This is a genomic window from Xylanibacter muris, from assembly GCF_013166605.1.
Lineage (GTDB): Bacteria > Bacteroidota > Bacteroidia > Bacteroidales > Bacteroidaceae > Prevotella > Prevotella muris.
Genome location: NZ_JABKKF010000008.1, coordinates 1 through 55997, shown reverse-complemented (window position 1 = coordinate 55997; position 55997 = coordinate 1). Strand labels below are relative to the sequence as shown.

Annotated in this window: 61 protein-coding genes, 5 tRNA genes and 3 pseudogenes (1 of these 69 running past the window's edge); 61 read left to right on the top strand and 8 right to left on the bottom strand. The window is 44.1% G+C overall.

Annotation, left to right across the window (positions count from 1 at the left end; all coding sequences use genetic code 11):
* Positions 1–302, top strand: a pseudogene (locus HPS56_RS13375) (leucine-rich repeat domain-containing protein) (its annotated part extends 715 nt beyond the left edge of the window); the annotation flags it as partial.
* 219 nt (positions 303–521) lie between these two features.
* A pseudogene (locus HPS56_RS13370) lies at positions 522–836 on the top strand (energy transducer TonB); the annotation flags it as partial.
* An 81-nt stretch (positions 837–917) separates the two neighbouring features.
* On the opposite strand, the gene HPS56_RS09040 reads toward HPS56_RS13370, so the two are convergent.
* Positions 918–1916 carry a malate dehydrogenase gene (locus tag HPS56_RS09040; protein ID WP_172275822.1) on the bottom strand — a complete coding sequence of 333 codons (999 nt, stop codon included), beginning with the start codon at positions 1914–1916 and terminating at the stop codon, positions 918–920.
* A 284-nt stretch (positions 1917–2200) separates the two neighbouring features.
* On the opposite strand from HPS56_RS09040, the gene HPS56_RS09035 reads away from it, so the two are divergent.
* Positions 2201–3994: an aminopeptidase P family protein gene (locus HPS56_RS09035; RefSeq protein ID WP_172275821.1), complete on the top strand. Its 1794-nt coding sequence runs from the start codon at positions 2201–2203 to the stop codon at positions 3992–3994.
* Positions 3995–4013: 19 nt separating this feature from the next.
* Here the strand turns inward: HPS56_RS09035 and HPS56_RS09030 are convergent, their stop codons facing one another.
* Positions 4014–5663 carry a family 43 glycosylhydrolase gene (locus tag HPS56_RS09030; protein ID WP_172275820.1) on the bottom strand — a complete coding sequence of 550 codons (1650 nt, stop codon included), beginning with the start codon at positions 5661–5663 and terminating at the stop codon, positions 4014–4016.
* A gap of 677 nt (positions 5664–6340) precedes the next feature.
* On the opposite strand from HPS56_RS09030, the gene rpsU reads away from it, so the two are divergent.
* From rpsU to rpoC, 17 genes are all read left to right on the top strand, one after another.
* Positions 6341–6532: a 30S ribosomal protein S21 gene (gene rpsU / locus HPS56_RS09025; protein WP_172275819.1), complete on the top strand. Its 192-nt coding sequence runs from the start codon at positions 6341–6343 to the stop codon at positions 6530–6532.
* A gap of 76 nt (positions 6533–6608) precedes the next feature.
* A complete protein-coding gene (locus tag HPS56_RS09020) occupies positions 6609–7493 on the top strand; it encodes a tyrosine recombinase XerC (RefSeq protein WP_172275818.1) in 885 nt (294 codons plus the stop codon).
* A 24-nt stretch (positions 7494–7517) separates the two neighbouring features.
* Positions 7518–7817: a ribosome hibernation-promoting factor, HPF/YfiA family gene (gene hpf / locus HPS56_RS09015; protein ID WP_172275817.1), complete on the top strand. Its 300-nt coding sequence runs from the start codon at positions 7518–7520 to the stop codon at positions 7815–7817.
* A gap of 99 nt (positions 7818–7916) precedes the next feature.
* A tRNA-Thr gene (locus HPS56_RS09010) sits at positions 7917–7990 on the top strand.
* A 17-nt stretch (positions 7991–8007) separates the two neighbouring features.
* A tRNA-Tyr gene (locus HPS56_RS09005) sits at positions 8008–8089 on the top strand.
* A gap of 15 nt (positions 8090–8104) precedes the next feature.
* Positions 8105–8177 (top strand) — tRNA-Gly (locus tag HPS56_RS09000).
* 8 nt (positions 8178–8185) lie between these two features.
* Positions 8186–8257: transfer RNA gene (locus tag HPS56_RS08995), tRNA-Thr, on the top strand.
* Positions 8258–8307: 50 nt separating this feature from the next.
* A complete protein-coding gene (tuf, locus tag HPS56_RS08990; RefSeq protein ID WP_172275816.1) occupies positions 8308–9495 on the top strand; it encodes an elongation factor Tu in 1188 nt (395 codons plus the stop codon).
* A 52-nt stretch (positions 9496–9547) separates the two neighbouring features.
* A tRNA-Trp gene (locus HPS56_RS08985) sits at positions 9548–9620 on the top strand.
* A gap of 15 nt (positions 9621–9635) precedes the next feature.
* Positions 9636–9827 (top strand): preprotein translocase subunit SecE, encoded by a 192-nt coding sequence (secE, locus tag HPS56_RS08980; RefSeq protein WP_172275815.1) that lies wholly within the window; start codon positions 9636–9638, stop codon positions 9825–9827.
* Between the two features lie 17 nt (positions 9828–9844).
* Positions 9845–10390, top strand: a complete 546-nt coding sequence (gene nusG, locus HPS56_RS08975) for a transcription termination/antitermination protein NusG (protein ID WP_172275814.1) — start codon at positions 9845–9847, stop codon at positions 10388–10390.
* A gap of 84 nt (positions 10391–10474) precedes the next feature.
* Positions 10475–10915: a 50S ribosomal protein L11 gene (gene rplK, locus HPS56_RS08970; RefSeq protein ID WP_172275813.1), complete on the top strand. Its 441-nt coding sequence runs from the start codon at positions 10475–10477 to the stop codon at positions 10913–10915.
* A 21-nt stretch (positions 10916–10936) separates the two neighbouring features.
* On the top strand, positions 10937–11629 hold the full coding sequence (gene rplA, locus HPS56_RS08965) for a 50S ribosomal protein L1 (RefSeq protein ID WP_172275812.1): 693 nt from the start codon (positions 10937–10939) through the stop codon (positions 11627–11629).
* 20 nt (positions 11630–11649) lie between these two features.
* Positions 11650–12168: a 50S ribosomal protein L10 gene (rplJ, locus tag HPS56_RS08960; RefSeq protein WP_172275811.1), complete on the top strand. Its 519-nt coding sequence runs from the start codon at positions 11650–11652 to the stop codon at positions 12166–12168.
* Between the two features lie 66 nt (positions 12169–12234).
* Positions 12235–12615, top strand: a complete 381-nt coding sequence (rplL, locus tag HPS56_RS08955; RefSeq protein WP_172275810.1) for a 50S ribosomal protein L7/L12 — start codon at positions 12235–12237, stop codon at positions 12613–12615.
* Positions 12616–12740: 125 nt separating this feature from the next.
* The gene (gene rpoB, locus HPS56_RS08950) at positions 12741–16553 is read left to right on the top strand and encodes a DNA-directed RNA polymerase subunit beta (protein WP_172275809.1); all 3813 of its coding nucleotides are present in this window, start codon (positions 12741–12743) and stop codon (positions 16551–16553) included.
* Positions 16554–16598: 45 nt separating this feature from the next.
* Positions 16599–20930: a DNA-directed RNA polymerase subunit beta' gene (gene rpoC / locus HPS56_RS08945; RefSeq protein ID WP_172275808.1), complete on the top strand. Its 4332-nt coding sequence runs from the start codon at positions 16599–16601 to the stop codon at positions 20928–20930.
* Between the two features lie 82 nt (positions 20931–21012).
* Here the strand turns inward: rpoC and HPS56_RS08940 are convergent.
* Positions 21013–21915, bottom strand: a pseudogene (locus HPS56_RS08940) (urea transporter); the annotation flags it as partial.
* A 73-nt stretch (positions 21916–21988) separates the two neighbouring features.
* On the bottom strand, positions 21989–24319 hold the full coding sequence (locus tag HPS56_RS08935) for a beta-galactosidase (protein ID WP_172275806.1): 2331 nt from the start codon (positions 24317–24319) through the stop codon (positions 21989–21991).
* Positions 24320–24628: 309 nt separating this feature from the next.
* Between HPS56_RS08935 and HPS56_RS08930 the strand changes: the two genes are divergently transcribed.
* The 40 genes from HPS56_RS08930 to HPS56_RS08735 all read left to right on the top strand — a co-directional run bounded on the left by HPS56_RS08930 (position 24629) and on the right by HPS56_RS08735 (position 51150).
* Positions 24629–26017 carry a FimB/Mfa2 family fimbrial subunit gene (locus HPS56_RS08930; RefSeq protein ID WP_172275805.1) on the top strand — a complete coding sequence of 463 codons (1389 nt, stop codon included), beginning with the start codon at positions 24629–24631 and terminating at the stop codon, positions 26015–26017.
* Between the two features lie 211 nt (positions 26018–26228).
* Positions 26229–26549 carry a DUF3467 domain-containing protein gene (locus HPS56_RS08925; protein ID WP_172275804.1) on the top strand — a complete coding sequence of 107 codons (321 nt, stop codon included), beginning with the start codon at positions 26229–26231 and terminating at the stop codon, positions 26547–26549.
* Positions 26550–27336: 787 nt separating this feature from the next.
* On the top strand, positions 27337–27717 hold the full coding sequence (gene rpsL / locus HPS56_RS08920; protein ID WP_094380547.1) for a 30S ribosomal protein S12: 381 nt from the start codon (positions 27337–27339) through the stop codon (positions 27715–27717).
* A gap of 152 nt (positions 27718–27869) precedes the next feature.
* On the top strand, positions 27870–28346 hold the full coding sequence (rpsG, locus tag HPS56_RS08915; RefSeq protein ID WP_172275803.1) for a 30S ribosomal protein S7: 477 nt from the start codon (positions 27870–27872) through the stop codon (positions 28344–28346).
* A 23-nt stretch (positions 28347–28369) separates the two neighbouring features.
* Positions 28370–30487 carry an elongation factor G gene (gene fusA, locus HPS56_RS08910; RefSeq protein ID WP_172275802.1) on the top strand — a complete coding sequence of 706 codons (2118 nt, stop codon included), beginning with the start codon at positions 28370–28372 and terminating at the stop codon, positions 30485–30487.
* A 121-nt stretch (positions 30488–30608) separates the two neighbouring features.
* Positions 30609–30914: a 30S ribosomal protein S10 gene (rpsJ, locus tag HPS56_RS08905; RefSeq protein WP_013064715.1), complete on the top strand. Its 306-nt coding sequence runs from the start codon at positions 30609–30611 to the stop codon at positions 30912–30914.
* A 20-nt stretch (positions 30915–30934) separates the two neighbouring features.
* Positions 30935–31549 (top strand): 50S ribosomal protein L3, encoded by a 615-nt coding sequence (rplC, locus tag HPS56_RS08900; protein ID WP_172275801.1) that lies wholly within the window; start codon positions 30935–30937, stop codon positions 31547–31549.
* Positions 31549–32178 (top strand): 50S ribosomal protein L4, encoded by a 630-nt coding sequence (gene rplD / locus HPS56_RS08895; protein ID WP_172275800.1) that lies wholly within the window; start codon positions 31549–31551, stop codon positions 32176–32178. The genes rplC and rplD overlap by 1 nt, the downstream gene beginning before the upstream one ends.
* A gap of 16 nt (positions 32179–32194) precedes the next feature.
* The gene (gene rplW, locus HPS56_RS08890; protein ID WP_172275799.1) at positions 32195–32557 is read left to right on the top strand and encodes a 50S ribosomal protein L23; all 363 of its coding nucleotides are present in this window, start codon (positions 32195–32197) and stop codon (positions 32555–32557) included.
* A 5-nt stretch (positions 32558–32562) separates the two neighbouring features.
* Positions 32563–33387, top strand: a complete 825-nt coding sequence (gene rplB / locus HPS56_RS08885) for a 50S ribosomal protein L2 (protein ID WP_172275798.1) — start codon at positions 32563–32565, stop codon at positions 33385–33387.
* A 21-nt stretch (positions 33388–33408) separates the two neighbouring features.
* The gene (gene rpsS / locus HPS56_RS08880) at positions 33409–33675 is read left to right on the top strand and encodes a 30S ribosomal protein S19 (protein ID WP_009161014.1); all 267 of its coding nucleotides are present in this window, start codon (positions 33409–33411) and stop codon (positions 33673–33675) included.
* A gap of 39 nt (positions 33676–33714) precedes the next feature.
* Positions 33715–34116, top strand: coding sequence for a 50S ribosomal protein L22 (gene rplV / locus HPS56_RS08875; protein WP_172275797.1), 402 nt, complete (start codon positions 33715–33717; stop codon positions 34114–34116).
* An 8-nt stretch (positions 34117–34124) separates the two neighbouring features.
* A complete protein-coding gene (gene rpsC, locus HPS56_RS08870) occupies positions 34125–34853 on the top strand; it encodes a 30S ribosomal protein S3 (protein ID WP_172275796.1) in 729 nt (242 codons plus the stop codon).
* A gap of 22 nt (positions 34854–34875) precedes the next feature.
* Positions 34876–35304 carry a 50S ribosomal protein L16 gene (rplP, locus tag HPS56_RS08865; RefSeq protein WP_021992974.1) on the top strand — a complete coding sequence of 143 codons (429 nt, stop codon included), beginning with the start codon at positions 34876–34878 and terminating at the stop codon, positions 35302–35304.
* A 3-nt stretch (positions 35305–35307) separates the two neighbouring features.
* Positions 35308–35502, top strand: a complete 195-nt coding sequence (rpmC, locus tag HPS56_RS08860; RefSeq protein WP_172275795.1) for a 50S ribosomal protein L29 — start codon at positions 35308–35310, stop codon at positions 35500–35502.
* 11 nt (positions 35503–35513) lie between these two features.
* Complete coding sequence (gene rpsQ, locus HPS56_RS08855; RefSeq protein ID WP_172275794.1) at positions 35514–35771, top strand: 30S ribosomal protein S17; 258 nt, start codon at positions 35514–35516, stop codon at positions 35769–35771.
* A gap of 2 nt (positions 35772–35773) precedes the next feature.
* A complete protein-coding gene (rplN, locus tag HPS56_RS08850; protein ID WP_172275793.1) occupies positions 35774–36139 on the top strand; it encodes a 50S ribosomal protein L14 in 366 nt (121 codons plus the stop codon).
* A 19-nt stretch (positions 36140–36158) separates the two neighbouring features.
* Positions 36159–36503: a 50S ribosomal protein L24 gene (gene rplX, locus HPS56_RS08845; RefSeq protein WP_172275792.1), complete on the top strand. Its 345-nt coding sequence runs from the start codon at positions 36159–36161 to the stop codon at positions 36501–36503.
* On the top strand, positions 36503–37057 hold the full coding sequence (gene rplE / locus HPS56_RS08840) for a 50S ribosomal protein L5 (protein ID WP_172275791.1): 555 nt from the start codon (positions 36503–36505) through the stop codon (positions 37055–37057). The genes rplX and rplE overlap by 1 nt, the downstream gene beginning before the upstream one ends.
* Before the next feature lie 5 nt (positions 37058–37062).
* The gene (rpsN, locus tag HPS56_RS08835; RefSeq protein ID WP_172275790.1) at positions 37063–37365 is read left to right on the top strand and encodes a 30S ribosomal protein S14; all 303 of its coding nucleotides are present in this window, start codon (positions 37063–37065) and stop codon (positions 37363–37365) included.
* 69 nt (positions 37366–37434) lie between these two features.
* Positions 37435–37830 (top strand): 30S ribosomal protein S8, encoded by a 396-nt coding sequence (rpsH, locus tag HPS56_RS08830; RefSeq protein WP_172275789.1) that lies wholly within the window; start codon positions 37435–37437, stop codon positions 37828–37830.
* Between the two features lie 15 nt (positions 37831–37845).
* Positions 37846–38412: a 50S ribosomal protein L6 gene (gene rplF, locus HPS56_RS08825; protein WP_172275788.1), complete on the top strand. Its 567-nt coding sequence runs from the start codon at positions 37846–37848 to the stop codon at positions 38410–38412.
* A gap of 18 nt (positions 38413–38430) precedes the next feature.
* Positions 38431–38775, top strand: coding sequence for a 50S ribosomal protein L18 (rplR, locus tag HPS56_RS08820; protein ID WP_172275787.1), 345 nt, complete (start codon positions 38431–38433; stop codon positions 38773–38775).
* A gap of 6 nt (positions 38776–38781) precedes the next feature.
* Positions 38782–39294, top strand: coding sequence for a 30S ribosomal protein S5 (gene rpsE, locus HPS56_RS08815; protein WP_172275786.1), 513 nt, complete (start codon positions 38782–38784; stop codon positions 39292–39294).
* 12 nt (positions 39295–39306) lie between these two features.
* Complete coding sequence (gene rpmD, locus HPS56_RS08810; RefSeq protein WP_172275785.1) at positions 39307–39483, top strand: 50S ribosomal protein L30; 177 nt, start codon at positions 39307–39309, stop codon at positions 39481–39483.
* A gap of 28 nt (positions 39484–39511) precedes the next feature.
* Entirely contained in the window at positions 39512–39958 is a 447-nt protein-coding gene (gene rplO, locus HPS56_RS08805; RefSeq protein ID WP_172275784.1) for a 50S ribosomal protein L15, read from the top strand.
* A gap of 4 nt (positions 39959–39962) precedes the next feature.
* A complete protein-coding gene (gene secY / locus HPS56_RS08800; protein ID WP_172275783.1) occupies positions 39963–41306 on the top strand; it encodes a preprotein translocase subunit SecY in 1344 nt (447 codons plus the stop codon).
* Between the two features lie 15 nt (positions 41307–41321).
* Positions 41322–42122 carry a type I methionyl aminopeptidase gene (gene map, locus HPS56_RS08795; protein ID WP_172275782.1) on the top strand — a complete coding sequence of 267 codons (801 nt, stop codon included), beginning with the start codon at positions 41322–41324 and terminating at the stop codon, positions 42120–42122.
* A 3-nt stretch (positions 42123–42125) separates the two neighbouring features.
* Positions 42126–42344: a translation initiation factor IF-1 gene (infA, locus tag HPS56_RS08790; RefSeq protein ID WP_004369550.1), complete on the top strand. Its 219-nt coding sequence runs from the start codon at positions 42126–42128 to the stop codon at positions 42342–42344.
* Between the two features lie 14 nt (positions 42345–42358).
* Positions 42359–42475, top strand: a complete 117-nt coding sequence (rpmJ, locus tag HPS56_RS08785; RefSeq protein WP_009160995.1) for a 50S ribosomal protein L36 — start codon at positions 42359–42361, stop codon at positions 42473–42475.
* A gap of 38 nt (positions 42476–42513) precedes the next feature.
* On the top strand, positions 42514–42894 hold the full coding sequence (gene rpsM / locus HPS56_RS08780; RefSeq protein ID WP_172275781.1) for a 30S ribosomal protein S13: 381 nt from the start codon (positions 42514–42516) through the stop codon (positions 42892–42894).
* A gap of 30 nt (positions 42895–42924) precedes the next feature.
* Positions 42925–43314 carry a 30S ribosomal protein S11 gene (gene rpsK, locus HPS56_RS08775; RefSeq protein WP_172275780.1) on the top strand — a complete coding sequence of 130 codons (390 nt, stop codon included), beginning with the start codon at positions 42925–42927 and terminating at the stop codon, positions 43312–43314.
* A 51-nt stretch (positions 43315–43365) separates the two neighbouring features.
* Entirely contained in the window at positions 43366–43971 is a 606-nt protein-coding gene (gene rpsD, locus HPS56_RS08770) for a 30S ribosomal protein S4 (RefSeq protein ID WP_172275779.1), read from the top strand.
* A gap of 12 nt (positions 43972–43983) precedes the next feature.
* On the top strand, positions 43984–44976 hold the full coding sequence (locus HPS56_RS08765; RefSeq protein ID WP_172275778.1) for a DNA-directed RNA polymerase subunit alpha: 993 nt from the start codon (positions 43984–43986) through the stop codon (positions 44974–44976).
* Between the two features lie 4 nt (positions 44977–44980).
* Entirely contained in the window at positions 44981–45475 is a 495-nt protein-coding gene (gene rplQ / locus HPS56_RS08760) for a 50S ribosomal protein L17 (protein WP_172275777.1), read from the top strand.
* 557 nt (positions 45476–46032) lie between these two features.
* Positions 46033–47787 carry a 1-deoxy-D-xylulose-5-phosphate synthase gene (locus tag HPS56_RS08755; RefSeq protein WP_172275776.1) on the top strand — a complete coding sequence of 585 codons (1755 nt, stop codon included), beginning with the start codon at positions 46033–46035 and terminating at the stop codon, positions 47785–47787.
* Positions 47788–47955: 168 nt separating this feature from the next.
* Positions 47956–48879 (top strand): alpha/beta hydrolase, encoded by a 924-nt coding sequence (locus HPS56_RS08750; protein WP_172275775.1) that lies wholly within the window; start codon positions 47956–47958, stop codon positions 48877–48879.
* Positions 48880–48909: 30 nt separating this feature from the next.
* The gene (locus tag HPS56_RS08745) at positions 48910–49464 is read left to right on the top strand and encodes a phosphatase PAP2 family protein (protein WP_172275774.1); all 555 of its coding nucleotides are present in this window, start codon (positions 48910–48912) and stop codon (positions 49462–49464) included.
* 189 nt (positions 49465–49653) lie between these two features.
* Positions 49654–50277: a hypothetical protein gene (locus tag HPS56_RS08740; protein WP_172275773.1), complete on the top strand. Its 624-nt coding sequence runs from the start codon at positions 49654–49656 to the stop codon at positions 50275–50277.
* A 30-nt stretch (positions 50278–50307) separates the two neighbouring features.
* Positions 50308–51150 carry a YMGG-like glycine zipper-containing protein gene (locus tag HPS56_RS08735; protein ID WP_172275772.1) on the top strand — a complete coding sequence of 281 codons (843 nt, stop codon included), beginning with the start codon at positions 50308–50310 and terminating at the stop codon, positions 51148–51150.
* 65 nt (positions 51151–51215) lie between these two features.
* On the opposite strand, the gene HPS56_RS08730 is transcribed toward HPS56_RS08735, so the two are convergent.
* From HPS56_RS08730 to porT, 4 genes are all read right to left on the bottom strand, one after another.
* Positions 51216–51713, bottom strand: coding sequence for a hypothetical protein (locus HPS56_RS08730; RefSeq protein WP_172275771.1), 498 nt, complete (start codon positions 51711–51713; stop codon positions 51216–51218).
* Between the two features lie 662 nt (positions 51714–52375).
* Complete coding sequence (locus HPS56_RS08725) at positions 52376–52948, bottom strand: septal ring lytic transglycosylase RlpA family protein (RefSeq protein WP_172275770.1); 573 nt, start codon at positions 52946–52948, stop codon at positions 52376–52378.
* An 88-nt stretch (positions 52949–53036) separates the two neighbouring features.
* A complete protein-coding gene (gdhA, locus tag HPS56_RS08720; protein ID WP_172275769.1) occupies positions 53037–54374 on the bottom strand; it encodes an NADP-specific glutamate dehydrogenase in 1338 nt (445 codons plus the stop codon).
* A gap of 319 nt (positions 54375–54693) precedes the next feature.
* Positions 54694–55437, bottom strand: coding sequence for a type IX secretion/gliding motility protein PorT/SprT (gene porT / locus HPS56_RS08715; RefSeq protein ID WP_172275768.1), 744 nt, complete (start codon positions 55435–55437; stop codon positions 54694–54696).
* A 185-nt stretch (positions 55438–55622) separates the two neighbouring features.
* Between porT and fdxA the strand changes: the two genes are divergently transcribed.
* Positions 55623–55790: a 4Fe-4S ferredoxin gene (fdxA, locus tag HPS56_RS08710; RefSeq protein ID WP_172275767.1), complete on the top strand. Its 168-nt coding sequence runs from the start codon at positions 55623–55625 to the stop codon at positions 55788–55790.
* The last annotated feature ends 207 nt before the right edge of the window (positions 55791–55997 follow it).

Sequence of the window (55997 nt, the reverse complement as noted above, 5' to 3'; positions counted from 1 at the left end):
CAGTGAAAGATATTTCGGGTGAATGTTTCCGTGGGTGTCTGTCTTTAGAAGAGATAAATCTTCCTAATGGTATAGATAGGATAGGGCCCGGAGCATTTTATGACTGTAAAGCACTTCGTGTATTAACATGGCCGGATAGTTTGAGAATAATAGACGGACATGCGTTTGAGAATTGTAATAGTTTAGAGAAAATACCGATACCTTCAAAAGTGGAGTATATTGGTGAATATGCATTTAGCGGTTGTGAGAATCTGGTGTCTGTTAAGATTCCCGGTGATGCGCAAATTGACAGTACTGCTTTTCTTGGCTGTTTAGAAATGGAAGTAGAGGATGAGGTTACGAGGGAGATATTGAGTGGGATATTGAGTATGAATCAAAAAATAAAGGCTGAAAAGGAAAAACAAGAGGTTGAATACTCAAGTAAATTGGAAGAAAATTATCAAGAGTATTGGGAAACTGAATACAAACGGCGGTTGGCAGAAGCTAAAAAAATAAAACAGGAAAATGAAAATAAAAATGTGAAAATCTTTAATGTTGTTGACGTAATGCCTTCGTTTCCCGGTGGTGACGCCGCTTTGATGCAATATCTTCAGAAAAACATCAAGTATCCTGTTGTTGCAGAAGAGAAAGGTGTGCAGGGACGTGTTCTTGTGGCATTCGTTGTTGAGTGTGATGGCTATCTTACAGACATAAAGATTGAGAAATCCGTAGAACCGTCTCTTGACAAGGAAGCTCGGCGTGTGGTACGTTCCATGCCAAGATGGGTTCCCGGGTTTCAGAACGGCTCTCCTGTCCGTGTGAAATTCACAGTTCCTGTAACATTCAGACTTCTGTAAAGCTTGACTGGAAGTAATAAAAATAGGCTGTCATATAGATGTGCTCTGTATGACAGCCTGTTCTATTTCGTAATCGGAAAATTACAAGTTAGGGTTAATTTCATTCCACTTCTCCACTTCCGGTACGATGTTCAGTGTGACGAGTTCATCGCGCATCTTGCAGAGGTGTGCATAGCTTGCATCGAGTGCCGCCATTTCATCGGCAGTGCCTTGTGGCATCTTGTATGTGCATCCGTTTTCATCGAGTGTGGTGTCCATAGCCATCATGATGTTCTGATACTTCTCTTTTTTAACGAATGTGCCTGCAGGCCAACGGAACTTCTCACCGCCCATAACCGAGCGTATCATCTCTACAGAGCAATAAGCCGGGCTCTGCCATGAAGAACGTCCGCGGAGCTCGATAATCTTTGCACCGCCCTTTGTTACGTCCTGCTGGAGCTGCTTCCAGTCTGCCTCGGAAAATTCCGGTGTGCCGATAAGGTCGTTCAGAGGCTTGCCGGCCACTTTCACTGCGCTGCCGAACACTGCCATCTGCTCGCCGTGGCCGCCGTATGTAGCACAGCCTGTCACCTCGTACTGCTTTACACCGAACTTCTTGGCGAGTGCGCTCTGCAGACGTGTAGAGTCGAGTGCGGCAAGAGTCGTGACCTGTGAAGGTTTCAAACCGGAGTACAGCAATGTTACCAGACCGGTAAGGTCAGCGGGGTTGAAGATGACAACAACATGCTTTACGTCGGGGCAGTAGGCTTTGATGTTCTTGCCCAACTCTTCCGCAATCTTGCAGTTGCCGGCAAGAAGGTCCTCACGTGTCATGCCTGCCTTGCGTGGAGCACCGCCTGAAGATATGATGTACTTTGCATCTTTGAATGCCTCGGCAACGTCAGTAGTGGCAGTGAGGTTTACACCGTCATATCCACAGTGGAACATTTCTTCCATAACACCTTCCATGCCCGGAGCATAAACGTCATAGAGACATACGTTAGGAGTAAGCTTCATTGTGAGAGCTGTCTGTACCATTGTAGAACCGATGGCGCCGCCGGCACCGACGATAACAAGTTTGTCGTTAGTTAAAAATGCCATAATTGTTTATTTAATTAAAATGTTATAATAATTCGTATTACTATCGTATATAGCACCGCAAAGTTAGCAAAAAAACAGCTATTGCGGCATAAACGGTTCTCTTTTATTTGTTATTAATTATAAAAAGACATGTCTTTGTAAGGTGGGAATAACAAATATGGGTGAATTTAAAATATTTTATTATTCCGGTATATCGTTTTTACGGATTTTTATTTGTAATATTGCATTTCACTGTCTGTGTCTGAGTATACAGGCAAATGTTTGTTTCATATAATATATTATTAATGATGAAGACTGTAAATGAACGTATATCCGCATTGCGGAATGTTATGAGAAAAGAAGGGCTGGATGCCTTTATCTTCCCGAGCACAGACCCGCATAACGGTGAGTATGTGCCGTCTCATTGGAAGGGACGTGAGTTTATAAGCGGTTTCAACGGTTCTGCAGGAACAGCAGTCGTTACTTTGGATGAGGCTGCCTTGTGGACAGACTCAAGATACTTCATTGCGGCCGCCGGGCAACTTGCCGGAACGGAATTCGTACTGATGAAATACGGGTTGGACACCACGCCTTCAATTACAGAATGGCTTGGACGAAAACTGGCTGTCAGCGGAGGAACCGTTGTGGGGATAGACGGTATGGTTAATTCCGTTTCGGTGGCGGAGACCCTTATAGGTGAGTTGCGTATGCAGGGCGGTATAACAGTGCGCACAAATTTCGACCCCCTTGATGTGATATGGACAGATCGTCCGCCTGTTCCTGAGGATAAGGTGGAGATTCATCCCCTTGAGTATGCCGGTGAGACAACTGATGCAAAACTTGCCGGAATACGGAAGGAACTGAAAAGGCTTCATGCCGGAGGCATACTTGTTTCTGCCCTTGACGATGTGGCGTGGATATTGAACCTGCGTGGTAACGATGTACATTGCAATCCTGTGTTTGTGTCTTATTTGCTTATAGATGGTGACAGGACAACATTATTCGTAGACGATAAAAAGCTTACGGACGAAGTGCGCGACTATCTGAAAAGCTATGACGTGGATCTGAGACCTTATGATGACGTTGCCGGCAGAATGGATAAATACAGTTCCTACAGCATTCTGATAGATGCAGACGAGACAAGCTATGCTTTATATAAAAGAATAGAGAGACGTTGCAAGGTGGTGTTCGGTAAGAGTCCTGTCCCATCGATGAAGGCGGTGAAAAATGCTTCGGAGATTGCCGGTTTCAGGCGTGCCATGCTCCGTGACGGTGTGGCGATGGTAAAATTCCTCAGGTGGCTGTTGCCGGCGGTAGGAGCCGGTGGGCAGACAGAATTGTCTGTAGGAAAGAAGCTTGACTCTCTACGGGCCGGTCAGGAACAGTTCCGTGACATTTCTTTTGATTCCATTGTAGGATACGAACATCACGGAGCCATTGTTCATTATGAAGCGACGGAAGAGACTGACATTCCTTTGTCGTCAAAAGGACTGTTGCTTATCGATAGCGGTGGCCAGTATCGTGACGGTACTACAGATATCACGCGTACAATAGCTCTTGGTACGGTTACGGAAGAGCAACGTCATGTCTACACATTGGTCTTGAAGGGACATATACGGTTGGAAATGGCAAAGTTTCCATGCGGTGCCTCGGGGACACAAATTGACGCCCTGGCCCGTCTTCCATTATGGCGTGAAGGGTTCAACTATCTGCATGGGACCGGTCATGGCGTGGGGTCGTATTTGAACGTGCACGAAGGTCCGCATCAGATACGTATGGAATGGAGGCCTGCCCCGCTTGTACCTGGCATGACCGTCACCGACGAGCCTGGAATATATATTGACGGAAAGTTCGGTGTACGTATAGAAAACACACTTCTTGTGACAGATTACATGCATACAGCTTTTGGACGATTTCTGCAGTTTGAACCTCTCACACTTTGTCCTATAGACAAGTCGCCTATAGACAGGGGGTTGCTCGATGAGGATGAAGTCTGCTGGCTTAACGGTTACCACCGTATGGTGCGTGACCGGCTTATGCCTTTTCTTGACGATGATGCCGACAGGGCATGGCTTGAAGCCGCCTGTTCGGAATTGTGATGAATGGAGTATGGTGGCATCAGTGCCTCATGATGAGTTCCACATCGTCTATGAGGCACTGTGCACCGCCCTGTCCTTTTGCTTCGAAACCTATTTCAATTTGTCCTCCTGAGACGGTTATGTCCTGCATCTTGATTTTTTCCCAATTTCCCGATTTTGTCTTTATTCTATATATCTTGGTCTTTCCGTTGCTTCTTGCGTACATTATAAGTTTGTCAAAGCTGCCTGTTCTGCATGCTTTGGCACTCAGGGTATATTTGCCGTCCGGAAGCGGAAGCGTGGAGGACGAAGTTATTGTCTGTGATACACGGCGTTTGAAAGGTTCCGTGTCGGTGATACACAGACTTTTCTCTCCAATTACGAACTTACGGTCGCTTTGGGTGTTGAAATAGTTCAGTCGCGGTGACAGACTGTCTTCCACAGAAGTCTTGCGGCCTTCTATAAACTCGGTTTTCCATCCAAGCAGAAATTCCTGACGCGGTTTTACGGGATTGGGTATCCTCCGTCTGTCGGCCTCGAAACTGCCGTTGAGTACGTAATTGTTGTCTTTGTTTATTTTCCATTCACCGGTTTTTGCATTAAGTGACCATGATGAGACAGAATTGAATACCGGTTTACCGTTACGGTCGAACGATAATGGTACCCATTGGTTGTAACCTATGCCGTTTCCTGCGAAGCATGACCATCTGTCACCGCAATATATTACGGTTTCCTCTTTCGTGCCGCGGACGGTATAGAAAAATCCGGTTTGCGATACGTGCGCATAATCATTCTCGCATCCGCTCATTACCTGCATGTTGTTTACTGGGGTGTAAGGACCTTTGATATTGTCGGCCATCAGGTAATAGGCGTATGAGCCGTCCCATCCGTAGATGTTTGAAGCGCACATATAATACTTCCCCTTATATTTGAACATGCAGTTTCCTTCGCGGCTTTCTCCCTTGAAAATCTGCTGGCAGTCAATAAGGTCTATTGTGTCATTCTTTATGCCTATTTCGGATATGTATATCTTGTTGCGCCCTCTGCCGTATGAATATATAAGGTATGAACGGTTGGTGTCTTCATCTGTGAATACCGTCTGATCGCCGGTGTTGGGTGTGCCGATGGTGGATGTCATGTCCTTTTTCCAAAACCATCTGAATTGTCCGTTGGGTGTATCGCATGTGGTGAACAGCACTCCGCTTCCGCATTGTACAATCAATGCGTATTTTTGTTTTTCGGGTATGAATGCCACTCCAAGTCTTCCGACCCATGACACTCTTTCGTGCAGTGCAATCTCGTTGCGTGTGAGTACGTCTCCTTCGTATTTCCAGTCCGTGAGGTTGTCGGAACTGTAGCATGTGACACCGTCGAATACCGCATGCTCGACTGTTACGGCAGGATCGGTCCGGTATTCCACAGACCCTTTATAACGTACTCCATACCAATAATATCTTTTCTGTCCTGTATCAGGGTCTGTGAATTTGAATATTCCGCCTCCATGACTATATAGCGGTTGTCCGTCGGACGTGTTCCAGAAAGTGTCGTTGTGTATTGTGCCGAATTCACCGGATGTCGTTCCTGTGCCGGTGGCCCCTGTGTATGATGTGATAAAAATAAGTGCAGCCTGCACCAATACGGTTTTTAGTCTGTATGTCTGCTTGTCGCAGAAAATCTTTTTAATGCTCATTGTATAGTAGATTGATGTTTTGTGCAAAATTATTGCTTTTGTTATGATATGCAGGGCGGATTTCACGAGTTTAATCTTTATTAATCATTTTGTGCAATCTTTAAGGGTCGGATTATGGGCTTGCTTTTATATGGAAAGCCGACCGGTTATTTGTGATTTCGGACCGTATGTATCAGCTTCGCATTATAAAATTATGAAGATTTATGCTGTGGCGTCATTGCCGTTCGCACCGCTTGCAGATTGGGAATGGCGATTTTACTAACTCCATAAGCCATGGATGCGAAAGGCAGACAGCAAATGTTAAAAGTGTACGTAGGCTACATACACTCTGTATTTGGCCTACATACACTGTGTATGTAGCCTACGTACACTCTGTATTTTGCCCAAATACACTTTTTACATTTGCCGTTCGTCTGTCATTGCCAGCTTTCGTTCGTCTCTGTTTTATAATGTTTATAATGATATGTTTCTTCGTGTTGTTTTTTAATGCCTTAGGATTTATTCCTTAAATTATTCCATCAGTCCGCTGTATATTATAATCCTTGTATTTATAGAAAAAGCAAAAAAAACAGCTAAAAACTTGTGTCATTGGTAAATAAGGTGTATCTTTGCAGCCGCAAATCGTGGCTCTATGCCCGAATAACAAGTTTAATTTAAAATTTAAAATCAAAAAACAAATGATTATTGTACCGGTAAAGGAAGGCGAGAACATTGAAAAGGCCCTCAAGAAGTTTAAGAGAAAATTCGAAAAGACAGGTGTTGTTAAAGAGCTCCGTGCACGTCAGCAGTTTGACAAGCCTTCTGTACTGAAGAGACTTAAGATGGAACACGCCGTTTACGTACAGAAAATGCGCGCTACAGAGGAATAAAATTCCTTAATTTTTTTGCGGTTTGAATTTTATTTCGTAAATTCGTTGCCGAAATATAATATGTGGTGCAACGTTTATGATGATAGGACAGTTTTTGGAATATTTGCGCTATGAGCGGAATAAGTCCGTGCTGACGGTGCAGAATTACGGTGAAGACCTTTTGCGGTTTGAACTGTTCTTTAAAAAGCTGGATGATCATCTCTCTTGGGAGTCGGTGGACTCTGATGTTATCCGTGAATGGGTTGACAGTATGATGGATAAGGGGAACTCTGCGTCTTCAATCTGTAGAAGACTGAGCGCGTTGCGCACCTTTTTCCGCTTTGCTCTGTTGAAAGGATTGGTGAAGTCGGACCCGACAAGGTTTGTCAAGAATCCGAAGACCGAGCGTCCTCTTCCGCAGTTCCTGAAAGAAAAGGAGATTGAAAAACTGCTGGACGGGGAAAAGATATGGGACAACACCTTTGACGGTGTGCGTGACCGTACTGTCATAATGACATTTTATGAAACGGGTATCCGTCTGTCCGAGCTGATATCGTTGGATGATGTCTCGGTGGATTTCGGCAGAAATCTGATAAAGGTTACGGGCAAGAGAAACAAACAGCGCATAGTCCCTTTTGGCGAAGGACTTGCCGGAACGCTCCGGAGATACATTTCGCTGAGGGATGAGGTCGTTGATAAACGTTGCAATGCTCTTTTTCTTTCGGATAAAGGCCTGCGGTTGACAAAAGGACAAATACAATATATGGTCAGACGTCACCTCGGTATGGTCTCTACGTTGAAAAAACGGTCTCCACATGTGATAAGGCATACATTTGCCACGTCATTATTAAATAATGGTGCGGATATAAAAAGTATAAAGGAGCTTCTTGGGCACGAAAGTGTTGTGACAACGGAAATTTACGCCCATGTTACGTTTGAGGAGCTTAAGCGGATTTATAAACACGCCCATCCCCGGGCATAACCTTATTAAAAATAGGAGGTAACTATGGAAATTAAAATTCAGTCAATTCATTTTGACGCTACGGAAAAATTGCAGGCGTTTATTGAAAAGAAAACCGCCAAGTTGGAAAGGTCGTTTGAAGATATAAAGAAAGTAGAGGTGCTATTGAAGGTAGTGAAGCCCGCGACAGCACAAAATAAGGAGGTAAGTCTTACCGTGACGGTTCCCGGAAGCACGTTGTTCGTTGAAAAGGTAAGTGACACGTTTGAGGAGGCTACCGACTTGTGTGTTGACTCTATGAGGGCACAGCTGCAGAAATTTAAAGAAAAAACAAGGAATTATTAAAAAAAACTTGGAAAAGTTTTGGAGATTAAAAAATAATGCTTAACTTTGCAGCCGTTTTCAGGAACGTCGTAAAACAATAAAGATTACGGCTGTGAAGATGCCTCTTTAGCTCAGTTGGCCAGAGCACGTGATTTGTAATCTCGGGGTCGTTGGTTCGAATCCGACAAGAGGCTCAAGAAGAGTTAAAACAGGGTGGTTACCAGAGTGGCCAAATGGGGCAGACTGTAAATCTGCTGGCGATGCCTTCGGTGGTTCGAATCCATCACCACCCACACTACAAGGATTTTGCGGAAATAGCTCAGTTGATAGAGCACTAGCCTTCCAAGCTGGGGGTCGCGGGTTTGAGCCCCGTTTTCCGCTCTAACCTTGCTGTTATAGCTCAGTGGTAGAGCACTTCCTTGGTAAGGAAGAGGTCCTGAGTTCAACTCTCAGTAACAGCTCTAAAACTATTTAATCAGATTATTCATTAAAATAAATAAACAATAAAGCTATGGCTAAAGAAAGTTTTGTGCGTACCAAACCGCACGTAAATATCGGAACCATTGGTCACGTTGACCACGGTAAGACTACTTTGACTGCTGCTATCACAACTGTTTTGGCAAAGAACGGTCTTTCTGAGGTTAAGTCTTTCGATCAGATTGATAATGCTCCTGAGGAAAAAGAGCGCGGTATCACTATCAATACTTCTCACGTAGAGTATGAGACAGCTAACCGTCACTATGCTCACGTTGACTGCCCGGGACACGCTGACTATGTAAAGAACATGGTTACCGGTGCTGCTCAGATGGATGGCGCTATTATCGTTGTTGCCGCAACTGATGGTCCTATGCCTCAGACACGTGAGCACGTGTTGCTCGCTCGTCAGGTAAACGTTCCGAAACTGGTTGTGTTCCTGAACAAGTGCGATATGGTTGAGGATGAGGAAATGCTCGAACTCGTAGAGATGGAAATGCGTGAGCTTCTTGATCAGTACGAGTATGATGGCGACAATACTCCTATCATTCGCGGTTCTGCTCTTGGCGCACTTAACGGTGTCGCAAAGTGGGAGGAGAAAGTAATGGAGCTTATGGCACAGGTAGACGAGTGGATTCCACTGCCTCCGCGTGATACAGATAAGCCTTTCTTGATGCCTGTTGAGGACGTGTTCTCAATCACTGGTCGTGGTACTGTTGCTACTGGTCGTATCGAAACTGGTGTTATTCATGTAGGTGACGAGGTTGAGCTTCTCGGTCTTGGCGAGGATAAGAAGTCTGTCGTAACAGGTGTTGAAATGTTCCGCAAGCTTCTTGACGAAGGTCAGGCCGGTGATAACGTAGGTCTGTTGCTCCGTGGTATCGATAAGGCAGAAATCAAGCGTGGTATGGTTCTTTGCCATCCGGGTCAGATTAAGCCGTTCAAGAAGTTCAAGGCTCAGATTTATGTACTGAAGAAAGAAGAGGGTGGTCGTCATACTCCGTTCGGTAACAAGTATCGTCCTCAGTTCTATCTCCGTACTATGGACTGTACAGGTGAAATCACTCTGCCGGAGGGTGTAGAAATGGTAATGCCTGGTGATAACGTAACAATCACTGTTGAGCTTATCTACGCTGTTGCTCTGAACGTAGGTCTTCGTTTCGCTATCCGTGAAGGTGGACGTACAGTTGGTGCAGGTCAGATTACAGAAATCATCGAAGATTAATATTAATCGAGATAAATATGGATGGTTCCCGCTAATACCGGGAACCTCTTTTACGGGATTAGCTCAGTTGGTAGAGCACTGGTCTCCAAAACCAGGTGTCGGGAGTTCGAGCCTCTCATCCCGTGCTAAAAAAGAAACGTATGTTTAAGAAATTCATAAACTATTGCAAGACATGTTACGATGAACTTGCGCATAATACCACTTGGCCAGCCCGTGCCGAACTTACACAGAGTGCAGTGGTTGTTTTATCTGCTTCCCTTATCATTGCATTGGTTGTGTGGGTAATGGATTTGGTTTTCAAGTTTGTTATGAGTTCTATATATCCTAATTAATCGCTTTTAGTTTTAAAATGTCTCAATCAGGAATGAAATGGTATGTATTGCGTGCCGTTAGTGGAAAGGAAGCAAAGGTTAAGGAATATCTTGATGCAGCAATAAAGCACGATCCTGTGCTTTCTGCTAACGTCGGGCAGGTTCTTTTGCCTACTGAAAAGTATGCTATGCTCCGCAACGGAAAACGCGTAATCAAAGAGAAATTGTTTCTTCCGGGTTATGTGCTCGTAGAGGCGAATCTCCAAGGTGAAGTCGCGCATACGTTGCGTTTTATGCCTAATGTGTTGGGATTCTTGGGCGGTTTGGATAATCCTACTCCGGTTAAACAGGCTGATGTAAACCGTATCCTGGGTAATGCCGAAGAAACGGCTGTGGAGAATATTGAGGTAAATGTTCCCTACAGTGTGGATGAAACGGTAAAGGTTACGGAAGGACCTTTTAGCGGCTTTAGCGGTGTCATCGAAGAGGTGAATGCTGAAAAGCGTAAGCTGAAGGTTATGGTTAAGATTTTCGGACGTAAAACTCCGTTGGAACTTGGTTTTATGCAAGTTGAAAAAGAATAGGCATATTTTGTTACGGTATGGTTGTTCTTTTTTAAGGTCGGATGTTTCCGGCTTATACGCAATTAATTAATTATTAATAAAGAAATGGCTAAAGAAGTTGCTGGATTAATCAAATTACAGATTAAAGGTGGCGCTGCGAATCCTTCACCTCCAGTAGGACCTGCACTTGGTTCTAAAGGTATAAACATTATGGGATTCTGCAAGGAGTTCAACGCCAGAACCCAAGATAAGGCAGGTAAGATTCTTCCTGTTGTTATCACCTACTACACCGATAAGTCATTCAGCTTTATAATCAAGACTCCTCCTGCAGCAGTACAGCTGAAGGAAGCGGCAAAGATTAAAAGTGGTTCAGCGCAGCCTAACCGTAATAAAGTCGCTTCTGTAACTTGGGAGCAGGTTAGAGCTATTGCGGAAGATAAGATGAACGACTTGAATTGCTTTACTGTAGAGTCGGCAATGAAGCTGATTGCAGGAACGGCAAGAAGTATGGGTATCACTGTAAATGGGGAATTCCCTGGTAAATAATTAATAACTTCAATTACGAAAATGAGTAAACTGACAAAAAATCAAAAGTTGGTAGCTGATAAGGTTGAAGCAGGGAAAGCATACTCTTTGAATGAAGCAGCAGAATTGGTAAAGGAAATTACCACAACTAAGTTTGATGCTTCACTTGATATCGATGTACGCTTGGGCGTTGACCCGCGTAAAGCTAATCAGATGGTTCGTGGCGTTGTTTCACTGCCAAACGGAACAGGTAAGGTTACGCGAGTATTGTGTCTCTGTACACCGGACGCAGAAGCTGCTGCAAAAGAAGCAGGTGCCGACTATGTTGGTCTTGATGAATATATCGAGAAAATAAAAGGCGGTTGGACAGATATTGATGTCATCATCACAATGCCGTCATGCATGGGCAAAATCGGACCTCTCGGACGTGTTCTCGGTCCTCGTGGATTGATGCCTAATCCTAAGAGCGGTACTGTGACTATGGATGTTGCCAAGGCTGTTAAGGAAGTAAAGCAGGGTAAGATAGACTTTAAAGTAGACAAGGCCGGTATCGTACATGCTTCCATTGGAAAGGTAAGTTTCACTCCGGAGCAGATATGTCAGAATGCGAAAGAGTTTATACAGACCGTTATAAAATTGAAGCCTGCTGCCGCTAAGGGTACTTATATAAAGAGTATCTTTATTTCAAGCACTATGAGTAAGGGTATCAAGGTAGATCCTAAATCAGTTGAATAACTCGTTAAAAGTTTAGTAAAATGAAAAAGGAATTAAAAGATACTATTATCGTAGAGTTAGGTGAGAAACTGAAGCAATATCCTCATTTCTATCTGGTAGACCTTACCGGATTGAATGCAGAGAAGACCAGTGCTCTCCGTGCAAAGTGTTTCAAAAAAGAGATTAAGCTTCTTGTTGTAAAGAATACCCTTCTTCATAGAGCATTGGAGGCTTCGGAAATCAATTATGAACCACTTTATGATTGCTTGAAAGGTTCAACGGCTGTTATGTTTACAAATACGGCTAATGTACCTGCCAAACTGCTTAAGGAATATACAAAAGAGGGTATTCCGGCATTGAAAGCTGCATACGCAGAGGAAAGTTTCTTTGTCGGAGCTGATAAACTTGAGGAGTTGGCTTCTCTAAAGAGCAAGAACGAACTTATTGCAGATGTTGTGGCATTGCTGCAGTCGCCTGCAAAGAATGTTGTCTCTGCTCTCCAGTCAGGAGCGAACACTATACATGGTGTGCTGAAGACTTTAGGCGAGCGTCCTGAATAATAGGCTTACGGCCTTTATATAAAGTCATTAAATTCAACATTAAAAAACAATAAAATAATAATAAAAATGGCAGATATTAAAGCTATTGCTGAAGAATTAGTAAATCTTACAGTTAAGGAAGTAAACGAGTTGGCAACAGTCCTGAAGGACGAGTATGGAATTGAGCCCGCTGCTGCAGCTGTTGCTGTTGCTGCTGGTCCTGCTGCTGGTGGCGCTGCTGCCGAGGCAGAGGAGAAGACATCTTTCGACGTAGTTTTGAAAGAGGCCGGTGCTGCTAAATTGCAGGTTGTAAAGGCAGTTAAAGAGGCTTGTGGTCTTGGTTTGAAAGAGGCTAAGGACCTTGTTGACGGTGCTCCTTCTACTTTGAAGGAAGGTCTTTCTAAGGACGAGGCTGAGAACTTGAAGAAGACTATCGAGGCTGCTGGTGCCGTAGTTGAGCTTAAGTAATAAAGCATACTGAAAATAGTATATGGTTAAGAACCTCTAAGTAGGAGGTTCTTAACCTTTTTGTGTCTTTTATAGGCCCGTTTTGCAAAATAGGACTTATTTGTCCCAAAAGATAATCATTTTTTATGGCTTCAAAATTAGTTGATAACAGAGTATACTTTGGCAGCGTCAAGAATCCGATGCCGTTTCCGGATTTCCTGGATGTGCAATTAAAGTCTTTCAAGGACTTTTTACAGTTAGACACCCCACCTGAAGAACGCAAGAATGACGGTTTGTATAAGGTTTTTGCTGAGAATTTCCCTATCACCGATACGCGTAATAATTTTGTTCTTGAGTTCTTGGATTACTATATTGATCCTCCGCGTTATTCTATTGACGAATGTCTTGAGCGTGGACTTACATATAGCGTACCTCTTAAGGCCAAACTTAAACTGTATTGCACGGATCCGGATCATGAGGATTTTGGAACAGTGATTCAGGATGTGTTCCTTGGCCCGATTCCATACATGACGACCAACGGTACTTTCGTCATTAATGGTGCAGAGCGTGTTGTCGTATCACAGTTGCATCGTTCACCGGGTGTCTTTTTCGGTCAGAGCACACATGCTAACGGAACTCTTCTTTATTCTGCGCGCATCATTCCGTTTAAGGGCTCATGGATAGAGTTTGCCACAGACATCAATAATGTGATGTATGCGTATATCGACCGTAAAAAGAAGTTACCTGTTACGACTCTTCTTCGTGCCATAGGATATGAGACGGATAAGGATATCCTGCAGATTTTTGATTTGGCTGAGGAGTTGAAGGTAAATAAGACAAATCTCAGGAAAGCCATTGGAAGCAAGCTCGCGGCACGTGTGCTGAAGAGTTGGAATGAGGATTTTGTTGATGAGGATACCGGTGAGGTGGTTTCTATCGAGCGTAATGAGGTCATTATGGAACGCGAGACAGAGATTACAGAAGATAATATGGAGGAAATCCTTGAGAGCGGTGCCCAGACAATTCTTGTTCATAAAAACGAGTCTGTTGCCCAGGAGTTTTCAATCATATTCAATACTCTGCAGAAAGACCAGAGCAATTCGGAGAAAGAGGCTGTCCTTTACATTTACAGGCAGTTGCGTAATGCGGATCCTGCTGATGATGCGAGTGCACGTGAGGTTATTCAGAATCTGTTCTTCTCCGATAAGCGTTACGATTTGGGCGATGTAGGCCGTTATCGTATAAATAAGAAGTTGGGTCTTGACACTGATATGGACATCAGGGTGCTCACAAAAGAAGACATAATTGAGATTATCAAGTATCTTATACAGTTGATTAACTCGAAAGCTACGGTTGACGATATCGACCACCTGTCCAACAGGCGTGTGCGTACTGTAGGTGAGCAGCTCAGCAATCAGTTCTCGATAGGCTTGGCGCGTATGAGCCGTACTATTCGCGAACGTATGAATGTTCGTGACAATGAGGTGTTTACACCTACGGACCTGATAAATGCAAAAACTATTTCCAGCGTTATCAACTCTTTCTTCGGAACGAATCCGTTGTCACAGTTCATGGATCAGACCAACCCGTTGGCTGAAGTCACACATAAGCGCCGTCTTTCGGCTTTGGGTCCTGGAGGTCTTTCACGTGAGCGTGCTGGCTTTGAGGTGCGTGACGTGCATTATACCCATTACGGCCGTCTGTGTCCTATTGAAAGTCCTGAAGGTCCTAATATCGGACTTATTTCTTCTTTGTGTGTATATGCTAAGATTAATGAGCTTGGATTTATCCAGACACCATACCGTAAGGTTGAGAATGGCGTGGCCAACCTGAAGAATGAGGATATTGTATATCTTACTGCAGAGGAAGAGGAAGACCACATAATAGGTCAGGGCAATGCTCCTTTGAATGATGACGGAACATTCATCCGTTCTGTTGTCAAATGTCGTCAGGATGCCGATTTCCCTGTCGTTCCGCCGGAGCAGGTAGACCTTATGGATGTATCTCCTCAACAGATAGCATCTATAGCGGCCTCGCTTATCCCGTTCTTGGAGCATGATGATGCTCACCGTGCGTTGATGGGATCTAACATGATGCGTCAAGCCGTTCCTTTGCTTCATAATGAGGCTCCGATTGTCGGTACAGGTATTGAGAAGCAAGTTTGTGAGAACTCGCGCACGATGATTACGGCCGAGGGAGAGGGTGTCGTGGAATATGTTGATGCTACGACAATCCGTATTCTTTATGACCGTACGGAGGATGAAGAGTTTGTAAGTTTTGAACCGGCATTGAAAGAGTATTGCATACCTAAATTCCGTCGTACGAACCAGAATATGACCATCGACCTCCGTCCCATTTGCAATAAGGGACAGCGTGTGAAGAAGGGAGATATTCTCACTGAAGGCTATGCAACCGAGAATGGAGAGCTTGCTTTGGGACGTAACTTGCTTGTGGCATATATGCCATGGAAGGGTTATAACTATGAGGATGCCATTGTACTTAATGAGCGTATTGTTCGTGAAGACGTTCTTACTTCAGTTCATGTGGATGAGTATTCTCTTGACGTGCGTGAGACAAAGCGTGGAATGGAAGAGTTTACGAGTGATATTCCGAATGTAAGCGAGGAGGCGACAAAGGACCTTGATGACAACGGTATCATACGTGTAGGTGCGCGTGTCGAGCCAGGTGACATTCTGATCGGAAAGATTTCCCCTAAAGGTGAGAGCGATCCTTCTCCGGAGGAAAAACTTCTCAGGGCAATCTTCGGTGATAAGGCCGGAGACGTCAAGGATTCTTCACTTAAGGCAAATCCTTCACTTACCGGTGTCGTAATAGATAAAAAACTGTTTGCACGTGCTATCAAGACACGTCAGACAAAACAGCAGGACAAGGCCATCCTTGCAAAAATCGATGAAGAATATGAGGTAAAGGTTGAAGATCTTAAAGATATTCTCATTGACAAGCTGCTTACTCTTACAGAGGACAAGGTTTCACAAGGTGTCAAGGATTACACCGGTGCGGAAATCATTACCCGCGGCAGCAAGTTCACAATGACAAACCTGAAGAATCTTGAATATGGTGATATACAGATAAGCCAGTGGACGGATGATGAGCATACAAACGACCTTATAGCGAAGTTGATTATCAACTTCATGAAGAAATATAAGCTGCTTGATGCAGAGATGAAGCGTAAGAAGTTTGCTATCACCATCGGTGACGAGCTTCCTTCCGGTATTCTGCAGATGGCAAAAGTGTATGTTGCAAAGAAGCGTAAGATAGGTGTAGGTGATAAGCTTGCCGGTCGTCACGGAAATAAAGGTATCGTTTCAAGGGTCGTCCGTCAGGAAGACATGCCGTTCCTTGCAGACGGCCGTCCAGTCGATTTGGTATTGAACCCTCTGGGTGTTCCTTCGCGTATGAATCTCGGACAGATATTCGAGGCTATTCTTGGTGCTGCAGGTAAGCGTCTTGGAGTTAAATTTGCCACTCCAATCTTTGACGGAGCGAAACTCGACGACTTGGCAGAGTGGACAGACAAGGCCGGTTTGCCGCATCTTTGTTCTACTCACCTTTATGATGGAGAGACCGGAGAGCGTTTTGACCAGCCTGCAACGGTAGGTATTACTTACTTCCTCAAATTGGGACACATGGTCGAGGATAAGATGCATGCACGTTCTATCGGCCCGTACTCTCTCATTACGCAGCAGCCTCTTGGAGGTAAGGCGCAGTTTGGCGGCCAGCGTTTCGGAGAAATGGAGGTTTGGGCACTTGAGGCATTCGGTGCAAGTCATGTGCTTCAGGAGATACTTACGGTCAAGTCCGATGATGTGGTAGGACGCAGCAAGGCTTACGAGGCAATTGTCAAGGGTGAGCCGATGCCTACACCTGGTATTCCTGAGTCGCTTAATGTACTCTTACATGAGTTGAAAGGACTCGGACTCAGTGTTAAACTCGACTAATAAAAGTAAACTCTTTACATATATAATATACAATTAAAAGTAAATATGGCTTTCAAGAAAGATACAAAGATAAAGAGTAATTTTACCAAGATTACCATAGGTCTGGCCTCTCCGGAAGAAATATTGGAAAGTTCTTTTGGTGAGGTGACCAAACCGGAAACAATCAATTACCGCACTTATAAGCCGGAACGTGACGGTTTGTTCTGCGAACGCATATTCGGTCCTACAAAAGACTACGAGTGTGCGTGTGGAAAATACAAGCGTATACGTTATAAGGGTATTGTGTGCGACCGGTGCGGTGTGGAAGTGACGGAAAAGAAAGTGCGCCGTGAGCGTACAGGACACATCGAACTTGTTGTTCCTGTGGCTCATATATGGTATTTCCGTTCTTTGCCTAATAAGATAGGATATCTGTTGGGGCTCCCGACCAAGAAGCTTGATGCGATTATCTATTATGAGCGTTATGTGGTAATCCAGCCCGGTATTATGGCAGGCCGTAAAGATGCAGAGGGCAATGATGCCTTGGGCTCGAACATGTACGATTTGCTTTCTGAGGATGAATACAATGACATTATAGAGAACCAGCTTAATAATAATAATGACTATCTTGATGACAGCGACCCTAATAAGTTCATTGCAAAGATGGGTGCGGAGGCTATCAACGAGCTTCTTATCCGTCTTGATTTGGACTCTCTTTCTTATGAGTTGCGTGACCGTGCAAACAGCGATTCTTCCGTACAGCGTAAGAATGAAGCATTGAAGCGTCTTCAGGTTGTCGAGGCATTCCGTGGCAGCAAGGATATAAACCGTCCGGAATGGATGATTTTAAAGATAATACCTGTGATTCCACCGGAATTGCGTCCTTTGGTTCCTCTTGATGGCGGACGTTTTGCAACGTCAGATCTCAATGACCTTTATCGTCGTGTTATCATACGTAACAACCGTCTGAAGAGGCTTATGGAAATCAAGGCTCCTGAAGTGATTCTCCGTAACGAGAAGAGAATGCTGCAAGAAGCTGTGGACAGCCTTTTTGATAATTCCCGTAAGAGCAGTGCCGTAAAGAGCGACAGCAACCGTCCTTTGAAATCTCTTTCTGATTCACTGAAGGGTAAGGCAGGACGTTTCCGTCAGAATCTTCTCGGTAAGCGTGTCGACTATTCTGCCCGTTCCGTGATTGTTGTCGGTCCGGAATTGAAGATGGGTGAGTGTGGTCTGCCTAAACTGATGGCTGCGGAGCTTTACAAACCGTTTATCATACGTAAGCTCATTGAGCGCGGCATTGTCAAGACAGTTAAGAGTGCGAAGAAAATTGTAGACAGGCGAGAGCCTGTTATCTGGGATATTCTTGAGAATGTGATGAAAGGACATCCTGTATTGTTGAACCGTGCTCCTACGCTTCACCGTCTTGGTATTCAGGCATTCCAGCCGAAACTTATAGAGGGTAAGGCAATTCAGCTTCATCCGTTGGCATGTACAGCGTTCAATGCAGACTTTGACGGTGACCAGATGGCCGTCCATCTTCCTTTGAGCAATGAGGCCGTTCTCGAGGCGCAGATATTGATGCTTCAGAGTCATAATATCCTCAATCCTGCTAATGGCGCTCCTATTACTGTGCCTTCTCAGGATATGGTGCTCGGACTCTATTATATTACCAAGATACGTCCGGGAGCTAAGGGAGAGGGGCTTACATTCTATGGTCCGGAAGAGGCTATAATTGCCCATAACGAGGGTAAATGCGATCTGCATGCCTTGGTGAAGGTTCTTGTAAAGGACCTGGATGACAAGGGAAATCTTGTTGACAGGATGGTTGAGACTTCTGTTGGTCGTGTGATAGTCAACGGTATCATTCCTGAAGAAGTCGGATATGTGAATACCGTAATATCCAAGAAGAGTCTGCGTGATATCATTGCGGATGTAATCAAGTCGGTAGGTTTTGCTGAAGCTTGCGAGTTCCTTGACGGTATAAAGAATCTTGGTTATCGCATGGCATATCTTGCAGGACTTTCATTCAACCTCGATGATATCATCATTCCAAAGGCTAAGGAAGATCTTATTGCCAAGGGTAATGAGGAGGTGCGTCAGATCACCGATAACTATAACATGGGATTCATCACCGATACAGAGCGTTACAATCAGGTTATCGATACATGGACTCACGTAAATAATGACCTTGGCAATGTCCTGATGAAAGAGATGACCGAAGCCGACCAGGGATTCAATGCCGTATTTATGATGCTTGATTCCGGTGCCCGTGGTTCTAAGGATCAGATTCGTCAGTTGTCCGGTATGCGTGGACTTATGGCAAAACCGCAGAAAGCCGGTGCCGAGGGTGCGCAGATTATCGAGAACCCGATTCTGTCAAACTTCAAGGAAGGTATGTCTGTGCTTGAGTACTTTATTTCTACTCACGGTGCCCGTAAGGGTCTTGCCGATACCGCCATGAAGACAGCTGACGCCGGTTATCTGACACGTCGTCTTGTGGATGTTTCCCATGATGTCATTATCACGGAAGAAGACTGTGGTACATTGCGTGGTCTTGTATGTACAGCGTTGAAGAACGGTGACGAAGTCATTTCAACGCTTTATGAGCGAATTATCGGACGTGTGTCTGTTCACGATATCGTGCATTCTCAGACAAATGAGCTGATTGTTGCCGCAGGTGAGGAGATTACTGAAACGCTTGCAAAGATAATAGAGGAATCTCCGATTGAAAGTGTGGAAATCCGTTCTGTGCTTACTTGTGAGAGCCGTCATGGGGTATGTATGAAGTGTTACGGGCGTAACCTTGCTACCCGCCGTATGGTTCAGATGGGTGAGGCTGTAGGTGTGATTGCCGCACAGGCTATCGGTGAGCCGGGAACACAGCTTACTCTCCGTACGTTCCATGCCGGTGGTGTGGCGGCCAATGCCGCAGCCAATGCCACTATTGTTGCAAAGAATGACAGTAGGCTGGAATTTGAGGAGCTACGCACAGTGCCGTTTGATGAGGATGGTGTAAAATGTGAGATGGTAGTGAGCCGTCTTGGCGAGGTTCGTTTTGTTGATCCTAATACAGGTATCGTTCTTTCTACGATGAATGTGCCTTACGGTTCCTCGCTTTATCATAAGCAGAATGATATTGTTTCAAAGGGCGATAAGATTGCGCAGTGGGATCCGTTCAATGCCGTTATCGTTACGGAGTATTCTGGTACGCTGAAGTTCAATGATGTAATCGAAGGTACGACATACCGTGCTGAAACTGATGAGACAACAGGTCTTACGGAAAAGATTATCACCGAGTCACGTGATAAGACAAAGGTTCCGACCTGTGACGTTATAAATGCAGACGGAGAAAAAGTAGGAACTTACAGCTTCCCTGTGGGTGGTCACGTTGTCGTTGAGGACGGTCAGAAGGTAAATACCGGTGAGACTCTCGTGAAAATCCCGCGTGCTGTCGGCAAGGCAGGTGACATCACCGGAGGTCTGCCGCGTGTTACTGAACTCTTTGAGGCACGTAATCCTTCCAATCCGGCAGTGGTTTCAGAAATCGACGGTGAGGTGACACTTGGTAAGGTTAAGCGAGGAAACCGTGAGATTGTCGTGACATCCAAGACCGGTGAGCAGCGTAAGTATCTTGTTTCGTTGTCTAAGCAGATTCTTGTTCAGGAGCATGATGCCGTGCGTGCGGGAACTCCGCTGTCGGATGGTGTCATAACTCCGGCCGATATTCTTGCCATCAAGGGTCCGACCGCTGTTCAGGAATATATAGTGAATGAAGTTCAGGACGTTTATCGTCTGCAGGGAGTTAAGATTAATGACAAGCATTTCGAGATTATCGTCCGTCAGATGATGCGTAAGGTTCAGATTAACGATCCGGGTGACACATCGTTCCTTGAGCAGGAGATTGTCGACAAGCTTGACTTTGCTGCGGAGAATGACCGTATTTGGGGCAAGAAGGTTGTTACCGATGCCGGTGATAGCGAGAATCTCAAGCCCGGTCAGATTGTTACCGCACGTAAGTTGCGTGATGAGAATTCAACTCTGAAGCGCCGCGACCTCAAGCTTGTCCAGGTTCGTGATGCGATAGCCGCAACTTCAACCCAGATACTTCAGGGTATCACTCGTGCGGCCCTTCAGACAAAGAGCTTCATGTCTGCTGCGTCATTCCAGGAAACAACCAAGGTGCTTAATGAGGCTGCCATACGTGGAAAGGTTGACAGACTGGAAGGTATGAAGGAGAATGTAATCTGCGGACACCTCATCCCTGCCGGTACCGGTAGGCGTGAGCTGAACCGTCTTATTGTCGGCTCAAAGGAAGAATATGACCGTATTCAGGCCAACCGCAGGAATGTGCTTGACTATGCAGGAGATGCTTCTGAGGTAGTGGTAAATGATTAAGGAAATCTCAATCTTTTTGATTATATATGACAATAAGCCGCAGCCGGTAATAGAGGCTGCGGCTTATTGTGTTTTAAGCGGTTTATGCTTTCTTGCAAGTGTGTCGTGAACATGCGCGGCATATATGTCGTGTGCCAGTAGCAGTCCATGTGCCTATACAGAAAGGCAGTGTCAGCACCGGCAGTCCCATACAGGTAAGTGCTGGAGACAACAACAGTTGTAGTAATGCGGTGAATACAGTTGCTGCAATTACCGCGATGTTCCAATGCCATGCTGCGGATGTGCGGAAAGTGACACCAAGTGCAATGGAGGTCAGTGCAGGTGAGAATCCCCATACTCCCCCGGCTATCTCCTCCCACGGGCATCCTGTGCATAAAGCGGTTGCCATGCCTATGGCTGAGCCTGCCACGGCCCAAAGGGCAGCGCGTCGTTCCGCCACCCACAGGCCCATAAAGAATATACATCCCGCCGGCCATGAGTCGATGAGAAACACCTGTGACAATCCTTTCATTAATCCTTGCAAGGCACTGTAGAAAGTAATGTCCGCACATGTATCCTCAGATGTTCCAGGATGATATAGTGCTGCCGTGTCTGTCGCCTGCGAGAAATACAGTAACGCCCATGTGGCGATGATGAACGGCAAAGTGAGCGATGATATTCCGAATCTCGTGAAGCATCTGTCAAGATATAGCTTGAGTGGCAGTGTGAGAATGGCCGATATTATAAGCAACCCCCATGTCGCTGTGGCGTCGTGGAGAAATGTAAAGGCTGCGCATCCGACTAATATTGCATTGAAGCCGGCAAGGCCTCCGGCAAGCTCTTCTTTCTTGTATGATTGGCTTATAATGGTGGCGCATGCCAATGCGGTCATTGCGCCCGCGAAGACTGCCGGCCGGCCGGTGCCTCCGTATTTGAGACATCCTGCCAGGATTCCGGAAAGAAAGAGGCATCCGGTGGTTCCGGATGCCTGAAACATGACTTGTGCAGCACCTCGGCTGCATTATGTGATAAAGCCGGCTATATTGTTTATGTTCATGAAACAGTAGGCCTTCACATTATTAATATACATATATGCGGTAATCCTTGGTGCCGGCCGGTGCTCCTTGTTCTGCGCGTGGCAGATATTCTATTCCTGTCAGCTCGCATTCCGCTCCGAGGTCTATTACAATCACATGAGGGAATTTTGACGACGGAGCAGTGCTCCAATATGTGGATTCCTGTAAGTCGTACACCTTGTCTGCCGTATGGTTGCCTCCTTTTGCGTCATCACTGTCAGTGTATGCCGATGTCCACGCCTCGCGGCTCATCCGCTTCGACTTGTTGTCCACGGCGTACAGTTCGGCAATGGCCGCTATGTTGCCGCCGTCATGCGCGTTTAGGCATTCTATGGCCAGATAACATCCTTTGGCTGTGGGGAAACTTACTTTCTGCCATCCGTTACCGTTGCTGAAAGAACCTTTGGCTACCGGTTTCATCGACTTCAGGTCCGGAGCATTCCTTTTCTTCTTCTCTGTCGGTTTGTTCAGCTTGTTCAGTTCAGGTCTGTCCTGTGCGTGGCATTCGGCCTCTGCCGGTCCTTCGATGTCGAGCACCACAAGCTCGTTCCTGCCTTTTTTAAGCCAGCATCCGGGAATATACAGGGTCTGTTGCGGGCCGATGCTCCAGAACCGTCCTAAGGCATGGCCGTTTATATAGGCTTGTCCTTTGCCCCATTTCTCCATGTTGAGGAATGTGTCTCCGGTCTTTTTCAGGTTGAAGAAGCCTCTGTAGTATCCTGAGTTTGCCTTGATCCTGTTATTTTTGTTCTTTTGGCCTAATGCCTTTATCGCAGTTGCATAGTCGTCGGGAACAGTGCTTATCGTCCAGTCTTTAAGGTTCCATGTCACTTCATCACCGTCAACCTCAGACGCCATTGTCACATTCCCTGTTATGCCTTTATAGTCTTTTATTGCCCGTCCGAAGTTTATCCGGCCCATGCCTTCCAGTACTATTGTCAGAATGTCGCCCTTGTTTGTCCGTGGCAGAGTTATCGAACTTTCTTTCCTTACCCGATTGATTTTTCCGGTATATTTGCCGTTTATATATATCAGGGCGTAGTCATGGCATTCGTTCAGTGTGAGGATGCTGCCGCCTTTGGTCTGTGGCAGTTCAGTGGAATATATCATCGTTCCCCATCCCATATCCATGTCCTCGAAAGTCTTGACATTTCTGCTTCTGACGGTGTTGTCCGCTCCGTATACGAGCGGTGCATACTCTGTAAGTGAAAATTTGGGTATGGTTATTATTCCTGTCACCGGTTTCGGGACACTGGGGAGCTTTTTCCCGTCGTTGTATTTGGCAAGTGTGTTTCTAAGCTCATAGTATTTTTCTGTGGCGTGCCCGTACTCGTTTATGGGAGCGTCGTAGTCGTATGATGTGACGTCCGGTGCAAATCCGGGTGAGTTGGCTCCGGCCCAGTGGCCGAACGATGTGCCTCCGTGTGTCATGTATAATGAGAAGGAAATGCCTTTGCTCAACATCTGGTCTATACCATCTACCATTGCCTTTGCAGGACGTGTCTCATGTTGTGCGCCCCATTTGTCGAACCATCCGCTCCAGAATTCTGAGCACATTTGCGGAGATGTGGGCCTCAGCTCTCCAAGGCGTTTGAACTGTTCGTCGATGTTTGCTCCGGTGCCGAAGTTCATGGTCCATATAAGGTCTTCAAGCCCGTTCTTTGTGAAGTTGCTTGCCCAGTCGCATTGGAACAGGGCCACTTTGTCGAATCCGGAGGCTTTTACGATGTCGCGTATCTCCCCTACGTATGCCTTGTCTTCGCCATACGAGCCGTATTCGTTCTCAACCTGCACCATTATGATAGGTCCTCCGTTCTGTATCGTCAGTGGTGCGAGCTGCTCTCCTACTTTCTGTTCGAATATTCTGACCCGTTCCATGAAGTAGGGGTCCTGTTCGCGCAGCCTGATGTCTTTTTTCTTCAGCAGCCACCATGGCAGTCCGCCCATTTCCCATTCTGCACATACGTATGGGCCGGGGCGTACGATCACATACATCCCGTTTTTCTGTGCGAGTCGGCAGAATGCGGCCACGTCGTTGTTGCCGGTGAAATCAAACCGGCCTTCTGTCTGTTCGTGTATGTTCCAGAAGACATACAGACAGATTGTATTCATGCCGAGAGCCTTGCACATCTTTATGCGATGCTCCCAATACGGGCGTGGAATGCGCGGATAGTGCAGTTCCGCTGCTTTTACGATAAAAGGTTCACCATTCAACAGGAATGTTTTGTCGCCCACGGTAAAGTCACCGGTCTTGTCTGCCGCAGACGTGTTTAAGGGAAAAAGCGACAGCATTGACAACATGGTGAATGTCTTGATTGAGTCAGATAAATTCATAATACTTGTTGCTGTATTTAATTTATTATTGTTTAGGTAATTATATATGTTGCAAAGATAGGAAAAAATCTGTAAGATTTCATAAGTACGGTATGACGAAAATGCTTTTCTTTATGAAATTCATGTAAAATGCTTATTATTCATAAGGAATGGCGGTGGTTTTTGTGGTATGTTATTGGAAATGTATAAATAAAAGTCAATAAAATTTTGCAGTTTATTGTAAAATCATTATATTTGTTGCCAATAACATCCTACTTTACTTTTAGTCAATGTTATGATCAATATAGTATTAACTTAATAATAATAGTCATGTTAAAATTCCAATTAAAAGTTTTAGTTGTCCTGCTTGCAGCTTTTTCTGTCCTGTCATGTAGTAAGGATGTGATGTATGATGATGAAACCGTGAACCAGCCAGGGACCTCTGTAGGGCCTTCTTCAGGAAACGGGGTGGCAAAACTTGTTGTCCGCACACGTACCTCTACTGAAGAAACGTCTGACAGTAAAGTGAGCTATCCTGTGAATATATACGTTTTTGACGCTAATGAAAGATGCGTGGCCATGAATGTAATCTCTGCAGGAGAGACATCTCTGACAATGGAGTTGTTGGAGGGCGACTATACTGTATGTGCCGTTGCGGGAGCGAATGGTGATACATATTCATTGCCGTCACAGACAGAAGCGGCACTCACGTCCGTGGTTTCTCTTGCTGATGGAAAGCAGCATTCTGATATTATGACGGCAAAAAACAGCATATCACTTGTCGATGGCGGAACCCACACTCTCACATTGGCCTTACAGCGTAAGGTTTTTGAGCTTCAGAATGTTAAGATTACAAAGGTCCCGACAAATATCAAGACTGTTTCAGTCAGCATAGCGCCGTTATATAAGAATGTATGCATTGACGGAGATTATGCGGATGGTGCGGGTTCATACACATTAGAGCTTACAAAAGGTGAGGAAAGGACATACGCAAGTTCCAAAACAGTTTATCTTATGGCTTCGGCCGGGCCCGTCACCATCACGGTGAATCTCACGAACAGCGCTGGAACAAAGAGCTACTCTTATACAAGCAGCGAGAAGTTTGAACCTAATTATAAACTGCGTATAACCGGAACTTATACATCAAAAGTCGGAGTTACTCTTAATGGAGTGCTGGAGGGCACGGCATGGGCAGGGGAGAAGGATATAAACTTCAGCTTTGATGAAAACGGCAGCACACCGGGAACTGTTGACCCTGGAGACAATACCGGAGGAGAAGATGTGGAAGGTGACGTTCCGGCTGTCGGAACACTATATAAGGGATGTTACGTCTTGAAGTCTGTCAGCAATGCGGACAAATCCGTTTCGGTGACACTTCTTTCACCTAAAAACATAACCGGTATCGTCCAAAAAGGAGATGCGGAAACTGTTGTCGAGAAAGCTGTGGCGACAGCATTGTCCGGTATCGCTACTGACGGAATAAAAGGATGGCGACTGCCGGATACGGATGAGTTGTTGCTTTTGTTCTCCTGTTATTCTGATTATAACAATGTTATATCCGGCAGTTCCGGTTATGATAGGTTTATATATGCCAATTTCTTCTTTTATAGAAATGCAGAAGGAGTTATATCCTCGCGTTCCGGTAGTGTGCAGAACAGGGATGTCACCGTGGACGCCAAGACTGTGCTGCGTGCCGTGACAACACTTACATTCCGGTAGGCGGATACTATAAATCCATCGTGTCTGATGTGCGGTTCATATTGGAAAGATAACCGAAAATATCTTTTCTTTGTTTTGTACAGTCAGATTTATTACGTAATTTTGCATATTGAAAACATTTACACTGCATGTACATATTATACTGTTATTGCCAACTGTTTGATATTGTCATTGCAGCTTTTTTAAAAGAACCTATTTTAATAAACAGATTATGAACGAAAACGAGAACAATCAGCAGGGGCAGTTCCAGATAGAACTGCCGCAGGACAGGGCACAAGGTGAATATGCGAACTTTGCCATCATAACACATTCGAGCAGCGATTTCGTGCTTGATTTCGCGCGCGTCCTTCCGGGAGTGCCCAAAGCACAGGTAAGGAGCCGTGTTATATTGGCTCCGGAACATGCGAAGCGTCTGCTCATGGCCCTTCAGGAGAATATAGTGCGGTATGAGAAAGAATTCGGGCAGATAAGAATTCCTAATCAGGAACCGCGTACTATCGCTCCTTTCAATGTAGGTAAAGGAGAGGCATAGATATAATTTGTGAATAAAAGATTAGTGCTTGTCGGAAGCTCACGTGTGTGGCGTGGCTTTCGGCAAGTTTTTTATTTGTTTATGTGGAAGTGTTGATTTATTGAAAAACCTACGGTTTATGTGAAATTTTGAAATCTATTTACATTTTTTTGTGGATGTAAAATTCTCTTCCGATGAGTGGCATGTTCATGCTCAATGAATGGCATGTTCATTGCCCGTGAATGGCCTATTCATCAGGCATGAACAGGCCATCCGTTTTTGGTATATTTTTATTGGTGGCTAACACCTTGTTTATCAGTGAGTTGCAAGTCTTGGAAAATTTATGGGAAAGAATAAAATCGTTTTATGAATTTTTATTACATATTGACGGGCTTATGCCTTAGGGGAATACTTTTCGGACTTCGTGTGCTCTTAATTATAGGCATTGCATTGCGCGTGGCAGGCTTTCGTTGCCGTTTGGTTTGATGGATATGTATAGCCGGGCTGGAGGAATCCGCTACGGCAAATGCCGGATGTCTTTTCCCGTTGCAGGCCGCTATGCGTTGTTGTATACCACAAAAAATCTCTTGTTTGGTATGGAATTATTATGTTATCTTAGAATGTGTTGTGTTAAAAAAGACTTTATTGTGTTAAAACATAGTGCTTGTGCGCGGTTCTATATAAAATGTGTTGTGTCATTTCGCGGATTTTTTGTACCTTTGCACGCCAAATATGGGTGCTTTGCGCCTATATGTCATTTAATGCTGAAAATATACAAAATATATAATAATTAAAAATAAACAAAACAATGCCTACAATTCAACAATTGGTAAGAAAAGGTAGAAAGGTGCTTGTGGATAAGAGCAAGTCTCCGGCTTTGGATTCATGTCCTCAGCGTCGTGGTGTATGTGTTCGTGTATACACTACAACTCCTAAGAAACCTAATTCGGCAATGCGTAAGGTTGCCCGTGTCCGTTTGACAAACCAGAAAGAAGTAAACTCCTACATTCCGGGAGAGGGACACAACTTGCAGGAACACTCAATAGTTTTGGTTCGTGGCGGTCGTGTTAAGGACCTTCCCGGTGTACGCTATCACATTGTACGCGGTACGCTTGATACTGCCGGTGTCGCAAACCGCACACAGCGCCGTTCAAAATACGGAGCAAAACGTCCTAAGGCTAAGAAATAAATAACCGGAGAGGGTTAAAATTTAGGATTTTTATATTTAACTAAGAATAAAGTTTTGCTGGAGAATTGTTAATTAAGGTTGAGTAAACCCCGAGAGAGGGTGTTGAAGACAGAAGAAACAACCCCAAGCAGAATAAAATCATTAAAAACAAAATGAGAAAAGCAAAACCAAAGAAGCGCGTGGTTCTTCCTGATCCCGTGTTTGGCGACCAGAAGGTCTCAAAGTTCGTAAATCATCTTATGTATGATGGTAAGAAGAATATTTCTTATGAAATTTTCTACAAGGCTCTTGATGTTGTTAAGGCAAAAATGAGTAATGAAGAGAAATCGTCTCTTGAGATATGGAAGACAGCTCTTGATAACATTACTCCTTTGGTTGAGGTGAAGAGCCGCCGTATCGGTGGCGCCACATTCCAGGTGCCGACAGAAATCCGTCCTGACCGTAAGGAAAGTATTTCTATGAAGAATATGATCGCATTCGCCCGTAAACGTAGCGGAAAGACTATGTCTGATAAGCTTGCTGCAGAGATTATGGATGCTTTCAATAATCAGGGAGGTGCTTATAAGCGTAAGGAAGACATGCATCGTATGGCGGAGGCCAATCGTGCATTTGCTCATTTCAGATTCTAATAATTTAAAAATAAGAAAAGAAAATGGCAAACCGCGATTTACATTTGACCCGCAATATCGGTATTATGGCTCATATCGATGCCGGTAAGACCACAACTTCAGAGCGTATTCTGTTCTATACAGGTAAGACTCATAAGATTGGTGAGGTGCACGATGGAGCTGCGACGATGGACTGGATGGCTCAGGAACAGGAGCGTGGTATAACAATCACTTCTGCTGCTACCACCTGTAACTGGAATTGGAACAATAAGAATTTCAAGATAAATTTGATTGACACTCCGGGACACGTGGATTTCACTGCGGAGGTGGAGCGTTCATTGCGCGTTCTTGACGGTGCAGTGGCAACATACTCTGCCGCAGATGGCGTTCAGCCGCAGTCTGAGACTGTATGGCGTCAGGCAGACAAATATAATGTGCCGCGTATCGGCTATGTCAACAAGATGGACCGTTCAGGTGCAGACTTCTTTGAGACGGTACAGCAGATGAAGGATATCCTCGGTGCCAATCCGGTGGTGCTTCAGGTTCCTATCGGTGCGGAGGAGAACTTCAAAGGTGTCGTTGACCTGATAAAGATGAAGGCTATCCTGTGGCATGATGAGACAATGGGTGCGGAATACTCTATGGAGGAAATTCCTGCAGACATGAAGGACGAGTGCGATGAGTGGCGCGGAAAGCTTCTTGAAGCGGCTGCAGAGTATGACGAGGCTATTATGGAGAAGTATTTCGATGATCCTGAGTCTATCACAGAGGAGGAGATTATCGCAGCTATCCGCAAAGGTACCGTTGCAATGGAATGCACTCCGATGATTTGCGGTTCTTCTTATAAGAATAAAGGTGTTCAGCCTTTGCTCGACAGCGTTTGTGCCTTCCTGCCTTCTCCTTTGGATACAGAGGCAGTGATAGGAACAAATCCTGATACAGATGAGGAAGAAAGCCGTAAACCGTCAGAAGACGCTCCTACGTCTGCTCTTGCATTCAAGATTGCTACAGACCCGTATATGGGACGTCTCGTGTTCTTCCGTGTGTATTCAGGTAAGGTTCAGGCCGGTTCTTATGTCTTCAACACCCGTTCAGGCAAGAAGGAGCGTATCAGCCGTCTGTTCCAGATGAACTCAAACAAGGAGATTCCTATGGAGTCTATCGATGCAGGAGATATCGGTGCAGGTGTAGGTTTCAAGGATATCCGTACCGGTGACACTCTTTGCGATGAGGCTAATCCTATTGTACTTGAGTCGATGTCATTCCCTGATACTGTGATTTCAATCGCAGTAGAGCCGAAGAGCCAGGCTGATATCGCCAAGCTTGACAACGGACTTGCAAAGCTGGCAGAAGAGGACCCAACCTTTACTGTACGTACAGACGAGCAGAGTGGCCAGACAATTATCTCCGGTATGGGTGAGCTTCATCTTGATATCATCATCGACCGTCTGAAGAGAGAGTTCAAGGTTGAGTGTAACCAGGGCAAACCTCAGGTTAACTATAAAGAGGCAATCACCAAGACCGTCAATCTGCGTGAGGTTTACAAGAAGCAGAGCGGTGGACGCGGTAAGTTCGCTGATATCATTGTTAACATAGGTCCGGTTGACGAGGACTTTAAGGAAGGCGGCCTTCAGTTCGTTAACGAGGTTAAGGGCGGTAACGTGCCTAAGGAATTCATTCCTTCAGTTCAGAAAGGTTTCGAGAACGCGATGAAGAACGGTATCCTTGGCGGTTATCCTATGGACAGCTTGAAAGTCGTTCTCCAGGACGGTTCTTTCCACCCGGTAGACTCTGACCAGTTGTCATTCGAGCTCGCTGCCTTGAACGCTTACAAGAACGGTTGCCAGAAGGCTGCGCCTGTATTGATGGAGCCGATAATGAAACTCGAGGTTATCACACCTGAGGAGAACATGGGTGACGTAATCGGTGACTTGAACAAGCGTAGAGGTCAGGTGGAAGGAATGGAAGAGGCTCGTAGCGGTGCACGCGTCGTTAAGGCCAAAGTTCCATTGTCAGAGATGTTCGGTTATGTGACCGCTCTCCGTACCATCACTTCCGGCCGTGCTACAAGTTCTATGGAATACGATCATCACGCACCTCTGTCAAGCTCTATAGCCAAGGCTGTGCTTGAGGAAGTAAAAGGTCGTGCCGATCTTGTATAATATTGACATCGGAAGATAAATATATAGGGGGTTGAGGCGCTGTTTAGCGAATGACTCTTAAACAGCGTACCTCTTTCCCTTTTAAACAGTATTAATAATAATAGTTTTAATTAATAAAGACATGAGTCAGAAAATCAGAATCAAGCTGAAGTCATACGACCACAAACTCGTTGATAAGTCAGCGGAAAAGATTGTTAAGGCAGTAAAAGCTACAGGTGCAATCATCAGTGGTCCTATTCCATTGCCAACACACAAGCGTATCTATACAGTAAACCGCAGTACTTTCGTAAACAAGAAGGCACGTGAGCAGTTCCAGCTCTCGGATTACAAGCGTCTTATCGATATCTATAGCTCTACAGCAAAGACTGTAGACGCGTTGATGAAGTTGGAATTGCCCAGTGGCGTTGAAGTGGAAATCAAAGTATAGTTTTATTAATATTAATTGAAATGCCAGGATTAATTGGAAGAAAAATCGGAATGACATCCGTGTTCAGTGCCGACGGCAAGAATGTGGCGTGCACTGTTATCGAAGCTGGTCCTTGTGTTGTAACACAGGTAAAAACCGTAGAGAAAGACGGTTATAAGGCTGTTCAGTTAGCTTTCGGAGAGGCAAAGGAGAAGAATACTTCTAAGCCTATGATGGGAACTTTCAAGAAGGCCGGTACAACACCAAAGAGCCACTTGGCCGAGTTCAAGTTTGATGAGGAGTATAACCTCGGTGACACAATCACCGTAGATCTCTTCGAAGGTGTAGAGTTTGTTGACGTAGTAGGCACATCTAAGGGTAAGGGCTTCCAGGGTGTTATGAAGCGTCACGGTTTTGGTGGTGTAGGCCAGAGCACTCACGGTCAGGACGACCGCGCACGTAAGCCGGGTTCTATCGGTGCATGTTCTTATCCCGCAAAGGTGTTCAAGGGAATGCGCATGGGTGGCCACATGGGTTGCGACAGAGTTACAACTCAGAACCTGAGAGTATTAAAGGTAATACCAGAGCACAATCTTATCCTTGTTAAGGGTAGTGTTGCTGGTTACAATGGTTCAACCGTATTAATTAGCAAATAATGGAAATTAGCGTATTAAATATCAATGGCCAGGAGACCGGTAGAAAGGTTACGTTAAACGAATCTGTATTCGGTATTGAACCTAATGACCATGTTCTTTACCTGGATGTAAAGCAGTATCTCGCAAATCAGCGTCAGGGTACACACAAGTCAAAGGAGAGAAGCGAGGTATCCGGATCAACCCGCAAGCTTGGTCGCCAGAAAGGCGGTGGCGGTGCACGCCGTGGTGATATCAACTCGCCTGTTCTTGTCGGTGGTGGACGCGTTTTCGGTCCGAAACCACGTGACTACCGCTTTAAGTTGAATAAAAAAGTAAAAGTTCTTGCTCGTAAGAGTGCCTTGTCATATAAGGCATTGGAGAGCGCGATTGTTGTTGTTGAAGACTTTGATATCGAGGTTCCGAAAACAAAAGATTTTGTAAATATTGCTAAAAATCTTAAAGTAGACAATAAAAAGGCACTCTATCTTTTGCCGGAAATAAAGAAAAATGTATATTTGTCAGCTCGCAACTTGCAGCGTACGGAAGTAATGTTGGCATCATCGCTCAATGCGTATAAAGTTTTGAATGCGGATGTCCTCGTAATTACGGAAAACTCGCTTAAGTCAATCGATGAAATCTTAAACAAATAAAGGAGACAAAAGAGATATGGCATTTATTATAAAACCATTGGTCACTGAGAAGATGACCAAGATAACAGACAAGTCTTCTGTTGACAGAACTTATACTCCTAAAACAGGTAAGAATATTGGTAAGGAGGTGACGAAAAAAGCTACACCTAAATATGGTTTCATCGTCCGCCCTGAAGCTAATAAGCTTGAGATTAAGAAAGAAGTCGAAAGCCTGTACAATGTTACGGTTGTTGAAGTGAATACAATGCGTTATGCAGGAAAGCGTTCTGCACGCTATACAAAGGCCGGTCTTATAAAAGGACAGAAAAACGCATACAAGAAGGCAGTTGTTACTCTTAAAGAGGGTGATACTATTGATTTTTATAGCAATATACAATAATAGAAATGGCAGTACGTAAATTTAAGCCGGTAACCCCCGGCCAAAGACACAAGATTATTGGCACGTTCGAGGAAATTACTGCATCCGTGCCAGAGAAGTCTCTCGTTTACGGTAAACGTTCTACCGGTGGTCGAAACAACACCGGTAAAATGACTGTCCGCTACATGGGCGGCGGCCATAAGAGAAAATACCGTATGATTGATTTTAAACGGGAGAAAGATGGTGTTCCAGCTGTAGTAAAGACAATTGAGTATGATCCTAACCGCTCTGCTCGTATTGCTCTTCTTTTCTACGCTGACGGTGAAAAACGTTATATTATTGCTCCTAATGGACTGCAGGTCGGTGCGACCGTAATGTCTGGAGTGGAGGCGGTGCCTGAGATTGGTAATACTCTTCCGCTTGCAAACATTCCTGTAGGTACGGTAATTCATAACATAGAATTACGTCCGGGACAGGGTGCCCTGCTTGTTCGTTCGGCTGGCAATTTTGCTCAGTTAACTTCCCGTGAAGGAAACTACTGTGTTATCAAGCTTCCTTCAGGTGAGACACGTAAGATTCTTAGTGCTTGTAAGGCAACTATTGGTAGTGTAGGAAACTCTGATCATGCTCTTGAGCAGTCTGGAAAGGCCGGACGTTCACGTTGGCTCGGCCGTCGTCCTCATAACCGTGGTGTTGTTATGAACCCTGTTGATCACCCGATGGGTGGTGGTGAAGGACGCCAGTCCGGAGGCCATCCGCGTTCACGTAAGGGATTGTATGCTAAGGGTCTCAAGACACGTGCACCGAAGAAGCTTTCAAATAAGTATATCATCGAAAGAGCAAGTAAGTAATCAAGTTAACTAAGTGAAATTATGAGTCGTTCATTAAAAAAAGGTCCGTATATTAACGTATCGCTCGAGAAAAAGATACTCGCTATGAATGAGAGTGGCAAAAAGAGTGTGGTTAAGACTTGGGCCAGAGCTTCAATGATATCCCCGGATTTTGTGGGACATACAGTTGCAGTTCATAACGGAAATAAATTTATCCCTGTTTACATTACCGAGAACATGGTAGGTCACAAGCTTGGTGAATTCTCACCGACTCGCCGCTTTGGTGGTCACTCAGGTAACAGAAAGTAGAAACAGGTTATCCACCAAGAAATAAAAAGAAAATAAATAATGGGAGCAAGAAAACATATTAAGGCTGAAGAAAGAAAGGCAGCCCTTAAAACACAGTATTTTGCTAAGCTAAAAGGCGTTCCTTCTTCCCCCCGCAAGATGCGTTATGTTGTGGATATGGTCCGTGGCATGGAGGTGAATAGGGCTCTTGGTATACTCAGATTCTCAAAGAAGGCAGCCGCAGCGGATGTAGAAAAGCTGCTTCGTTCCGCAATTGCGAACTGGGAGGCCAAAAACGAACGTAAGGCAGATGAGGGAGAACTTTACATCACAAGGATTTTTGTAGATGAAGGTGTTACTTTGAAGCGAATGAGACCTGCACCACAGGGACGTGGATATAGAATCCGCAAGCGTTCTAATCACGTTACTCTGTTTGTTGATGCTAAAACTAATGACAAATAAATAGTAGAATGGGACAGAAAGTTAATCCGATAAGCAACCGCTTAGGTATCGTCAGAGGTTGGGATTCAAATTGGTTTGGAGGCAAGAACTTCGGAGACAATCTTGTTGAGGATTTGAAAATCCGTAAGTATCTTAATGCACGCTTGGCTAAGGCCAGTGTTTCAAGAATTGTCATCGAACGTACTTTGAAGCTGGTGACCATTACTATTTGCACAGCTCGCCCGGGTCTTGTTATTGGTAAAGGTGGTCAGGATGTAGATAAGCTTAAAGAAGAACTGAAGAAACTTTATGACAAGGAGATTCAGATTAATATCTTTGAGGTTAAGAAACCTGAATTGGATGCAAATATTGTAGCAAACAACATCGCACGTCAGGTGGAAGGCAAGATCGCTTACCGCCGCGCCATAAAAATGGCGATTGCAAACACAATGCGTGCCGGTGCTGAGGGAATTAAAATTCAAATTACGGGTCGTCTGAATGGTGCTGAAATGGCACGTAAGGAAATGTATAAGGAAGGACGTACACCTTTGCATACATTCCGTGCAGATATAGACTTCTGCCAGGCTGAGGCACTTACAAAGGTAGGTCTTCTCGGTATTAAGGTTTGGATCTGCCGTGGTGAGATATTCGGAAAGAAAGACCTTACTCCTAACTTCACACAGGAGAAGAACAACGGTCGCTCTAACGGTGGTAACAATGGTGGCAGAAAGTTCCGTAATAACAGGAAGAATAAATAAACGTAAAAAGTAAGAAGCTATCATGTTACAACCTAAGAGAGTAAAATATAGAAGACCTCAAGATGGACGTGGCAATAAGGGCAACGCTCACAGAGGTACACAATTGGCTTTCGGTTCTTTTGGCATCAAGACTCTTGAGGCAAAATGGATTGACAGCCGTCAGATAGAAGCAGCACGTGTCGCTGTGAACAGATATATGCAGCGTGAAGGTCAGGTTTGGATTAGAATATTTCCGGATAAGCCAATAACACGTAAGCCTGCGGATGTTCGTATGGGTAAAGGAAAGGGAGACCCTGCAGGATGGGTGGCTCCCGTTACTCCGGGCCGTATCCTCTTTGAAGTAGAGGGCGTTTCATTTGATGTCGCAAAAGAGGCTCTTCGACTTGCGGCACAGAAACTGCCTGTGAAGACAAAGTTTGTTGTTAGACGTGATTACGATAAAAACGCTTAATTTATGAAGACAAAAGAAATAAGAGAAATCGAGACTAAGGATTTGGCTGAAAAAATAAGCGCAGAGGAGCAGAAGCTTCACCAGATGAAGTTGAATCATGCTATTGCCCCTCTTCAGAATCCATCAGAGATAAAGATGGTGCGTCGTGATATTGCACGTATGAAGACAGAACTCCGTCAAAGAGAACTTAACAAATAATAATGGGCCAGATGGAAACAAGAAATTTAAGAAAGACAAGGCAGGGTGTTGTTATAAGCGACAAGATGGATAAGACCATTGTTATTGCAGCTAAGTTCAAGGAGAAGCACCCGATTTATGGAAAATTTGTTCAGAAGACAAAGAAGTTCCATGCGCATGATGAGAAGAATGAGGCCAACATCGGTGATACTGTCCTCATCATGGAGACACGTCCTTTGAGTAAGACAAAGAGATGGAGATTAGTTCAAATCGTAGAAAAAGCTAAGTAATTATGGTACAGACAGAATCAAGACTTACAGTATGTGATAACAGCGGTGCGCGTGAGGCTCTTTGCATCCGTGTGCTTGGCGGAACACGCCGTCGTTATGCAAGCGTCGGTGATGTGATTGTTGTTGCAGTTAAGAACGTTATACCATCAAGCGATCTCAAGAAAGGTGCGGTATCAAAGGCTTTGGTTGTTCGTGTAAAAAAAGAAATACGTCGCCCCGATGGCTCATACATTCGGTTTGATGACAATGCTTGTGTGTTGCTGAACAATGCCGGTGAACTTCGTGGTAGCCGTATTTTCGGTCCTGTCGCCCGTGAGTTGCGTGCAGTGAACATGAAAGTGGTTTCTTTGGCACCTGAGGTCCTTTAATTTTAATCAAGTGACAAGAATGAGTAAGTTAAAAATAAAGAAAAACGATATGGTACTTGTTATTGCCGGAAACAGCAAGGACAGAAAGTCAAATGGCAAGTATCCTGCACCCCATAAGGTGCTTAAGGTGCTCGTTGATGAGCAGCGTGCTATCGTAGAAGGTGTTAATATGGTATCAAAGAGTACCAAGCCTTCAGCAAAGAATCCTCAGGGAGGTATCGTAAAACAGGAAGCTCCGATACATATTTCAAATTTGAGCTTGGTAGATCCCAAAACAGGTGAGCCGACACGTATCGCAGTTAAGAGAACTGATGATGGAAAGAAGGTTCGTATAGCAAAAAAATCAGGGGAGGAGATAAAGTAATGAATACAGCACAACTAAAGAAAACTTATGCGGAGCAAATCGTTCCGGCATTGGAAAAGCAGTTTAACTATAGTTCGCGAATGCAGGTTCCTGTCCTGAAAAAGATTGTTATCAATCAGGGATTGGGTGACGCAACTCAAGATAAGAAGATTATTGAACTGGCCATCAATGAAATTTCCGCTATTACAGGTCAGAAGGCTGTGGCAACTTTCTCCAAGAAGGATATCGCGAATTTCAAGCTTCGTAAGAAGATGCCGATTGGAGTTATGGTTACACTTCGTCGTGAGCGTATGTATGAGTTTCTTGAGAAACTTGTACGTATCGCACTTCCTCGTATACGTGACTTTAAGGGTATAGAGAGCAAGTTTGACGGACGCGGAAATTACACTCTTGGTGTTCAGGAACAGATAATCTTCCCTGAGATTAATATCGACTCGGTAGATCGTATACAGGGTATGAATATTACTTTTGTTACTACTGCTAAGACAGACGAAGAGGGCTTTGCTCTTTTGAAAGCATTCGGTCTTCCTTTTAAAAACGCTAAAAACGATTAATAGATATGGCAAAGGAATCAATGAAGGCCCGCGAAGTTAAGCGTGCAAAGCTTGTAGCCCGTTACGCAGAGAAACGCGCGGCATTGAAAAAGATTATAGCAACAGCAGAGGATCCTTCTGAAGCATACGAGGCTGCTCGTAAGCTTCAGAGTATTCCGAAGAATGCTAATCCAATACGTCTTCATAACCGTTGTAAAATCACAGGCCGTCCAAAAGGCTACATGAGGCAGTTCGGACTTTCGCGTATACAGTTCCGTGAGATGGCTTCAAGTGGTTTGATACCGGGAGTGAAGAAGGCATCTTGGTAATCCATTCAGAGAAGATACTTTATTATTTAATATTGTCGGGGTGGTCCCGATTAATTAAAAATTTATTTTATGACAGATCCAATAGCAGATTATCTGACGAGGTTGAGAAATGCAATAATGGCTCATCACCGTGTTGTAGAGGTTCCAGCTTCAAATTTGAAGAAGGAAATAACAAAAATCCTCTTCGAGAAAGGATACATCTTGAACTACAAGTTCATAGAAGATGGTCCTCAGGGTTTAATAAAGGTTGCTTTGAAGTATAATCCTACTACAAAGGAAAATGCGATCAGGTGCCTTAAGAGAGTGTCGACTCCAGGTTTGCGTAAATACACTGGTTACAAAGACATGCCGAGAGTAATTAATGGATTAGGTATTGCTATATTATCTACATCTAAAGGTGTAATGACAGATAAAGAAGCTTCTGCCCTTAAGATCGGTGGCGAGGTTCTTTGTTATGTATATTAATTGGAGGATTTTATTATGTCAAGAATAGGTAAATTACCAATTAGTATTCCGGCTGGTGTTACAATCGCACAGAACGGCAACATTTTTACGGTTAAAGGTCCTAAAGGTGAACTTTCTCAGTATGTTGATCCATCAATTATTGTTAATGTTGCAGACGGCCATATTACGTTTGAGATAGATGAAAACAGTCCTGTGAACTACAAGCAGAAGCAGGCTTTTCACGGATTGTACCGCTCACTTGTAAACAACATGGTTGTTGGTGTGAGTGAAGGATATAAGAAAGTATTGGAACTTGTAGGTGTTGGTTATCGTGTATCAAACCAAGGTAATCTCATAGAGTTCTCTCTTGGATATACTCACCCGATTTTTATTCAGCTTCCTTCAGAGGTTAAGGTTGAGACAAAGTCTGAGAGAAATCAGAATCCGCTCATCATTCTTGAGTCTTGTGACAAAGCCTTGCTTGGTCTTATTTGTGCAAAGATTCGTTCTTTCCGTAAGCCGGAGCCTTATAAGGGTAAGGGTGTATTGTTCCAGGGCGAAGTTATTCGTAGAAAGTCTGGTAAGTCAGCTTCAGCTAAGTAACTTTAACAATTTACGATTATGACAACAAAGAAAGTAGAAAGACGAATAAAGATAAAATATAGAATTCGTAAGAGCGTATTCGGAACAGCAGAGCGTCCACGTATGAGTGTTTTCCGTAGCAACAAGCAGATTTACGTTCAGATAATTAACGATCAGGAAGGCAAGACTTTGGTTTCTGCGTCTTCTCTTGGATTTGAGGCCATGCCAAAGATACAGCAGGCAGAGAAAGTGGGAGAGATTGTTGCTAAGAAAGCTATCGAGGCAGGTGTTTCTAGTGTGGTTTTTGACCGTAACGGATATCTCTATCACGGCCGTGTTAAGCAACTTGCTGATGCAGCGCGTAAAGGTGGACTTAATTTTTAAACGATTATGGCAATGAATAAAGTTAAAATAAATAGTGACGTTGAGTTAAAAGACAGATTGGTTGCTATTAACCGTGTTACAAAGGTAACAAAGGGAGGTCGTACTTTTACATTTGCAGCTATTGTCGTTGTCGGTGACGGTAACGGAATCATTGGCTGGGGACTTGGCAAGGCAGGTGAAGTGACTGCCGCAATTGCCAAGGGTGTTGAGGCAGCAAAGAAGAATTTGGTTAAAGTTCCGGTTCTTAAAGGAACTATTCCTCACGAAATGGAAGCGCGTTTTGGCGGTGCGCATGTCTTGGTTAAGCCTGCTGCTGCCGGTACAGGACTGGTTGCAGGTGGTGCTATGCGTGCTGTTCTTGAGAGTGTAGGTATAAGAGACGTACTTGCAAAATCAAAAGGTTCTTCAAACCCGCACAATCTGGTGAAAGCGACAATATTGGCTCTTAGCCAGATACGTGACGCTTATACTATCGCAGGTGTTCGTGGAATCAGTATGGATAGAGTATTTAGAGGTTAAGGAGATTTTACTATGGCAACGATAAAAATAAAGCAAATTAAGAGTAAGATAGGTGCACCTATTGACCAAAAGCGCACATTGGAGGCTTTAGGTTTGCGTAAGATAGCACAGGTCGTAGAAAAGGAAGATACTCCTTCTCTTCGTGGTATGATACGTAAAGTTCATCACTTGGTGACAGTTATTGACTAATATTCAAAACGTTTAAAATTGATTAATTATGAAACTACATAATTTAAAACCTGCTGAAGGCTCGACACACTCACGTCGTAGAATCGGCCGTGGACCCGGTTCTGGTCTTGGCGGAACATCTACACGCGGACATAAGGGTGCCAAAGCAAGATCTGGCTACAAGAGGAAAATAGGTTTCGAAGGTGGTCAGATGCCTCTGCAACGTCGTATTCCGAAGGCTGGATTTAAGAATATCAATCATAAGGAGTATTTTGCTGTAAACCTTTCAACTCTTCAGAAGATGGCGGAAGAGAAAAATCTTGCGAAGATTGGAATAGCAGAACTTGTTGCCGCAGGACTTACTAATGGTAAGGAATTGGTTAAGGTTCTGGGTAATGGTGAACTTACAGCAAAAGTAGATGTAGAAGCAAACGCTTTCTCAAAGACAGCTGAAGAAGCTATTAAGGCAGCAGGTGGTAACATAACAATAATCTAATACAATGAAGAAGTTAATTGAGACACTAAAGAACATTTGGAAGATTGAGGATTTGCGTGGCAGAATTCTCGTTACTCTTCTATTTACGGCTATTTATCGTTTTGGCTCGTTCGTCGTGCTTCCGGGTATTAATCCCAGTATGTTGGATAAATTGCAGTCGCAGACACAAGGTGGTTTGATGTCACTTTTGGATATGTTCTCTGGTGGAGCATTTTCCAATGCTTCTATTTTTGCGTTGGGAATTATGCCTTACATCTCAGCTTCTATTGTTATGCAGCTTCTTGCTGTCGCTGTACCTTATTTCCAGAAGATGCAGCGTGAGGGTGAGAGCGGCAGAAAAAAAATCAGCATGTATACTCGTTGGCTTACAGTAGGTATCTTACTTCTGCAGGCTCCGAGTTATCTGATAAACTTAAAGATGACAGCAGGAAATGCCCTTGCAAGCGGCATTTCCTGGACTGTTTTCCTTATAACTGCTTCTGTCATTCTTGCTGCAGGAAGTATGTTTATACTTTGGTTGGGTGAGCGTATTACTGATAAAGGCATAGGAAACGGTATTTCATTGATAATCATGATTGGTATTATTGCCCGCTTGCCGCAGGCATTTATACAGGAGGTAGGTTCTCGTTTTACTGCGATTAGCGGTGGTGGCCTTATCATGTTCCTGATAGAGATACTTATTCTGTTTGCTGTAGTATGTGCCGCTATTGTTCTGGTTCAGGGTACACGTAGGATTCCTGTCCAATATGCGAAGCGCCTTGTTGCAAATAAGCAATATGGAGGTGCGCGCCAGTATATTCCAGTAAAATTGTTTGCTGCCAATGTTATGCCTATTATCTTTGCTCAGGCATTGATGTTTATTCCATTGGCGGTAGTTCAATATTCCGCACCGGAAAATTCAAGTTGGGTTGTCCGTTCTTTATTGAATCATCACAGTTGGCTGTATAATATAATATTTGCATTCCTGATAATCGCATTTACATATTTTTATACTGCAATAACATTGAATGCGACACAGATGGCTGAGGATATGAAGAGGAATAATGGTTTTATACCGGGTGTGAAACCGGGAAAGGACACGGCTGATTACATTGATAATGTAATGTCGCGTATAACATTACCCGGTTCTCTGTTTATTGCCTTTATAGCCATAATGCCGGCTTTGGCAGGATTACTCGATGTGCAAGATGCTTTCTCACAGTTCTTCGGAGGTACATCACTTTTGATTCTTATCGGTGTTGTGCTTGACACCTTGCAGCAGATTGAAAGTCATTTGCTCATGCGTCATTATGACGGTTTGTTGAATTCGGGCCGTATTCATGGGCGTGGTGGCATAGCTGCATATTAAACGTTCGACTTTCAGATGAGAATATTTCTGAAGACTGAAGATGAAATAGATTTGATGCGTCAGGCAAACCGTTTGGTCGGTAGAACGCTTGGTGAGTTGGCAAAACATATAAAGCCGGGTGTTTCTACTTTCCAATTGGATAATATAGCGGAAGAGTTTATTAGAGATAATGGAGCTCTTCCTGCTTTTAAAGGTTTCCCGAATCCTTTTGGTGATGATTTTCCTGCCAGTATTTGTACTTCTGTGAATGAGGTGGTTGTACATGGCATACCTGACAAAAAGACAGTGCTTAGAGATGGCGACATCGTGTCAATAGATTGTGGCATAGTTTTTGCAGGATACAATGGCGATTCTTGCTACACATTTGCTGTGGGTGAAGTTGCAGAGGACGTTAAAGAACTTTTGCGTGTAGCGAAGCAGTCGCTTTACTTGGGTATAGACAATGCTGTTGCCGGTAAACATATCGGAGACATCGGAAATGCCATTCAAGAGTATTGTGAGCCAAAAGGATATGGAATTGTCCGTGAACTTACCGGACATGGAATAGGACGGGATATGCATGAAGATCCACAGGTTCCTAATTATGGGAAATATGGATCCGGTTTAATGCTTAAGTCCGGAATGTGCTTGGCTATTGAACCGATGGTTACCATGGGAAACAGGTCTGTTGGTTTGATGCCGGATAAATGGGCGATAAGGACCTTAGACGGCAAGGTGGCAGCGCATTTTGAACATACCGTGACTATCCGTAAGGGTAAGGCAGAGATATTATCATCGTTTGAAGAAATAGAAAAGTTAGAAAGTAATATACATTAATATATGGCAAAACAATCTGCTATCGAGCAGGACGGGACAATAATAGAGTCTCTTTCTAATGCAATGTTTAGAGTTGAGTTAGAAAATGGTGTACAGATTATAGCGCATATCTCGGGAAAGATGAGAATGCATTATATCAAGATACTTCCAGGTGATAAGGTGAAGGTCGAGATGAGCCCTTATGATTTGACAAAAGGAAGAATTGTATTTAGATACAAATAAACATATATATAAATATGAAGACAAGAGCATCATTGAAGAAACGTACCCCTGATTGCAAAATTGTGCGTCGTAAGGGACGTCTGTTCGTTATCAACAAGAAAAACCCTAAGTATAAGATGCGTCAGGGTTAATTTTATTATTAACAAATTATCTATTTTATTTTTTAACAATGGCAATAAGAATTGTTGGAGTAGATTTGCCCCAGGAGAAGCGTGGCGAAATCGCATTGACTTATATCTTTGGTATAGGTCGAAGTAGTTCAGCAAAGATATTGGATAAGGCAGGCGTAAGCCGCGACCTGAAAGTCAACGAATGGAGTGACGAGCAGGCAGCTAAGATCCGTGAAATTATCGGCGCTGAATTCAAGGTTGAAGGTGATCTCCGTTCAGAGATCCAATTGAATATTAAGCGACTGATGGATATTGGTTGCTATCGTGGAGTTCGTCATCGTAACGGTCTTCCTGTTCGCGGTCAGAGTACAAAGAATAATGCTCGTACCCGTAAGGGAAAGAAGAAGACTGTTGCCAATAAGAAGAAAGCCACTAAATAATTAAGTAATACGAATTAAGAATTTAGAATTATGGCAAAGAAAACAGTCACTTCAAAGAAAAGGAATGTAAAAGTTGACGCTATCGGACAATTGCATGTCCATAGTTCATTCAATAATATCATTGTGTCTTTGGCAAACGGTGAAGGACAAGTTATCTCTTGGTCTTCTGCCGGTAAGATGGGCTTCCGCGGCTCAAAGAAGAATACTCCTTATGCTGCTCAGATGGCTGCAGAGGATTGTGCAAAGGTTGCTTTTGACCTTGGCTTGCGTAAGGTAAAGGCTTATGTAAAGGGACCGGGTAACGGACGTGAGTCTGCGATACGTGCAATTCATGGTGCAGGTATTGAGGTTATGGAGATTGTTGATGTAACACCGCTTCCACATAACGGTTGCCGTCCTCCAAAGAGACGTAGAGTATAGTCAGAATACTTAAGTTTGTTAAAAAACAGATTTTTAAATTAAAGAATAATTATGGCAAGATATATTGGACCGAAATCGAAAATCGCACGTCGTTTTGGAGAGCCCATCTTCGGTGCGGATAAAGTTTTGTCTAGGAGAAACTTCCCTCCTGGACAGCATGGCAACAACCGTCGCAGAAAAATGTCTGAGTACGCTGTCATGTTGGCAGAGAAGCAGAAGGCCAAATATACATATGGACTTTTGGAACGTCAGTTCCGCAACATGTTTGAGAAAGCTGCAAAGGCAGATGGTATTACAGGTGAAGTTTTGCTTCAGAATCTTGAATGCCGTCTTGACAATGTTGTTTTCCGTCTTGGACTTGCTCCGACCCGTGCCGCAGCGCGTCAGCTTGTTGGTCACAAGCATATTACTGTTGATGGAAATGTTGTAAATATCCCTTCTTATTCTGTTAAGCCAGGACAGATAGTTGCTGTTCGTGAGAAGGCAAAGTCACTTGAGGTTATTGAGGCTGCGCTTGCCGGGTTTAACCACAGTAAGTATCCATGGATTGAATGGGATGAGAATATAAAGGGTGGTAAGTTACTCCATAAGCCGGAGCGTGCCGATATTCCAGAGAACATAAAGGAACAGTTAATCGTTGAGTTGTACTCTAAATAAATCATTAAATTAATGGCGATATTAGCATTTCAAAAACCTGATAAAGTCGTAATGTTGGAGGCAAATGACAAATTCGGAAAGTTCGAATTTCGTCCTCTTGAGTCAGGGTTTGGTGTTACTATAGGTAACGCTTTACGCCGTATACTTCTTTCATCACTTGAGGGTTACGCTATCAACACTATTCGTATTGCCGGTGTTGAGCACGAGTTCTCCTCTGTATCTGGTGTCAAAGAGGATGTCACTAACATTATCTTGAATCTTAAGCAAGTAAGATTCAAGCAAGTTGTAGAAGAATTCGAGAACGAAAAAGTCAGTATCACAGTCGAGAATTCTACCGAGTTTAAAGCTGGTGATATAGGTAAGTATCTGACTGGATTTGAAGTGTTAAACCCAGATTTGGTGATTTGTCATTTAGACTCCAAAGCTTCAATGCAGATTGATCTTACTATTAACAAAGGTCGTGGATATGTTACAGCCGATGAAAATCGTGAATTCTGCACTGATGTGAACGTAATTGCAATCGATTCTATTTACACCCCAATCCGTAATGTTAAATTCTCTGTAGAGCCATATCGTGTCGAGCAGAAGACCGACTACGATAAGCTTTTGTTGGAGGTTACTACGGATGGTTCCATACACCCAAAGGATGCTCTTAAAGAGGCTGCAAAGATTCTTATTTATCACTTTATGTTGTTCTCTGACGAGAAGATAACTCTTGAGAATGCTGACGTTGACAGCAATCAGGAATTTGATGAGGAGGTGTTGCACATGCGTCAGTTGTTGAAGACACGTCTTGTAGATATGAATCTGAGTGTTCGTGCTCTAAATTGTCTGAAAGCTGCTGATGTCGACACATTGGGAGACCTCGTACAGTATAATAAGACAGACCTTTTGAAGTTCCGCAACTTTGGTAAGAAATCGCTCACTGAGCTTGATGATTTGCTCGAGAGTCTGAATCTGTCGTTTGGAACTGATATTTCTAAGTATAAATTAGATAAAGAATAAAAAAATGAGACATAATAAGAAATTCAACCATTTAGGTCGTACTGCATCTCATCGTTCAGCTATGCTTGCAAACATGGCTATTTCGTTGATTATGCACAAAAGAATCACTACGACTGTTGCCAAGGCAAAAGCTCTGAAGAAATATGTTGAACCGCTGATTACACGTTCTAAGGATGATACTACAAATTCACGTCGTGTCGTATTCAGCTATCTTCAGAACAAGGAAGCCATCAAAGAGCTTTTCAGTACTGTTTCAGAGAAAGTAGGCGACCGTCCCGGTGGTTATACACGTATTATTAAGCTTGGTTTCCGTAAGGGCGATGCTGCTCCAATCTGTTTCATAGAGCTTGTTGACTTTGATGAGAACATGGCTAAGACAACGACAAAGAAGAAGTCTACACGCCGTTCACGCAAGTCCGCTAAGGCAGAGGAGGTTCCTGCTGTAGAAGAGCAGATGACAGAAACACCTGCAGCGGAAGAGGCTCCAAAGGCTGAATAATGTAGAATATTAAGTGTTTTATATATGATTAAAGGCTGTCGGAATTAACGGCAGCCTTTAATCGTATATAAAACTAAACAGTGTGATATCCTTAGTTCTCATAAAGTGCTTTTCGGCATTTTATAGCGCGATGTCCTGTCCGGTGTGTCACAGTTTTTGTATAGTGCATCCGATTGTCACTAAGTTTCCATTGTCCGTCATCCGGCTGTTTTATATTCTGATGTTCTTATGAAGGCATTGATTCGCAATGTTTTTATGATGAGGTATAAAATAAGGACATGTAAGCATCCTATTACAGTTTCATTCGGATAGATTTATTGAACAGCTCCATTATTATATTGTTTTGATAGATTTCGGACAATCTAATACAGTGAAGCTGTGTATGTTTGTATGTAATATGAATTTTGATGATTTCCATATATATTGTTATGAGTAATAATGTTAATATACTCTGTAACCTATATACATACAGAATAAAGAATTAGCGTTACCTTTGCATTGTTAAACTGATTGTGTATAAGAATATAATTGTTTTAAACTTAAAGGAGAGTTATAATATGTACCTGGAGAGGATAAAGTCACCGAAGGATATAAAAGGATTTACGGTAGGGCAATTGGATGTATTGGCCAGTGAGATACGTCGTGGTATATTGAACAGGGTCAGCAACCGTGGTGGGCATGTCGGTCCTAATTTAGGGATAACAGAGGCCGTTGTTGCTTTGAATTATGTGTTTAATACGCCTGAAGACAAGTTTGTCTTTGATGTGTCACATCAGATATACCCACATAAGATGCTTACCGGCCGTGCCTTCGGATATATTGATGATGCCCGTTTTGATGAAGTGTCTGGATATAGCAGCCCGCTTGAGTCACCTGAATACGATTGTTTTGAAATAGGGCATACGTCCACTTCGGTGTCTCTTGCCACAGGTTTGCAAAAAGCCCGTGATTTGCGTGGTGGCAATGAAAATATTGTGGCAGTGATAGGTGACGGCAGTTTGAGCGGTGGTGAGGCTTTTGAAGGGCTTGATACTGCAGCCGAGCTGAATACAAATATTATTATAGTCGTGAACGATAACGAGATGAGTATTGCAGAGAATCATGGAGGTCTTTACGGGAATCTTCGTTTGCTGAGGGAAACATCCGGCCGTGCCGAGCTTAATTTTTTCAAGGCAATGGGCTTTGAATACCTGTATGTGGAAGAAGGTAATGATATTTCCTGTCTTATAGAAGCGTTTGTTGCAGTGAAAGATACTCCACGTCCGACAGTCGTGCATATCCATACAGAAAAGGGGCACGGCTACAGTCCTGCCGTTGAGAATAAAGAAGCGTGGCACTGGTGTGTGCCTTTCGATTTGTCTACGGGTAATCCGAAGGGCGAGGACACAGGAGAGTATATGCCGGCTTTACTTGGCGAATGGCTGCGTGAAGAGATAAAGCGTGATTCAAAACTCGTGTGTATTGCCGCGGGTGTTCCCGCTGCGGTAGGCTTCGGTCCAAAAGAGCGTGAGGAAGCCGGAAGCCAATTTGTTGATGTTGGAATTGCAGAAGAACAGGCTGTGGCAATGGCTTCCGGAATGGCAAAAGGAGGCGCACGTCCGGTTTTCAGTACATACGCTACATTTCTTCAGCGTACTTACGACCAATTGGCGCAGGATTTATGTGTAAACGGCAATCCGGCAGTTATAAATGTCATCGGTGCTTCAATATTCGGGATGAATGATTTTACCCATATCTGTTTTTTTGACATCCCTATGCTAAGCCATATTCCCAATCTGGTATATCTCGCCCCAACCACTTATGAGGAACTCATAGCGATGGAGCGTTGGGCAATATGTCAGGACATGTATTCTGTGGCAATTCGTGTTCCGGAGTGGGGAGTCAGACACAGCGATATTGAATACGACACTGACTACAGTCATTTGAACACATACCGTATGATGCGCAAGGGGAAGGATATTGCAATAATAGCTGCCGGTGATTTTTATCGTAAGGGTGAAAATGTTGCAGATATGTTGAATGAGAATGGTATTGAGGCAACGCTGATAAATCCTCGCTATCTTTCCGGCATAGATGAGAACATGCTTGAGGATCTGAAAGCCACGCATCGACTTGTTGTTACAATAGAGGACGGATGTCTCGACGGTGGTTTCGGTGAGCGTATCGCACGGTTCTACGGTCCGTCAGATATGAAGGTTCTTTGTTTCGGAGTGAGGAAAGCCCTTTATGACAGATATGACGTCAACGTGCTGATGGAAGACAATCATTTGACGGATGAACAGATAATGGCGGATATCATGACTGTGTTTTAATATTGGTGTAATACCGCACAGATGTGTCCACTATTCAGGGAAATGCCGTGTTTTCTCGACATATAGTCATTTTATTTTATCCGGATGGTGTATAGTCTCGTGTATTTTGGTTAATTTTGTAATCGGAAAGACGACCATTTCCGATTACATTTTTATTTATATGAAAAGATGAGCCATCTATTATCTACCGTAATACTGTTTCTTGCCATATCTGTGAACTTATTTTCACAGGAGTCGGATTTATTCTGTCATAAGCGGATTAATCTTTACGACATTGAGAACATGCCGAATGCCAATGGAACAGACCATCGTGATTCCATCCTCAATAACCGTATCTGGAGGGTTGAACAACCTCGTATGTATGTCTATACCCCAGGGCTTGAAGAACGTTGCGGTGCTGCAGTGATTGTTATTCCCGGCGGCGGGTATGTTAAGCAGGCATACGAGACGGTCGGAGTGAGTTTCGCCAAGTGGCTGAATACGTTTGGCGTGACGGCTTTTGTCCTTATCCACCGGTTGCCAAACCAGCCGGATTTGGAGGAACCGTCTATTGCTCCCGTTATGGATGCCCAGCGTGCGGTGAAGTGGATACGTTCGCATGCCGCCGATTATGGAGTATCTCCGCATAAGATAGGGCTTATAGGTTGCTCTGCCGGTGCTCATATAAGTGCTTGTGTAAATGTGGCAAAGGAAGATTACAGCCGTTGCGGTGATGCCCTTGATACGGTAAGCTGCCGTCCTGACTTTGCCATTCTTGTAAGTCCTGCCGGAAAGATAGATGGTGTCGGAGAGAGTCCGAAGAACACGAAAGGTGACATACGTAAGCTTATGGAACGTTTCCCTATCAATACAATGATAGACGGTGACACTTCACCTATGCTTATGTTCCATGCTTCCGACGACCGTACGGTATCGCCTTTGAATAGTGTTGAGATATACAAGTCTCTGCTATTGTCCGGCGTCAGTAAGTCTTCTCTTCATATCTTCCCTTTTGGCGCCCATGGAATAGCTCTCAGAGGACAGCCTGGCTCCACAGCCTGTTGGACGCATATTGCCGAGGCATGGATGCGTGAGATAGATATGATAAAGTGATCATCCGTTTTGTTTTACCGTCCATACTTTATGAGCCGTATATTTATTCTTTTTATACTGTGCATGGTTTCCGTTGCCGCATTTGCAGGATTTGGCATAAGCAGCACGGGTGATGTGACGCGTTATGTTCCTTGGGCCGGTGTGATAGGGTTGAAGGCGTGCGGTGTTGACAGTCGTGACAGTTGGAAAATCCTTTTGCCCAAAGCGGCCGCATCGGCTGTTGTTACTGTAGGAACGGTGTATGTCATGAAGGAGACCATCCATGAGTGGCGTCCCGATTATTCCGACCGCAAGTCTTTTCCGTCCGGACATACAGCCTTTGCCTTTGCCGGAGCTGCAAATCTTCACCACCAGTATGGCCATGTATCTCCGTGGATAAGTATTGGCGGGTATGCCGTGGCTACGTTTACTGCCGTAGACCGTGTATGTCGCGACCGTCATCATTGGTATGACACCGTTGCCGGGGCTGCGGTTGGCTTGCTTTCTGCAAAGTTGAGCTTTTTCATTGGCGGTAAACTTTTCCCTAAAGCAGATGTGAATGTGACAGTCGGTCCGATGGATGTCAGTATGTGTTATAGCTTTTAACCGGGATATCTGAAAATGTCTTTGTGTTGTGAAACCTGTATCTATAAGACATTTTATTATATTTGGCTGTGTGTAAACTATATTTTTAAAGTATATTGTGTCGTATTTCGTTTTTTTTGTGTAAGTTTGCATTGTTGTATAAACTATACAAATGACATGAAAACAAACCAAAACATATCGGTTATGAAAATGAAAGTCCTTTTTTTGTTTCTTTGTGTGTCTATCCTTTGTGCCGGTGCACAGGAAAGGAAAAGTTTTACCAATAGTGTTACCCTCTATCATGAGTTCCAGCCTGTTGTGATACATTTGACAAACGGTAAGTTTATAAAGCAGAACAAGGCGAATATATTTCTTAAGAACGGATCGTTGCTTTACAAGAAGGGGACATTCACCATGCAGGCGAATATGGATCAGATACAGAGCGTTGCTTTTCCCGACTGTACCTATCAGCGCATAGACACCATCCTTGCGTCCGTGGTGGACACAATAGGCTCCAGGCAGCTTCTTCTTGCCACCTTGATAGATGTTGAGGCGTATCGTGGTAATCTTGTGAACAACCGTCAGATAACAAATTTTGAGATACGTGATAATGTCAATGTATCCTCGATGGAATTGAATTCAGATGAGGAAGGATATCCGCTTATGAATCGTTATTTCTTTAAGATTGACGGCAGGACTATTGAAGTCTCGGAGCGTCCGGTCTCATTGATAATACCTAAGGATAAAAGGCGTGAGTTCCGTACAATTGTGCAGACACCGGATTTCAGCTGGACAGAGGAGGAGAGCCTTATGCGTATCCTTAAGTTGTTTTAGTCTATGTTTAATATATTATTGAAGTAAATTATGAGGAAATCATTAACAGCTTTTTTATGTGCATGCCTGTTGTTATATGGCTGCCGTTCTTCATCGGAGGGAGCTTATAACGGTGCGATGTTCGGTTCTATGCTCGGTTCGGCGATAGGCGGTATTATCGGAGGCTATGGCGGAAGCGATATCGGACAGGTCGTAGGTATGGCAGGCGGTGCCGCTGTAGGTGCGGCTGTTGGAAATGCCAATGAAAAGAAGGCCCGTGAGGCATACTCCTGTCGGGCGGCAGATGACGCTTATCCCGAAGCTGTTTCTTCCGGATCGTCTTCTTATGGCGGTAATGACAGTGGGTTCGACCCTTCCAATGGCGGTGACGATCGCATATCTTTTGACGAGACTTCAGGAAGCTATCTTTCTGTTTCCGTCTCAGGTGGTGTTTCAACCAATGTCGTGCCGGATGAAATATCCACTCAGTCATTATCCGTAGAACAGCTTGCAAAGCTTGCTCCCGGCTATTCCGTCCGTTTTAATCCGCTCGTTGAGATTCGCAATGCCACGTTCAGCGATGCCGATGGTGACGGCATTCTAAGTTCCGGTGAGAAATGCACAGTGGCTTTTGATATAGTGAATAATTCGTCTGAGGTGCTGTATGATGTCAGGCCGACAGTTTTTGAAAGTACCGGTAACAAGCGTATACATATCTCTCCGGGAATCCGTGTGGAGAGTATAGCTCCGTACAAAGGTGTGCGCTATACCGCGATGGTAGTTGCAGACAAGAAACTGAAAGACGGTGAAGCTGTGATAAAAGTGGCGGTGGCGCAGGGCGATAGGGAATTGACATCATCTATACATGAGTTTAATATAGTGACAAGGCGTTAAGATAAGGACAGAATATAAATGACAGTCTATTTGTAAAGTTCAATAGACTGTCATTTTTTTATATGCTATAGATTTTTGTCTATTCTTCCTGTGAATGAGAGAGTATATCCTGTTTCCCCTCTAACAGAAATATGGGGATTTGTATAACTGATATTGCCGTTTTTGTCAATATTTACCTTTGTATTAGGGAATGTCTCGCATCTTAGTATAAAATCCTTTGTTGATGTTTGTAGAATATTGAAGACATCATTTTCCAAGAGAGTAGTGTTGTCGGCCTGTACAATTCTTAAAATGACATAGTCACTTGAACTTCTGCTGATGATTATTTTCATGCCAGGGAATTTTAGCGGGTTAATGTCAGGGTGTGTCAAGGTCCCGTCCCCAACATAAGTTCCGGTTATCTGTTTTGCCAAATCAATAGTGATGTCTGGGTCTTTGTCATCATCGCTACATGAAGATAGTGACATGCCGACAAAGAATAATGTCAGCAACATTAGTAATTTTGTGATATTTTTCATTATGATATAATTTAAAAAGCGTGAACCATCCGATGCCTGTATCATTCCTTTGGTACCGCCAAGTAACCATATACCGAAACAAGCAAAGGATAGTTCACGCCCTTTAACGACGTGAACTTCCTGTCTACTTGTTCTCCGGTATTGAAGTTTTGGCGGTTTCAAGGAAAAGAGAACAAGAGCTAAAAGCCCAGTTTTATATAAGATACGGATGAGAACACACAAAATTGTTTGTAAATACCGGTTGGAATACCGGTGGAATGGTTCTCATTTCGGGAGGTTGCGATCATGCCGCAATTATGTTTTTCTCCCATTGTCCGTTTGTTTTCTGTCTGTTTTTTATATAAATGGTTTTATAAAGGTTATAAAATAAAGGAGTATATAAGGGTCTTGACCAAATATTCTCCCGATAATCAAGTCGCGGTAATTCCGCATTTGCAGAATATTACGTTTGCAAAGATAGGAATTTTTTTTTAAAGAAAGATTATTTCCAAATAATTTGTTTAGTAAATACAAAATTTTCAGACTTGTATATATTGGAGTCTTGATGGATATTCTCCGATGTTCATTGCCTCTTTTCCCGGTAAAATGTCTGGAATCAAATGTACGGCAATGTGGCGGTTTTCTAAGATGCGGTCTTGTGGGTACAATAGATACGGTCATCGTTTATGAAAGGGAAAACTGTTGGCGGCATACCGTTTTCATGGCTTTCATTTTTGTTTTGGCGACTTTTTTATGTCTGTATTCTTTTCTTGGGGTTGTTTGTTTTCCTGAGTCTGTCTTGTTGTTGCCGTCTGTTTGCGTTTTTCTGTCGTCGGCTGTGTTTTCTGGTCTTTTTCCTCTTTCACCACTCTTTTCATTTCCCTCCATGCCGGATGGAGTCCGTCTTTATTATCCTCATTTGTTCCGTAATCAAATTCAGGAAGCGTGATAATATCTTCAGGCTTGAACGGGATTATTGTCTCGTCGGCTTTTTCCACGATGACAGTCACCACGCCTTGTGAGAGCATGCCGAGCATTTTTGCCGCTCCCCACGAGAGGTCTATTATGCGTCCGCGTCCGAACGGTCCGCGGTCTGTCACTCTCACCGTCACAGTCTTTCCGTTTTGCAGGTTTGTCACTTTCAGCATCGTTCCGAACGGATATGTCCGGTGTGCGCATGTCAGGCTGTCGTGATGAAGTCTTTCTCCGCTGCTTGTGCGTGCTCCTGTAGCCTTTTTTGAATAATAAGAGGCTTTACCCCTTTGGAGTTTTTGTGCTTCCAAAGAAGTAAAGCCAACCATTGGTAATAAGAATAAAACTATTAATGATTTTATATTCACATATATTGTTTTAGTTTAATACTGTGATTCCCTTTGCTATGGTCTGTGGTTATACCACGCCTTGCGCCATCATTGCGTGTGCTACTTTCATGAATCCTGCCACATTCGCACCTTTCACATAGTCGATGTATCCGTCGGCCTGCTTGCCGTATTTCACACACTGTTCGTGTATGCTGTGCATGATGTAGTGCAGTTTTTCGTCTACTTCGGCCTCGCTCCATGTCAGTCTTATGGCATTCTGGGTCATTTCAAGGCCGGATGTTGCGACGCCACCGGCATTTACCGCCTTTCCCGGTGCGAACAGCATCTTTGCCGCTACGAATTTCTCTGCAGCCTCTGCCGTGCATCCCATGTTTGAAACCTCCGCTACACAAATCGGCTTGTTGGCCAAAAGCATGTCGGCGTCGTCACCGTTGAGCTCGTTCTGGGTAGCGCATGGCAATGCTATGTCGCATTTTACCTCCCATGGCTTCTTTCCTGCAACGAATGTTGCTCCCGGGAATTCCTCTGCGTATGGTGCGCATACGTCATTGCCGCTTGCCCGGAGCTCAAGCATGTAGTCAATCTTCTCGCCGCTGATTCCTTCCGGGTCGTATATATATCCGTCTGGACCAGATATTGTTATCACTTTTGCTCCAAGCTCTGTTGCTTTCAGGGCCGCGCCCCATGCCACGTTTCCGAATCCGCTTATTGCAACGGTCTTGCCTTTAATGTCGAGTCCGTGTGTTTTCAGCATCTGGTCCACAAAATAGAGAGCTCCGAATCCTGTTGCTTCCGGACGTATGCGTGAGCCGCCCCATTCAAGTCCCTTTCCGGTAAGTACACCGTTCCAGCGGTGGGTCAGTTTCTTATACATACCGAACAAATATCCGATTTCGCGTGCTCCCACACCTATGTCGCCTGCCGGGATGTCTTCCTCCGGGCCGATTGAGCGGTAGAGCTCTGTCATGAAAGACTGGCAGAATCTCATCACCTCATTGTCGGAGCGGCCTCTGATGGAGAAGTCTGAACCTCCTTTACCACCGCCCATGGGCAGGGTAGTGAGCGCATTCTTGAATGTCTGCTCAAAGCCGAGGAACTTAAGAATGGAGAGATTTACTGACGGATGGAATCTCAGGCCTCCTTTATACGGGCCTATTGCGCTGTTGAACTGCACACGATAACCGATGTTTACATGTATCTCACCCTTGTCGTCAACCCATGGCACACGGAATGTGATAATCCGTTCTGGCTCGACAATTCTCTCGATAATCTTTGCCTTCTCAAATTCGGGATGCTGGTTGTAGACGTCCTTGACAGATATCAGAACTTCTCTTACTGCCTGTAGGTACTCAAGCTCACCGGGATGCTTTTGCTCCAGCTGCTGCATTATTTTTTCCACTTCCATAGTAATACTGTTATTTATAGGTTCGTATTATTGTTAGTTTGTCATTCTGTAACTTTGAACAGCACAAATGTAGGGAAAAAAACTATAACGTCCAAGTGATTTGGGAAATATTTTCCGTTATAAGGTTACAGATTGTTAAAATAAAGGCCTGCATGAAGAGACGGGTATGATATTCCTGCGGGTCGGGACGTGCCTTTGGCATGCGGCGGTAGTATTGCCATGCATAATAAATGGTGACGCGTGTACATCGCAGAGCGGTGTCACCTCATGTGGCAGTGGTGGGAAGTTCCTTTGTCCGTCCGGATTGTGAAGCGTTTTTTTATTCAAAGTAGAATGTGAGCACAAACATTTTTGTGTGGCCTGCTGTCACGGAATTGGCGTATGCCCGCATGTTTGCGTCCTGAAGCTCGTCTGCATGTTTTTTGTTAAGGGCGTCTGTCAGGCTGTAGCAGAATTTCAGTTCCGGTATAAGCTTGAAGAAAGGCAGGTACATGTCGCATCCAAGTCCCAGCTCAATCATTGTGTCATATCGTTTCAGCTGTATATAGTCTTGTTCTTTTGTAGTAAGATTTATCATAGGGTTGATGCCCGCCATCACATAGGGGCGGTAATTGTTCAGTCGCGGGGAAGCGAATTTTATGTCTATGGGAAATGACAGATAGGTGTTCTTCAGATCCTGGGTGGTTTCTGTCGGCATTCCGTTTGCATCGGTCTGTGTCATGTTCCGGAAAAGCAGGTGTTTTGCTCCGAAATGCATTGTGGGTGTGAAGCGCAGAGAGAAATTCTGGTTGAGTCTCAGTTCGGCCAATACTCCAACGCTGAATCCGGGATTCCATTTGTCTGCATCGCAAAGGATGGTCTGTGTCTGTACGCTCCCGTCTTCTGTCGTTATTGTCTGTGGCCCCACGTTTCTCAGTTCTATGTCTTGCATGTGCATGCCTACAAGAATTCCGAAATGCAACGGGCGCAGATCTATATAAGGCTTGTTCTGTGCTATGAGGGTCTGTGCTTCAATTCCTGTCGCCGCAACAAGTGTAAGCATCATTATTATAAGTCTTTTCATACACCTTAATTAATATATTCTAAAGAACGCGGATAATGTTTTAATATTGTATCAGGAGTGTATTTGTTGACAGGATGTGATTTGTTAAATACTTTAAAATATATACTGATTGTTGGGTAGTATTAAATAATATTAGTAAATTTGCATACTAAATTTTTGGTATTAATTTTAAAAATAATATTATTATGGCTTACGTAATTAGTGACGATTGTATTGCTTGCGGTACTTGTATCGACGAATGTCCTGTAGGAGCTATCTCTGAGGGCGAGAAGTATTCTATTAATCCTGAGATATGCACAGAGTGCGGCACATGTGCTGACGTTTGTCCTTCTGAGGCTATCAGCCTTCCCTAATCAGGATTCGGAGATTGCATAAAAATACGGGCTTCCCATCGGGAAGCCTTTTTTATTTTGTGTTTTCTTTAATCAGGATGAATAATGTGGGCTCACCCGACAAACCATGGGGGAGTTTCTTTTATTTATCCGAAAAGTGCTACCTTTGCATCATGAACACTCAAGGACTATTGGCATTGGCACAATTAATTCTGCCATCTGAAATAC

What these genes read in the sequence shown, in the direction of transcription:
- HPS56_RS09040 (WP_172275822.1), bottom strand. Translation starts at nt 1,916, where the DNA reads ATGGCATTTTTAACTAACGACAAACTTGTTATCGTCGGTGCCGGCGGC.
- HPS56_RS09035 (WP_172275821.1), top strand. Translation starts at nt 2,201, where the DNA reads ATGATGAAGACTGTAAATGAACGTATATCCGCATTGCGGAATGTTATG.
- HPS56_RS09030 (WP_172275820.1), bottom strand. Translation starts at nt 5,663, where the DNA reads ATGAGCATTAAAAAGATTTTCTGCGACAAGCAGACATACAGACTAAAA.
- rpsU (WP_172275819.1), top strand. Translation starts at nt 6,341, where the DNA reads ATGATTATTGTACCGGTAAAGGAAGGCGAGAACATTGAAAAGGCCCTC.
- HPS56_RS09020 (WP_172275818.1), top strand. Translation starts at nt 6,609, where the DNA reads ATGATGATAGGACAGTTTTTGGAATATTTGCGCTATGAGCGGAATAAG.
- hpf (WP_172275817.1), top strand. Translation starts at nt 7,518, where the DNA reads ATGGAAATTAAAATTCAGTCAATTCATTTTGACGCTACGGAAAAATTG.
- tuf (WP_172275816.1), top strand. Translation starts at nt 8,308, where the DNA reads ATGGCTAAAGAAAGTTTTGTGCGTACCAAACCGCACGTAAATATCGGA.
- secE (WP_172275815.1), top strand. Translation starts at nt 9,636, where the DNA reads ATGTTTAAGAAATTCATAAACTATTGCAAGACATGTTACGATGAACTT.
- nusG (WP_172275814.1), top strand. Translation starts at nt 9,845, where the DNA reads ATGTCTCAATCAGGAATGAAATGGTATGTATTGCGTGCCGTTAGTGGA.
- rplK (WP_172275813.1), top strand. Translation starts at nt 10,475, where the DNA reads ATGGCTAAAGAAGTTGCTGGATTAATCAAATTACAGATTAAAGGTGGC.
- rplA (WP_172275812.1), top strand. Translation starts at nt 10,937, where the DNA reads ATGAGTAAACTGACAAAAAATCAAAAGTTGGTAGCTGATAAGGTTGAA.
- rplJ (WP_172275811.1), top strand. Translation starts at nt 11,650, where the DNA reads ATGAAAAAGGAATTAAAAGATACTATTATCGTAGAGTTAGGTGAGAAA.
- rplL (WP_172275810.1), top strand. Translation starts at nt 12,235, where the DNA reads ATGGCAGATATTAAAGCTATTGCTGAAGAATTAGTAAATCTTACAGTT.
- rpoB (WP_172275809.1), top strand. Translation starts at nt 12,741, where the DNA reads ATGGCTTCAAAATTAGTTGATAACAGAGTATACTTTGGCAGCGTCAAG.
- rpoC (WP_172275808.1), top strand. Translation starts at nt 16,599, where the DNA reads ATGGCTTTCAAGAAAGATACAAAGATAAAGAGTAATTTTACCAAGATT.
- HPS56_RS08935 (WP_172275806.1), bottom strand. Translation starts at nt 24,319, where the DNA reads ATGAATTTATCTGACTCAATCAAGACATTCACCATGTTGTCAATGCTG.
- HPS56_RS08930 (WP_172275805.1), top strand. Translation starts at nt 24,629, where the DNA reads ATGTTAAAATTCCAATTAAAAGTTTTAGTTGTCCTGCTTGCAGCTTTT.
- HPS56_RS08925 (WP_172275804.1), top strand. Translation starts at nt 26,229, where the DNA reads ATGAACGAAAACGAGAACAATCAGCAGGGGCAGTTCCAGATAGAACTG.
- rpsL (WP_094380547.1), top strand. Translation starts at nt 27,337, where the DNA reads ATGCCTACAATTCAACAATTGGTAAGAAAAGGTAGAAAGGTGCTTGTG.
- rpsG (WP_172275803.1), top strand. Translation starts at nt 27,870, where the DNA reads ATGAGAAAAGCAAAACCAAAGAAGCGCGTGGTTCTTCCTGATCCCGTG.
- fusA (WP_172275802.1), top strand. Translation starts at nt 28,370, where the DNA reads ATGGCAAACCGCGATTTACATTTGACCCGCAATATCGGTATTATGGCT.
- rpsJ (WP_013064715.1), top strand. Translation starts at nt 30,609, where the DNA reads ATGAGTCAGAAAATCAGAATCAAGCTGAAGTCATACGACCACAAACTC.
- rplC (WP_172275801.1), top strand. Translation starts at nt 30,935, where the DNA reads ATGCCAGGATTAATTGGAAGAAAAATCGGAATGACATCCGTGTTCAGT.
- rplD (WP_172275800.1), top strand. Translation starts at nt 31,549, where the DNA reads ATGGAAATTAGCGTATTAAATATCAATGGCCAGGAGACCGGTAGAAAG.
- rplW (WP_172275799.1), top strand. Translation starts at nt 32,195, where the DNA reads ATGGCATTTATTATAAAACCATTGGTCACTGAGAAGATGACCAAGATA.
- rplB (WP_172275798.1), top strand. Translation starts at nt 32,563, where the DNA reads ATGGCAGTACGTAAATTTAAGCCGGTAACCCCCGGCCAAAGACACAAG.
- rpsS (WP_009161014.1), top strand. Translation starts at nt 33,409, where the DNA reads ATGAGTCGTTCATTAAAAAAAGGTCCGTATATTAACGTATCGCTCGAG.
- rplV (WP_172275797.1), top strand. Translation starts at nt 33,715, where the DNA reads ATGGGAGCAAGAAAACATATTAAGGCTGAAGAAAGAAAGGCAGCCCTT.
- rpsC (WP_172275796.1), top strand. Translation starts at nt 34,125, where the DNA reads ATGGGACAGAAAGTTAATCCGATAAGCAACCGCTTAGGTATCGTCAGA.
- rplP (WP_021992974.1), top strand. Translation starts at nt 34,876, where the DNA reads ATGTTACAACCTAAGAGAGTAAAATATAGAAGACCTCAAGATGGACGT.
- rpmC (WP_172275795.1), top strand. Translation starts at nt 35,308, where the DNA reads ATGAAGACAAAAGAAATAAGAGAAATCGAGACTAAGGATTTGGCTGAA.
- rpsQ (WP_172275794.1), top strand. Translation starts at nt 35,514, where the DNA reads ATGGAAACAAGAAATTTAAGAAAGACAAGGCAGGGTGTTGTTATAAGC.
- rplN (WP_172275793.1), top strand. Translation starts at nt 35,774, where the DNA reads ATGGTACAGACAGAATCAAGACTTACAGTATGTGATAACAGCGGTGCG.
- rplX (WP_172275792.1), top strand. Translation starts at nt 36,159, where the DNA reads ATGAGTAAGTTAAAAATAAAGAAAAACGATATGGTACTTGTTATTGCC.
- rplE (WP_172275791.1), top strand. Translation starts at nt 36,503, where the DNA reads ATGAATACAGCACAACTAAAGAAAACTTATGCGGAGCAAATCGTTCCG.
- rpsN (WP_172275790.1), top strand. Translation starts at nt 37,063, where the DNA reads ATGGCAAAGGAATCAATGAAGGCCCGCGAAGTTAAGCGTGCAAAGCTT.
- rpsH (WP_172275789.1), top strand. Translation starts at nt 37,435, where the DNA reads ATGACAGATCCAATAGCAGATTATCTGACGAGGTTGAGAAATGCAATA.
- rplF (WP_172275788.1), top strand. Translation starts at nt 37,846, where the DNA reads ATGTCAAGAATAGGTAAATTACCAATTAGTATTCCGGCTGGTGTTACA.
- rplR (WP_172275787.1), top strand. Translation starts at nt 38,431, where the DNA reads ATGACAACAAAGAAAGTAGAAAGACGAATAAAGATAAAATATAGAATT.
- rpsE (WP_172275786.1), top strand. Translation starts at nt 38,782, where the DNA reads ATGGCAATGAATAAAGTTAAAATAAATAGTGACGTTGAGTTAAAAGAC.
- rpmD (WP_172275785.1), top strand. Translation starts at nt 39,307, where the DNA reads ATGGCAACGATAAAAATAAAGCAAATTAAGAGTAAGATAGGTGCACCT.
- rplO (WP_172275784.1), top strand. Translation starts at nt 39,512, where the DNA reads ATGAAACTACATAATTTAAAACCTGCTGAAGGCTCGACACACTCACGT.
- secY (WP_172275783.1), top strand. Translation starts at nt 39,963, where the DNA reads ATGAAGAAGTTAATTGAGACACTAAAGAACATTTGGAAGATTGAGGAT.
- map (WP_172275782.1), top strand. Translation starts at nt 41,322, where the DNA reads ATGAGAATATTTCTGAAGACTGAAGATGAAATAGATTTGATGCGTCAG.
- infA (WP_004369550.1), top strand. Translation starts at nt 42,126, where the DNA reads ATGGCAAAACAATCTGCTATCGAGCAGGACGGGACAATAATAGAGTCT.
- rpmJ (WP_009160995.1), top strand. Translation starts at nt 42,359, where the DNA reads ATGAAGACAAGAGCATCATTGAAGAAACGTACCCCTGATTGCAAAATT.
- rpsM (WP_172275781.1), top strand. Translation starts at nt 42,514, where the DNA reads ATGGCAATAAGAATTGTTGGAGTAGATTTGCCCCAGGAGAAGCGTGGC.
- rpsK (WP_172275780.1), top strand. Translation starts at nt 42,925, where the DNA reads ATGGCAAAGAAAACAGTCACTTCAAAGAAAAGGAATGTAAAAGTTGAC.
- rpsD (WP_172275779.1), top strand. Translation starts at nt 43,366, where the DNA reads ATGGCAAGATATATTGGACCGAAATCGAAAATCGCACGTCGTTTTGGA.
- HPS56_RS08765 (WP_172275778.1), top strand. Translation starts at nt 43,984, where the DNA reads ATGGCGATATTAGCATTTCAAAAACCTGATAAAGTCGTAATGTTGGAG.
- rplQ (WP_172275777.1), top strand. Translation starts at nt 44,981, where the DNA reads ATGAGACATAATAAGAAATTCAACCATTTAGGTCGTACTGCATCTCAT.
- HPS56_RS08755 (WP_172275776.1), top strand. Translation starts at nt 46,033, where the DNA reads ATGTACCTGGAGAGGATAAAGTCACCGAAGGATATAAAAGGATTTACG.
- HPS56_RS08750 (WP_172275775.1), top strand. Translation starts at nt 47,956, where the DNA reads ATGAGCCATCTATTATCTACCGTAATACTGTTTCTTGCCATATCTGTG.
- HPS56_RS08745 (WP_172275774.1), top strand. Translation starts at nt 48,910, where the DNA reads ATGAGCCGTATATTTATTCTTTTTATACTGTGCATGGTTTCCGTTGCC.
- HPS56_RS08740 (WP_172275773.1), top strand. Translation starts at nt 49,654, where the DNA reads ATGAAAGTCCTTTTTTTGTTTCTTTGTGTGTCTATCCTTTGTGCCGGT.
- HPS56_RS08735 (WP_172275772.1), top strand. Translation starts at nt 50,308, where the DNA reads ATGAGGAAATCATTAACAGCTTTTTTATGTGCATGCCTGTTGTTATAT.
- HPS56_RS08730 (WP_172275771.1), bottom strand. Translation starts at nt 51,713, where the DNA reads ATGATACAGGCATCGGATGGTTCACGCTTTTTAAATTATATCATAATG.
- HPS56_RS08725 (WP_172275770.1), bottom strand. Translation starts at nt 52,948, where the DNA reads ATGGTTGGCTTTACTTCTTTGGAAGCACAAAAACTCCAAAGGGGTAAA.
- gdhA (WP_172275769.1), bottom strand. Translation starts at nt 54,374, where the DNA reads ATGGAAGTGGAAAAAATAATGCAGCAGCTGGAGCAAAAGCATCCCGGT.
- porT (WP_172275768.1), bottom strand. Translation starts at nt 55,437, where the DNA reads ATGAAAAGACTTATAATAATGATGCTTACACTTGTTGCGGCGACAGGA.
- fdxA (WP_172275767.1), top strand. Translation starts at nt 55,623, where the DNA reads ATGGCTTACGTAATTAGTGACGATTGTATTGCTTGCGGTACTTGTATC.